The following is a 55,326-nucleotide window of genomic DNA, read 5'->3' as shown; positions in this document are numbered from 1 at the left end:
GCGGCGGCTGCGGCCGCACGACCCCTACCGTCGGGTGGCCCTCGCCTGTGTGGACGGGCTCGGCACGCTCGGCGACGCCCGGGCCAGGCCCGTCCTGGACGAGGCCCTCGCCCATCCGGTGCTCGCCGAGGCGGCGGTGCGAGCGCTGGGGAGGATCCCGAAGCAGCGGTGAGTCAGCGGAGGAGCGGTCTCGCGTAGCGCACCTCGGGGACGGTGGTGCCCTCCACCTCGAAGGGCTCCTCGGCGCCGTCCGCGAGAAAGCCGGCCCGTTCGTAGAAACGGCGGGCCCGGCCGTTCCCCTTGAGGACCCACAGGAGCATCCGGCCGTGTCCCGCGCGGGAGCAGCGCTCGACCGACTCCGCGAGCAGCGCCCGCCCCACGCCGCGCCCCAGGTGTTCCGGGTGGACGTAGACGGCGTACAACTCGGCGTCCGGCGTACGGACTTCACCGTCCCGGTACGGCCCGTGGCAGGCCCAGCCGACGAGTTCGCCACCGGCGTCCTCGGCGACCAGGTTCACCACGCTGTCGTCGCCCTGCGCGAGGTGCGTCCGGCGGCGCTCCGCGTCCTCGGCGACGCTCAGGCCGTCCAGGTACGCCTGCGGGATCAGGCCGCGGTACGCGCTCTGCCAGCCGTGAATGCGGATCTCCGCGACACGGTCGCAGTCGGCGAGCGTCATCTCCCGGATCCGGAGCACCTTCACTCCGCCACCACCGCGAACGCCTCGACTTCCATCAGGAACTCCGGCCGCACCAGCCCGGCGACCCGCACCGCGGACGCGGCCGGCAGCCGGTCGTCGGGTATGTGCTCGGCGCGGGCGGCTCGGATGGCCGGCATATGGGCCATGTCCGTGACGAAATAGGTGAGTTTGACGACGTCGTCGAAGGTCGCCCCGGCCGCGGCCAGGCAGCGCCCGAGGTTCTCGAAGACCTGGCGGGCCTGCGCCGCCGGGTCGCCCTCGCCGACCAGACCGCCCCGCTCATCGAGCGCGAGTTGACCGGCGACGGCCACGAAACGGCCGGTGCCCATGACCACGTGGCTGTACTGGGCAGCGGCAGCGACCCCGCCGGGGGCGGGAATCCTCGTCAGCGCACTCATGGGCCCATAGTGCACCACGGGTCTGACAGTGCCCGACCCGACGGACGGTCAGGGGCTCAGCCGCGGAAGCCGAGCAGGCGGTGGAGTGTCGAGCCGCGTGCGGAGACCGACGCCGTCTTCGATGTCAGTGGCTCGGGGTCCGGCAGGGTGTCGCAGGTCGCGTCCCGTGTGCCGATGCCGCGCGGGACGGTGCCGTCGGACAGGTAGGTGGCCAGGTACTTGTCCAGGCAGGCGTTTCCGCTCAGTGTGATGCCGTGGTTGCCGCCGCCCTGCTCGACCACCAGGCTGGAGCGGGCCAGCAGGTCATGGACGGTGACGCCGCCCTCGTAGGGAGTGGCCGCGTCGTTCGTCGCCTGGAACAGCAGGGCGGGAGGCAGCTGACCGTTGGCGATGCTCACCGGACGCGCCCCGTCGGCCGGCCAGAACGCGCACGGTGCGTTGTACCAGGCGTTGTTCCAGGTCATGAACGGCGCCTTCTCGTACGCCGCCCAGTTGTCCTTGCGCCACTGGTGCCAGTCACGCGGCCAGAACGCGTCCCGGCACTGCACGGCGGTGTAGATGCTGTAGCTGTTGTCGTCGGCGGCGTCGATCGCGCCGAAGTTCTTGTACACCTCGACCAGCGGGGCCGTGGTCTTGCGGTTCACATAGGCCGCGAACGCCTCCGCCAGATAGGGCCAGTAGCCGTTGTAGTAGGTACCCGGGACGAAGGTGTCCTCCAGCTCCGCGGCACCCACCCTGCCGTTCGCCGGGTTCTTGGCCAGCGCCGCCCGCATCGCGTACCAGGTGGCTTCGATCTTCTCCGGGTCGGTGCCGAGCCGGTACCGCGCGTCGTGCTTGGCGACCCAGGCCATGAAGGCGCGGTGGCGGTCGTTGAAGGCGTGGTCCTGGTTGAGGTTGGCGGTGTACCAGACGTCGGTGGGGTCGACGATCGAGTCCAGGACCATGCGCCGGACGTGCTGCGGATACAGCCGCCCGTAGACCGCGCCCAGATAGGTGCCGTACGAGTAGCCGAAGTAGTTGATCTTCCGCGCGCCCAGCGCCCGCCGGATCGCTTCGATGTCGTGCGCGGCGCTGACCGTGTTGATGTGCGGCAGCAGGTGCCCGTACTTCTCGCCGCAGGCGACGGCGAATGACTTGGCGCGGGCGAGGTTGGCCCGCTCGGCCTCGGGGGTGCTCGGCACGGAGTCCGGGCGCACCGGAGTGAAGTAGCCGGGCTCGCAGTCCAGCGCGGGCGTGCTCTGGCCCACTCCGCGCGGGTCGAATCCGATGATGTCGTACTGGGCCGCGACCTCCTTGGGCAGTGAGGTCGCGACGAAACCGGCGAGCGTCAGACCGTCGCCGCCGGGGCCGCCGGGGTTCACCAGCAGCGGACCCTGGAACCGCTCGGCGGTGTGCGGGACGCGGGACAGCGCGAGGCTGATCTGCCGACCGCGCGGGTTCGCGTGGTCGAGCGGCACCTTGACGGACGCGCACTGGAGCATCGGATAGTCGGTGGTGCCGCACTTCTTCCAGGCGGGTTTCGCAGCGCGAAGGGTTTCCGCCGAGTGCGGTGCGCTCGCCTCGGCGGGCACGGCCGCAATGCTCCCGGCCAGCGCGACGGCAGCGCCGCACAGCACGGCTGCGCGTGTTCTCATGGAGTCCTTCCAGGGCGGAGAGGCGTCGGACCGCGGAGTTCACGGTCATCGCCGATTCGTCCCGGCAAGCGGCTCCGGAAGAACGTGTTCTGTCAAGACTTGACCCGATTGGGCCGCGAGATGCGCTCGAACGCTCCTATATGAGCGACAGTTGGGTGGCTTTGGACGTCGGCGGCTCGGCCGGTTCGGGTGGCCGGATCCGGCGCGGCGGGTCCGCGCGGGTGGGCCCGATGCCGTACTCCTCCGCCAGTTCGTGGACCTGACGGGTGATCCGGCGCTGGTACCACTTCGGGGCGTAGGAGCCCTCCGCGTACAGCCGCTCGTACCGGGACACCAGATGCGGATGCTCCCGGCCCAGCCAGGCCATGAACCACTCGCGGGCGCCGGGCCGCAGGTGGAGCACCAGGGGGGTGACGGACGTGGCGCCGGAGGCCGCGATCGCCCGTACAGTGGCCCGCAGTTGGGCCGGCTGGTCGCCCAGGAACGGGATCACCGGCGCCATCAGCACCCCGCAGCCGATGCCGTGCTCGCCCAGGGTCCGTACGACGTCCAGGCGCCGCTCCGGCGCGGGCGTGCCCGGCTCGACGGTGCGCCACAGCTCGGGGTCGGTGAAGCCGACCGAGACGGATATGCCGACGTCGGTCACCTCCGCGGCCTGCCTGATCAGGTCCAGGTCGCGCAGGATCAGCGTGCCCTTGGTCAGGATCGAGAAGGGGTTCGCGTGATCGCGCAGGGCCGAGATGATGCCCGGCATCAGGCGGTAGCGGCCCTCGGCGCGCTGGTAGCAGTCGACGTTCGTGCCCATCGCGATGTGCTCGCCCTGCCAGCGCCGCGAGCCGAGCTGCCGGCGCAGCAGCTCGGGCGCGTTGATCTTGACCACGATCTGGGTGTCGAAGCCGAGGCCCGTGTCGAGGTCGAGGTAGCTGTGCGTCTTGCGGGCGAAGCAGTACACGCACGCGTGCGAGCAGCCGCGATAGGGGTTGACCGTCCACTGGAACGACATCCGCGAGACCGCCGGCACCCGGTTGATGATCGAACGGGCCCGGATCTCGTGGAAGGTGATGCCCGCGAACTCCGGCGTGTCGATGGTGCGGGTCGTCACCGCGTCCGCGCCGAACAGCGCGGAGTCGGCCCGGCTGTGTTCGGAGTCCGTTGTGAGGTTCTCCCAGCGCATGACGCCTCCTCGGTAGCACTGACCACAGAATAGAACACATGTTCTCTTGATCGTGCGAGGGTGTTTTACGAACGTGTTCGACCGGGTTCGAGGACCCCGATTTGGGGGGCCGGGCGGCGGGGTGGTTGGCTTGCCCCGACCCCCGAGAAACCATGTCCTGGAGGAACCTGATGGCGCAGGTCGAGGCCACTACGGAGCGGATCGTCGCGGCGGACGCGGAGACGGTGTTCGACGCCCTCGCCGACTACAGCGACACGCGCGAGAAGCTGCTGCCCGAGCACTTCAGCGAGTACGAGGTGCGCGAGGGCGGCGACGGCGAGGGCACCCTCGTCCACTGGAAGCTCCAGGCCACCAGCAAGCGCGTGCGCGACTGCCTCCTGGAGGTCAGCGAGCCCACCGACGGCGAGCTGGTCGAGAAGGACCGCAACTCCTCCATGGTCACCACCTGGCGGGTCACCCCGGCCGGCGAGGGCAAGTCCCGGGTCGTCGTGACCACCACCTGGACCGGCGCCGGCGGCATCGGCGGCTTCTTCGAGAAGACCTTCGCCCCCAAGGGTCTCGGCCGGATCTACGACGCGATGCTCGCCAAGCTCGCCGCCGAGGTCGAGAAGTAGCGGCCCGCCTTTCCAAGGTCCGGCCTCACGGCGGCCGTTGTGCCCCCTCACCGGTTCGGGTGATCTCCGGGCGGACCCGCCGCATGCCGTAACTCGTCGTGCTTGCTCATAGTTGTCGCTTTTACGCGGGAATTGTGCGGCAGCGCGACGAGGGGAGCGGTAGGTGGGCGGTATCACTCTGGCGCAGGACGAACCGGCGGTGGCGCCACCCGACACCCCCGCCCCGCCACCGGCCCCGGCCGCCGGACTGAGCCCCCGCCGGGTCCGGTTGATCTTCCTCGCGCTCATGCCGGCCCTGCTCCTGGCCGCCCTGGAGCAGATGATCGTCGCCACCGCGCTCCCGAAGATCGTCGGCGAGCTGCACGGCCTGGACCGGATGTCCTGGACGATCACCGCCTACCTGCTCACCGCCACCGTCGGACTGCCGATCTACGGCAAGCTCGGCGATCTGCTGGGCCGCAAGGGCGTCTTCCAGTTCGCCATCGTCGTCTTCGTCGCCGGCTCCGCGCTCGCGGGCAGTGCCCGGACCATGGACCAGCTCATCGCCTTCCGCGCCCTCCAGGGCGTCGGAGCGGGCGGCCTCATGATCGGTGTCCAGGCGATCATCGCGGACATCGTGCCGCCCCGGCGACGCGCCCGCTACATGGGTCTGATCGGCGCCGCGTTCGGCCTCGCCTCCGTGGCCGGACCGCTGCTCGGCGGCTACTTCACGGACCACCTCTCCTGGCGCTGGTGCTTCTACGTCAACGTGCCCTTCGGCCTGCTCACCCTGGCCGTCGTCGCCGTCGCGCTGAAGCTCCCGAAGCCGGCCGTCAGGGCCCGGCTGGACATCCTCGGCGCGCTGCTGCTGACCGCCGCCTCCACCTGCCTGGTGCTGCTCACCAGTTGGGGCGGCATCGAGTACGCCTGGGACTCACGCGTGATCCTCGGCCTCGGTGCCGGAGCGGCCGCGGCGGCCGTGCTCTTCCTCGTCGTCGAGCGCTTCGCCGTCGAACCCCTCATCCCGCTGCGGCTGTTCAAGGACTCCGTCTTCAACGTCACCGGCCTCGTCGGCCTGGTGACCGGAGCCGGACTGTTCGGCGCCGCCAGCTACCTGCCGACCTGGCTGCAGATGGTCGACGGGGCCTCCGCCACCGAGTCGGGCCTGCTCATGCTGCCGATGACGGGCGGCATCGTCGGCGCCTCGATCATCGTCGGCCAGCTCATCAGCCACACCGGCCGCTACAAGGCCTACCCGATCCTCGGCGGCGCCCTCTCCGTCGCCGGCATGTGGCTGCTCTCCCGCCTCGACGCCGGCACGCCCCGGCTGCACTACAGCATCTGGACGGCCGTCCTCGGCGCCGGCATCGGCATGGTGATGCCGGTCCTGATCCTCGCCGTGCAGAACTCCGTGCGCCCCGCCGACCTCTCCACCGCCACCGGCGCCAACAACTACTTCCGGCAGATCGGCGGCAGCGTCGGGGCGGCCGTCTTCGGCACCCTCTTCGCCGGCCGGCTCGCCGACGCGCTGGCCGGGCGCCTCCCCGCACAGATGGGCGACCGGCTGCCCGAGCCCGAGTCCATCACCCCGCAGCTCGTCCACACGCTGCCCCCGGCACTGCGCGACGGCTACATCCGGGCGTACGCCGACGCCATGCCGCGGATCTTCCTCTACCTGGTGCCGGTGCTCGTCCTCGGACTGGTCATCGCCTTCTTCCTCAAGGAGAAACCACTGGTGTCCCACTACGCCTCCGCCACCGACCCGGACACGGCGCCGGGGAACGCCCCGATCCCGCAGGCACGCGCACCGCACGCGGCCGGAATGCCCGTCTGCGGCTCGGTGCAGCACCACGACGGGACCGTGGTGCCCCGCGCCGCGCTCACGCTCATCGACGTCACCGGGCAGCAGACCGGGCGCGGCGCGAGCGGTGAGGACGGGCGCTACACGCTGGCCACCCCGGGCCCCGGCGCCTATGTGCTGATCGCAGCCGCGGGCGGCCACCAGCCGCAGGCGGTCTCCGTGACGGTCGGCGAACGCCCCGTCGAACTGGACATCGTCCTCGGCGGCGCCGGGAACCTCGTCGGCAGCGTCGTCACCGCCGACGGCACCCCCGTGCGGGACGCCACCGTCACGCTCACCAACGCCCACGGCGCGGTCGTGGCCACCACCCGCAGCGGCCGGGAAGGCGGCTACGTCATCACCGAACTCGTCGCCGGGGAGTACACCCTCGCCGCCGGCGCGCCCGCCTTCCGCCCGGCCGCGCTGCTCGTCACCGTCCAGGCCGACCGTGAGACCCGCCGGGACATCGAGCTGGCCGGCGGCGCCGTGCTGCGCGGCACCGTCCGGGCGGGCGGCGGCCGGCCCGTGGAGGACGCCCGGGTGACCCTGCTGGACGTGGCGGGCAATGTCGTCGACACCCTCACCACCGGCCCCGACGGGACGTTCCGGTTCGTCGACCTGTCCTCCGGCGAGTACACCGTCATCGCCGCCGGATACCCACCCGTCGCCACCGTCCTCCAGGTCGCCGGAGGCGGCCGCACCGAACGGGATCTCCAGCTGGGGCACGAGGACTGAGGCGCACCGGCGCGCGGGGTCGTACGCCGGTGCGAGGCCCGCGCGAGCAATTCCCGCATTGCCTCACATCGCGACCGGCGGGCGCCTTACGGTGGTGACGCTGGCACAGATCTCGCGGATCCGTGGGGAGAGAGGGCCTGGGCCATGGACCGTGGCACCGAGAGTGACGCATCCCCCAGCCCCGGAGCTGGACACGGCACGGTGACGGAACCCGCCGAGCCCGGCCGGGTCCCCCTGGCCGTCGTCGTGGTCGACCGCGACGGACTCGTGTCCCACTGGAGCCGGGGCGCACGGCGCCTGTTCGGCGTCCCCAAGGAAGAGGCGATCGGCCGCACGGCCCTCGATCTGCTCCCCGTGTCGGGCGCCCTGCCCGAGGAGGAGGACACCACCCCGTACGGCGCCTGCGACGGCCTCGGGCCCGACCTCGAATCATCCCTCGACGGCGGCCTCTCCTACCCGGCGGCGGGCCGCGCCCGGCTCGGCGCACCCGGACGCGACCGGGTCGACGTCCTGTGGTGGGCCTACCCCCTGATCGGCCCCGGGCCGGAGCGGCTGCTCGTGCTGGCGGCCGACGCGGAAGCGCTGAGTGCCGGCGACCTCGCCGACGCCGCGCCGGCGCGGACAGCGCCAGGCTTCGCGCTGCACACGGACTTCCCCGGGGCGGAGGACCTCGCCCGCCGGCTGCCCGAGATCCTGCCCAGCATGAGTGTCGGCGAGAGCGCCCGCATCGTCGCGCAGGTCCTCGAACTCGGCTATCCCATTCTGGAGTTCAGTCAGAACGACCGGGTGCCCGTCACCCCCGACTGGGGCGTGGCCCGGCGCGCCGAGCGCAAGGCCCGCAGGGAACGTGCCGCGCGGGCCCTGGCCGCCGGCGAGCCCGTCCCGGAGGAACTGCGCGACGACGGCGAGGACCTCGAGTACGCGGCCGTCCGCGAGCATCTGGAGTTCCTCAACGAGGTCAGCGGCCGCATCGGCACCTCCCTCGACCTGTCCCGCACGATCATCGAGGTCAGCAGGGCCGTCGTGCCCCGGTTCACCGACGTCGCCGGCACGTATCTGCGCGAACAGGTCGTCGCCGGCGAAGGGTTCCCGGACGGCGTGCCCGACACGACCACCATGTGGCACCGGGTCGCCGTGGAGCACACCGACGAGCCCGGCCGCTGGGACGACGTCGTCCCGGTCGGGGAGGCCATGCCGTTCCCCGCGCACACGCCGTTCTTCCAGTGCATGACCTCAGGTGAACCCGTCCTGGTGCCGCGCATCAGCGAACAGCTGGGTCACGCCATCGCCGCGCAGTTCGAGAAGCGCGACATCCGGCCGCTCATCACGGGCCGCTCCATGCTGGTCGTGCCCCTGAAGGCCCGCCACGTCGTGCTCGGCTTCATGATCCTGCTGCGGCACCCGGAGCGGCCCGTCTTCAACGACATGGACCGCGTCACCGGCGCCGAACTCGCCGCCCGCGCAGGCCTCGTGCTCGACAACGCGCGCATGTACACGCTCCAGGAGAACGTCGCCGAGACGCTCCAGGACAGCATGCTGCCGCACATCCCGCCCCGCATGGCGGGCTGCGACATCGCCACCCGCTATCTGCCGGGCACCCTGCTCGGCCGGGTCGGCGGCGACTGGTTCGACGCCGTGAAGCTGCCCGGCGGGCGTACCGCGTTCGTCGTCGGCGACGTGATGGGCCACGGACTGAACTCGGCTGCGATGATGGGCCAGTTGCGGACGGCCGTGCAGACCATGGCCGGACTCGACCTGCCGCCCGCCCAGCTGCTGCGCAACCTCGACGACCTCGCCCAGCGCCTCGGCGACACCTACCTCGCGACCTGTCTGTACGCCGTGTACGACCCGATCGCGGGCGAGCTGCACCTCGCCAACGCCGGGCACATCCCGCCCGTCCTGGTCCGGGCCGACGACGGGCGCAGCGAACTGCTGGACCTGCCCACGGGAGCGCCCATCGGCGTCGGGGGAGTGCCCTTCGAGGCGATACGCACGCGAGTGGAGACAGGCGACCGGCTGGTGATGTGCACCGACGGGCTGGTCGAGGTGCGCGGCGAGGACATCGGTGTCGGCCTCGCGACGCTCTGTGAGTCGGCCGCCCACCCCGCCGCGTCCATGGACGACGCCTGCGACACCATCATCCGCGCCCTCAACATCCGGGGCGGACGCAAGGACGACGTGGCGCTGCTGATGGCCCGGCTGAACGGCATCGAGCCGGACGACGTCGCCGAGTGGCGGCTCGCCCTCGACCCGGCCGAGGCCGGCCGGGCCCGCGCGGTGGTCCGCGAGCAGCTGCACGACTGGGGCCTGGCGAAACTGGTCGCCTCCGCCGAGCTGATGGTCAGCGAGCTCGTCACCAACGCCGTACGGCACTCCCACGCACGCCCCGTGGAACTGCGTCTCGTCCGCGGGGACACCCTGCTGTGCGAGGTGGACGACGACGACCACGAGCTGCCCACGCTGCTGAGCAGCGGCTCTCTCGACGATGCCGGGCGCGGTCTGCGTGTCGTCAGCACGCTGTCCCGCGAGTGGGGCACCAGCCGCACCAAGGCGGGCAAGACCGTGTGGTTCGAACTGACGCTGCCCAGGCGCTGATCCGCCTCGGGGCCCTCTCGAACGAGCCGGGAAAGAACACACCGGACGCTTGTGGCGGCCCGTGCCGCGCGGTACACCGTACTCGCCCGCCGGATGGCGGGATTCGTTCGCACCCTGGGGAGTTGGGCATGAGCGTGACGAGTCGGTACCGGGAGGCCTGGGAAGGGTTCTGGCGGGCGGCGTCCACCGAACCAGGGGCGGTGTTCTGGGACGCCGAGCCGGTCCTGACCGCCGGACCGCACCTCGCCCTGTTCGAACCGCATGTGGTCGATCCCGCCCTGCCGATGGTGGACCTCGGCTGCGGCAACGGCACCCAGACCCGCTACCTCGCCGACCGCTTCCCGCGGGTCGTGGGCGCCGATCTGTCGGCCGCGGCCCTCGACCACGCCCGGCGGGCCGACCCGGCCGGGCAGGCCGCGTACCGGCGGCTGGACGCCGCCGAGAAGAGCGAGACGCAGACCCTGCACGCGGAGCTCGGCGACACCAACGTCTACATGCGGGGCGTACTGCACCAGTGCGAACCGGACGACCGGCAGACGCTGGTGGACGGGATCGCCACGCTGGTCGGCGACCGCGGCCGGGCCTTCCTGGTGGAGCTCTCCGGTAGCGCCAAGCCGGTGCTGGTGGGTCTGGCGAGCGGCCCCGACGGCCCGCCGCCCAAGCTCGCGCCGGTGTTCCGGCACGGCATCGCACCCGGCGAGGTCTCCGACGACGCCGTGCCCGAGTATCTGCGCTCGGCCGGCCTCACCGTCCTGGCGAGCGGCGAGATGCCCCTGACGACCACCGAGTACCGCCCCGACGGCACGCGCATCGAGCTGCCCTCCAGGTGGCTGGTGGCGGGGCGTACCGCCTGAGGCGACCGGTCAGTGGTCCGGGCCGCCCAGCCGGTCGGCGAGACAAGCCAGGTACAGGGCCGTCGCCGTCCGGTGCTCACGCAGCGAACGGCCGGTGAGCCGCTCGATCTTGTTCATGCGGTAGACGACGGTGTTGCGGTGGATGTGCAGCGCCGCGGAGGCCCGTACGAGGTTGAAGCCGCTCTCGCACCAGGCCGTGACCGTGTCGCGGAGCGCCGGCCAGTCCGGCTGGTCCCGCAACCGCGCCGCGGTGAGGTCGAGCAGACGGGTGCGGGCGGACTGGCTCACCGCCGTCAGCAGTTGGTGGACCCGCAGATCGCTGATCCGGTGGACGGCGGAGCCGCCGCCCACCCGGGCGCCCAGGCGCAGCGCGTCGCAGGCGTCCTGGTAGGAGTCGTGCAGTCCGCCGACGGAGACGGCCGGCTCGCCGATCCCCGCGCGGGCGGCGAGCCCGTCCTGGGCGGCGATGACGTCCGTGACCCGGAGGCAGGCGGCGGCCGGCGCGTCCGCCGGACTCCGGGCCGGGAGCCGGTGCAGGACGCCGATCCAGCCGGGAGCCGTGCCCGCGACGATGTCCTGCGGGTCGGCGAAGACGTCACGGACCGTACGCAGCAGCTCCGAGCGGACCAGTCCCATGTCCCGGGCCGGGGCGCCGCGACGGGCGCCGGGGCCGGGGACGGTCACCTCGAACGCCACCGCGACCCGGCGCAGCCGCAGGTCGAAGCCGAGTTCGGCGGCCCGGAACATCAGGAAGTCGCTTTCCACGACCAGCGGGTCGTAGGAGGCGATGTCGGAGAGCAGCTTCTCGGCCGCCCGCTCGGCGAGCAGCCGGGAGCGCAGCATCACGGACTCCCTCAGCAGGATCTCCGTCTGCCGCTTCACCAGCAGGCCGAAACGGCGCACCTGGGCCGGTGTGCCGGTGATGCCGACGCTCCCCACCGCCTGCCCGTCCGTGACCAGGGGCAGGGTGACCCCGGGCCGTACCCCGCGCAGCGACTGGGCCTGTGACGCGTTGTGCGTGGCGGGCTCCTTGGTGCGGATGACCTCGACGGACGCCTCGTGGAAGGTGCCGACGCGACTGCTGTCGCCGCTGCCGATGACCATGCCGTCCGCGTCGGTGATCAGCACGTTGAAGCCGATGACGGCCGAGGTGTCCCCGGCGATCTCCTGCGCGAGTGACGGGCTCAGCACGGCGTTCCTCCCGTCGGCGGGGCGGTCCGAGATTGGACGCACCGTACAGGGGAGCGGGCGATTCCAGCCACAAGTTCGTACGAAGTGAACGGTGACGTGGGGCCGGGGGCTGCCTAGCGTATGGGCCCAATCAGACCCCGCCGGGGCGCCCAGCCGGAAGGCCCGAGCCGATGATCCGTGTGCGTTCGCTTGCCCTCGCCCTGTCAACGATGCTCCTGCTGTCCACGGCCGCCGCCTGCGGCTCGGGCGGGGACGACGCCCCCGAGAACGTGTCGGCCGAGGCCGCCGCGCTGGGCACGCTCACGCCCGGAGTCATCAAGGTGGCCGTCCAGCCCTATGCCCCCTACACCAGCGTCCAGGGCGGCAGAGTCGTCGGGCTCGACGGCGACATCCTCGCCCACGTCGCCAGGAAGCTCGGCCTGAAGGTGGAGCCCGAGGTGACGGACTTCGCCGGCATGCTCGCCGGGGTGCAGTCCCGCCGGGTCGACATCACCGTCGGCGGCGTCGCCTGGACCGCGGAACGACAGAAACAGGGGCTGTTCACCGATCCGCCCTACTACTCGCCCCCGGCGATGGCCGTCCGCAGCGGCAAGACCTACAAGACGGTCGGCGACCTGGAGAACCTGAACCTGGGCACCGTCGAGGGCTACGTCTGGGTCAAGTCCATCCAGGCCGTGCCCGGTGCCAAGCTGCACGCCTACCCCGACGCCAACGGCGTCTTCGACGACCTCGGTGCGGGACGGGTCGACGTCGGCTTCCTCGACCCGCTGCTCATCATCGCGGCGCAGAAGCAGCGCCCTGACCTGAAGATCGACACCGAGTACCTGACGCCGCCGACCGCCGCGCAGGTCGAGGCCGAGCCCGCCTACGCGTACTTCCAGCCGTACCAGACCGGCTTCTACCTGCCGAAGAAGGCCACGAAGCTGGAGCGTGCCGTCTCCACGCAGATCGACGCCATGTACGCGGACGGCGCGATGGAGAGGCTCGTCAGGAAGTACGGCGGCGACCCGAAGCAGTTCCTCGTGCCCGCCGCCGACGTGGCCACGGCCCGCCGCGGCGTGGACCGGCCCCAGGACTGGACGCCCCCGTCCATCGCCGAGTGAAAGCAGCCGCCATGTCCGGTCTCTTCGAGGTTCCCTGGTCCGACTACCGAACCGATCTGATCGACGCACTCGGGCGCACCGTGTCCTACACGGTGGCCGGCTTCGCCGGCGCGGTGCTGCTCGGCCTGGCCGTGGCGCTGCTCAGGCTCAGCAGAGCCTGGCCGGCACGCGCCCTCGCCGCCGTCTACACCGAGGTGTTCAAGAACGTCCCGCTGCTCGCCATCATCTTCCTGACCTACTTCGGCCTCGCCTCCGCCGGGATCCGGCTGGACGTCTTCACGGCCGGCTGCCTCAGCCTGATCGTCTTCTACGCCGCCTACCTGTCCGAGATCTTCCGCTCCGCGATCAGCGGCGTGCACGCCGGGCAGACCGAGGCGGGGGAGGCGCTGGGCCTCGGCAGGACGGGCATCTTCGGCCACATCGTGCTGCCCCAGGCCCTCCGGCTGGCGCTGCCCGGCACCAACACCATGCTGGTCGACCTGCTCAAGTCCACCTCGCTGCTGGTCACCGTCTCCGCCGCCGAGCTGATGTCCGAGGGGCGGCTCATCACCTCCGCCACCTTCCGGGCGCTGGAGGTGTACCTGGTCATCGCGGCGATCTACTTCGCTCTGTGCTACCCGCTGTCCCAACTCCTGCTGCTCCTGGAGCGGAAGGTGCGCTCGGGAGTGCCCCTGTCGCCGTGGCGGCGGCGGCGCCTGCGGGCGGCCCGTGCCCTGCTGGCCGGTGAGCCGGCCGCCGGCGTACCCGTGAAGGAGGCTTCCGCATGACCGAGTCAGTGGCCGCCGAGACCCCCGCCCCCCGGGCCTTCGCCGAGGCCGTCGTACGGATCGAGGGGCTGTGCAAGTCCTTCGACGGACGGCTCGTGCTCGACCGGGTGGACCTGGAGGTCCGCCGGGGCAGCATCGTCAGCGTCATCGGGCAGAGCGGCGGCGGCAAGACCACCCTGATGCGCTGCGTCAACCTGCTGGAACGCCCGGACCGGGGCACCGTCGAGGTCGCCGGGGAGGTGGTGCACCAAGGCGGCCGCACGGTGTGCCGCGACCTGCCCCGGCTGCGCCGCACGGTCGGCATGGTCTTCCAGCGGTTCCATCTGTTCCCGCACCTGACGGCCGTGGAGAACGTCGTGCTCGCGCAGCGCAAGGCGGGCGTGCCCGAAGAGCGGGCGCTGGAGCGGGCCGTGGCGCTGCTGCGGCGGGTCGGTGTGGCCCACCGGGCCCTCGCCCAGCCCGAGCAGCTCTCCGGGGGCGAACAGCAGCGCGTCGCCATCGCGCGCGCTCTCGCCCTCACGCCCGAGGTCCTGCTCTTCGACGAGCCCACGTCGTCCCTGGACCCCGAGGCCACCCGGGAGGTGCTGAGCGTGATGCGTGAACTCGCCGCCGACGGCATGACGATGCTGCTGGTCACCCACGAACTGCCCTTCGCCCGCGAGGTCTCCGACCATGTCGTCTTCGTCGACGGCGGCCGGATCGTGGAGGAGGGCCGGCCCGAGGACGTCCTGGACACCCCTGCCGAGGCCCGCACCCGGGAGTTCCTCGCGTCGTACGGGAACCCGTCATGAGTGCCGTCTCCGGTACGGCGGGCCCGGTCGTCGTCGTGGGCGGCGGCGTAGTGGGGCTTTGCACGGCGTACTACCTGGCCGCCGCCGGCCTTCAGGTGGAGGTGGTCGAGCGGAGGCAGCTGGGCTCCGGAGTGTCGCGGGGCAACGCGGGCTGGGTCTGCCTCAGCCATTCGACGCCGGTGCCCGCCCCGGGCGTGGTGCGCTACGCCCTGCGCTCGCTGGGCCGCCCGGACTCCCCGCTGTATCTGCGGCCCCTCCCGGACCCGGCGTTCGTCCGGTGGCTGTGGCGGTTCTGGCGCAGCAGCACACCGGCCGCCTTCCGGCGCGGCTACGCGGCGATCGCCGGGCTGAACCGGGACACCTTCGGCCTGTTCGACGGACTGCGCGAGGCCGGGGTGGACACCACGCTGACCCGGCCCGGCATGGTGCACGCCTTCCTGTCGCCGGCCGAGGCACGCCATCACCTCGCGATCCAGCGGGAGATGGCCGACGGGCACTATCCCGTGCCCGACGACATCACCACGGGCCCCGAGGCGCACCTGCTGGACGAGGCACTGTCACCGGCCGTACGCGCGGCCTATCTCGTGGCGGGAGAGGGCGTGGTCGACCCGGAGGCGTTCGCGCGTGCCCTGGGCGAGGCGCTGGCCGCCGCGGGCGTGAAGATCCACGAGAACGCCGAGATCACCGGGTTCCGGTCGGCGGGCGGCCGGGTCACCGCCCTGCGCACCGCCGACAGCGAGCTGCCCTGCGCGGCGGTCGTCGTCGCCGCCGGAATGCGCTCCCCGGGACTGCTCCGGCTCCTCGGTCACCGTCTGCCCCTCCAGGCGGGCAAGGGCTACAGCTTCTCCGTGGACCTCGATCCGGCGCCCCGGCACACGCTGTACTTCGGCGAACGCCGGGCCGTCGCCTCACCGATCGGCGGCACCACCCGGATCGGCGGCACGATGGAGCTCAGCGGCAACAACAACCGTCTCGACTGGCGCCGTATCGTCGCGGTGGCCCTCGCGAGCCGGCACTACCTGGGCCGCTGGTTCGACGACCCGGACGACCTGGTCGGGCTGATCCGCGACCCCTGGGTGGGCGGGCGGCCCTTCCTCCCCGACGGGCTTCCGGTGATCGACCGTGTCCCGGGGCACGACAACGCCTTCGCCGCCACCGGCCACGGCATGCTCGGCGTCACCCTGGGGCCGGTCACGGGGCACAGGCTCGCCGAGTACGTGGTCACCGGGCGGCGGCCCGGGGCTCTCGTGCCCTTCCGCTTCGGGCGGCTCCGGCGCTGAGCCCGGCGCGGCCTGGTGGGGGAGTTTTTGTCGGTGTACGGTCATTCCGCCCGGTCCGTGCACCTGTCTCGTCCTCCGGAGGACAGCCATGACCTTGCCCTGGTTACGGATGCTGGTCGCGTCCGCCGCGTCGATGGTGCTGCTCGGCACGTCCGCCGTGGCCACCGCCGCCTCGCCCGACAAGGACGCGGTGGCGATGAGCGTGCACACCGCCGGGCGGGTCAAGGACGCCGGGGACGTGCTCCAGTACAGCTGGCCCGGCGTGTACTTCGAGGGCCGGATCCGGGGCACCGGCGTCGGCATCGTGCTCGACGATCCGGCCGCCGACTACGACGTCCAGGTCGACGGAGCCACCGTCGCGACCCTCGTCACGCCGGGGAGGACCACACACTGGGTGACCGGCCTGCCCAAGGGGGTCCACACCGTCCGGCTCGTCAAACGCAACGACACCCCCTGGGCCACCAGCGCGTTCGGCGGCTTCGTCGCCGCGCCGGGCGGCGCGGTGCTGTCCCGGCCGGCCGCGCGGAGCCGCCAGATCGAGTTCGTCGGAGACTCCCTCACGGCGGGCTACGGCAACCTCTCGGCCTCCCGCGACTGCACCGACGAGCAGCTCAAGCGCACCACGAACGCGGACGTGGGCTACGGCGCCCTCACCGCCCGGCGGCTGCGCGCCGACCACCAGATCAACGCGTACTCGGGCCGGGGCATGGTGCGCAACTACAACGGAGGCTCGCCGGGGGAGAACTACCGCACCTTCTACGACCGCGCGCTGCTGAACGTGCCGGGCGACGTCTGGCAGAACCCGGGCACCTGGCGGCCCCAGCTCGTGGTGGTCCACCTCGGCACGAACGACTTCTCCACCCCGATCAACCCGGGTGAGCCCTGGACGGACGAGAGCCTCGCCGCCGCGTACCGGGGCGCCTACAGCGGCTTCCTGCAGAAGCTGCGGACGCGCTACGGCCCCGGGACCACCCTGCTGGCCGTCGGCGCCGGTCCGTTCGCCGGGCATGTCGAGCAGGTGGTCCAGGAGCGCACCGGCGCCGGCGACCGCCGGGTCCGCTACTGGCCCCTGGACGACACGGGCTTCGACCACATGGGCTGCCACTGGCACTACTCGGCCCGCGACCACCGGCTTCTCGCCGAACGGCTCAGCTCGTTCCTCGCCGATCTGCCGATCCGCTGGTGACGTCGTAGCCGGTTTTGCCCGCAGCGCGTAACGTGACGAACCATGAAGATCTCCATCCGGGACGGCTCGTCATGAGAATCCTCATCAGCGCCGACATGGAGGGCGCCACCGGGGTCACCTGGCCGGACGACGTGGTGCCGGGCGCCGCGCAGTGGGAGCGCTGCCGCTCGCTGTTCACCTCCGACGTCAACGCCGCCGTGCTCGGCTTCCACGACGGCGGTGCCGACGAGGTGATCATCAACGAGGCGCACGCGACCATGCGCAATCTGCTGCTGGAGCAATTGGACGAACGGGCCCAGCTGCTCACCGGGCGGCACAAGGCGCTGTCCATGGTGGAGGGCGTGCAGCACGGCGACGTCGACGGCATCGCGTTCGTCGGCTACCACGCGGGCGCCGGCATGGAGGGCGTCCTCGCCCACACCTACCTCGCGAACCAGATCACGGGCGTGTGGCTGAACGACGTACGGGCGAGCGAGGGCCTGCTCAACGCCCATGTCGTCGCCGAGTTCGGGGTGCCGGTCGTGCTGGTCACCGGGGACGACGTCGCCTGCGAGGACGCCCTCGGGTACGCGCCCGAGGCGCTGAAGGTCGCGGTGAAGGACCATGTGTCGCGCTACGCGGCCGTGTGCCGCACCCCCGCCCGGACCGCCGCCGACATCCGCGCGGCGGCCAAGGAGGCCGCCGCGCTGGCGGTGCGTCACGAACCCGTGCGCGGCGGCCCGTTCACCGTCGCCGTCGAGTTCGACGCGGAGCACCTGGCGATGGCCGCCACCGTCGTGCCGGGTGTGGAACGGATCGGGGAGCGGAAGGTGGCGTACACGAGCGCGACCATGTACGAGGGCATCCGCGCCTTCAAGGCGGTCACCACGATCGTCTCGGCCGCGGTGGAGGAGCAGTATGGCTGAGCAGGTGGACGGGCAGGCACTGGACGAGGTCGTGACGTTCACGTCCGACCTGATCCGGATCGACACCACCAACCGGGGCGGGGGCGACTGCCAGGAACGGCCCGCCGCCGAGTACGCCGCCGCGCGGCTCGCCGGGGCCGGGATCGAGCCGACGCTCCTGGAGCGCACCAAGGGCCGGACCAACGTCGTCGCCCGTGTGGAGGGCACGGACCCCGACGCCGACGCGTTGCTGCTCCACGGCCATCTGGACGTCGTGCCCGCCGAGGCCGCCGACTGGAGCGTGCACCCGTTCTCCGGGGAGGTCCGCGACGGGGTCGTCTGGGGGCGCGGCGCCGTCGACATGAAGAACATGGACGCGATGATCCTCGCCGTGGTGCGCGCCTGGGCCCGGCAGGGCGTACGGCCCCGGCGGGACATCGTCATCGCGTTCACCGCGGACGAGGAGGCCAGCGCCGAGGACGGCTCCGGGTTCCTCGCCGACGAACACGCCGCCCTGTTCGAGGGCTGCACCGAGGGCATCAGCGAGTCGGGCGCCTTCACCTTCCACGACGGCAACGGGCGGCAGATCTACCCGATCGCGGCCGGGGAACGCGGCACCGCCTGGCTGAGGCTCACCGCGCGCGGACGCGCCGGGCACGGCTCCAAGGTGAACCGGGACAACGCGGTGACCCGCCTGTCGGCCGCGATCGCGCGGATCGGCGAGCACGAATGGCCGCTGCGGCCGACCCCGACCGTACGCGCGGCGCTCACCGAACTCGCCGCGCTCTACGGCATCGACAGCGATCTGACGGACATCGACGCGCTGCTCGACAAGCTGGGCCCCGCGGCGAAGCTCGTCGAGTCGACCGTACGCAACAGCGCCAACCCGACGATGCTGAACGCGGGTTACAAGGTCAACGTGATCCCCGGGGAGGCCGTGGCACAGGTGGACGGCCGCTATCTGCCGGGCGGCGAGGACGAGTTCCGCGAGACCCTCGACCGGCTCACCGGGCCGGACGTGGAATGGGAGTTCCACCACCGCGAGGTCGCCCTCGAGTCGCCCGTGGACTCGGCGACGTTCGCGCGGATGCGGGCCGCCGTCGAGGAGTTCGCCCCGGAGGGGCACGTCGTGCCGTACTGCATGTCCGGCGGCACGGACGCCAAGCAGTTCTCGCGCCTCGGCATCACCGGCTACGGCTTCACACCGCTGAAGCTGCCGGAGGGATACGACTACGGGGCCATGTTCCACGGCGTCGACGAACGGGTCCCGGTCGAGGCGCTGCACTTCGGTGTGCGGGTACTCGACCGGTTCCTGCGGACGGCCTAGGGGAGTGGGGGAGAGCGTGCGGACGCTGGCGTACGGGGCTTGGCCCTCGCCCATCGACGCGGCACTGGCCGCCGCGCACGACGGGCACCCGGAGTGGGTGGGCTTCGTCGGCGACGAGGTGTGGTGGACCGAGCCGCGCCCCGCCGAGGGCGGCCGGCGCACCCTGGTGCGGCGGCACGCCGACGGCACGGAGGAGCCGGTGCTGCCCGCGCCGTGGAACGTGCGCAGCCGGGTCATCGAGTACGGCGGCCACCCGTGGGCCGCCCACGCGGGTGACGACGGTCCGCTGGTGGTGTTCGTGAACTTCGCCGACCAGCGGCTGTACCGGTACGAGCCGGGCGGAGAGCCCCGCCCCCTCACGCCGGTGTCACCCGTGGGCGGGGGCCTGCGCTGGGCGGAACCGCTGCCACGCCCCGAGCGGGGCGAAGTGTGGTGCGTGCTGGAGGAGTTCACCGGTGACGGACCCACCGATGTGCGCCGCGTCCTGGCCGCGGTCCCGCTCGACGGCTCCGCCGCCCAGGACCGGGGCGCCGTGCGCGAACTCACCGACGCCCGGCACCGCTTCGTGACGGGTGCCAAGCTCTCGCCCGACGGGCGGCGGGCGGCCTGGCTCGCCTGGGACCATCCGCGCATGCCCTGGGACGGCACCGAACTGCTCCTCGCCGACGTCGGCCCCGACGGGCGCCTGCACGACGCGCGGACCGTGGCCGGGGGGCCCGGCGAGTCCATCGCCCAGGCCGACTGGACCCACGACGGCCGCCTCCTGCACGCGAGCGACCGCAGCGGCTGGTGGAACCTCCACCTCGACGGGAAGCCTCTGTGCCCGCGCGAAGAGGAGTTCGGCGGGGCGCTGTGGAAGCTCGGCATGCGATGGTTCGCGCCCCTCGACAGCGGCCTGATCGCCGTCGTGCACGGCCGGGGCGCCACCGCCCTCGGCATCCTGGACCCCGAGACCGGCGAGGTCGTCGACGCGGCCGGGCCCTGGACCGAGTTCGCGCCCACCCTCGCCGCGCACGGCGAGCGGGTCGTCGCCGTCGGGGCCAGCCCGCGCAGCGCCTACGAGGTCGTGGAACTGGACGCCGCCACCGGCCACGCCCGCGTCATCGGCGCCGAGCACGACGACGCCGTGGACCCCGCCTACTACCCCGAGCCGCAGATCCGCGCCTTCACCGGCCCGGAGGGACGCGACATCCACGCCCACATCTACCCGCCGCACCACCCCGGCTGCGTCGCGCCCGGCGGCGAACTGCCGCCGTACGTCGTCTGGGCGCACGGCGGGCCCACCGGCCGCGCACCGCTCGTGCTCGACCTGGAGATCGCCTACTTCACCTCGCGCGGCATCGGCGTCGTTGAGGTGAACTACGGCGGCTCCACCGGCTACGGCCGCTCCTACCGCGAGCGGCTGCGCGAGCAGTGGGGCGTGGTGGACGTCGAGGACTGCGCCGCCGTCGCCCTGGCCCTCGCCGACGAGGGCACCGCCGACCGCGACCGGCTCGCCGTGCGGGGCGGCAGCGCCGGCGGCTGGACCGCGGCCGCCTCCCTCACCACGACCGACGTCTACGCCTGCGGCACGATCAAGTACCCCATCCTGGACCTCACCGGCTGGGGCACGGGGGAGACCCACGACTTCGAGTCGCAGTACCTGGAGAGCCTGATCGGTCCGCTCGCCGAGGTGCCCGCGCGGTATGCGGAGCGCTCGCCCGCCGGCCACGCCGACCGCCTCGGTGTGCCGTTCCTGCTGCTCCAGGGCCTGGACGACGTGATCTGCCCGCCCGTCCAGTGCGAGCGGTTCCTGGCCCGGCTGGGGAGCCGGCGGGTACCGCACGCCTATCTCACCTTCGAGGGGGAGGGGCACGGGTTCCGGCGGGCCGAGACCATGGTGCGCGCCCTGGAGGCCGAACTCTCCCTGTACGCCCAGGTGTTCCGGCTCGATCCGCACGGCATCCCGACCCTGGAGCTCGTCAGGTGAACCAGCTCTCGCGACCGCCCCGGCTCGCCCCCGGCGCCCGTGTCGCCGTCGTGGCGCCGAGCGGGCCCGTGCCCGAGGAGCGGCTCCAGGCCGGGCTCGACATCCTGCGCGGCTGGGACCTCGATCCCGTGGTGGCGCCCCATGTGCTGGGCCGGCACCGCGCATTGGACTATCTGGCCGGCACCGACGCCGAGCGGGCCGCCGACCTGCAAGGCGCCTGGTGCGACCCGTCCGTCGCCGCGGTGCTGTGCGCCCGGGGCGGGTACGGGGCGCAGCGCATGGTGGACCTGCTCGACTGGGCGGCGATGCGGGCGGCGGGCCCGAAGGTGTTCGCCGGGTTCAGCGACATCACCGTCCTGCACCAGGCCTTCGCCACCCGCCTCGGACTGGTCACCCTGTACGGACCCGCGGTCGCCGGAGTCGACTTCCTCAAGAACGCCCGGGCCCAGGAGCATCTGCGGGCGACCCTCTTCGAGCCGGAGTCCGTGCGGACCGTCACGGCCGTGCCCGAGGGCGGCGGCGGGCTGGTGCCCGGACGGGCCCGAGGCGTCACGCTGGGCGGCTGCCTGAGCCTGCTCGCGAGCGACCTCGGCACCCCGCACGCCCACCCGGCGGCCCGGGACGGACTGCTGCTGATCGAGGACATCGGCGAGAGCCCGTACCGCCTGGACCGGTACCTGACCCAACTCCTGCGCGGCGGCTGGCTGGACGGGGTCGCCGGGATAGCGCTCGGGTCCTGGGCGACCTGCGGCCCGTACGAGGACCTGCGCGCGGTCTTCGCCGACCGGCTCGGCGGACTCGGTGTCCCGGTCGTGGAGGAGTTCGGGTTCGGGCACGGCGAGGGCGCGCTGACGATGCCTTTGGGGATGATGGCCGAACTGGACGCTGGTAGAGGCACGTTGACCTTCGACGAGCCGGCCCTGAGCTGAGCATGCCGTTACTGAAATCCTGTCAAGAAACCCTCGTTTCGGTGATTGACGCTCCCTGACACGTGTCACACGATGACTACGACCAAGTACCTACTGGTCGGTATCCGGGTTGTCCCCACCGTGGAGGTCCGTGTGTCCCGACGCGTGCCCAGATCCCGCGCGCCGCTCGCTCTCGCTCTGGGCGCCGCCCTGGCCGTCCCCCTCGCCCTCACTCCGCCCGCCACCGCGGCGGACTCCTACACCGTCACCCCGCTCAAGTTCACCGTCCGTGCGGGCGGCCGGCCCTGCACGGTCGACGCCGACCTGTACCGCCCGGCGGGCGTGGACCGGAACCACCGGGCGCCCGCCGTGCTCGGCACGAACGGCTTCGGCGGCAGCAAGTCGGACGGATCGACGGACACCATCGGCAAGGCCTTCGCCCAGCGCGGCTACGTCTCCCTCATCTACTCCGGGCTCGGATTCGGCCGCAGCGGCTGTCTCATCTCCCTCGACGACCCGGCCATCGACGGTGCCGCCGCCGCGCGACTGGTCGACTTCCTCGGCGGCGAACGCGCCGCCGACGACGGCACCACCGCCGACTTCGTCACCCTCGACCGGCCCGGCGACCCACGGGTCGGCATGATCGGCGGCTCCTACGGCGGCGCCGTGCAGCTCGCCACGGCCGCCGTCGACCACCGCCTCGACGCGCTCGTCCCCATGATCACCTGGAACGACCTGGCGTACGCGCTCGACCCCAACAACGCCACCGGCAGCACCGGTGTCCCGGGCGTCTTCAAGTGGCAGTGGACCAACGGCTTCTACCTCATCGGCGAAGGCCAGCCGCTGCTCCAGCCCAGCCTCGACCCGTCCCGCATCAACCGCCTCTCCTGTCTGCACTTCGTCACCAAGGCCTGCCGGACCATCCACACACTCAACTCCGGCCGCTACCCCGCCGACCGGACCGCCGAGCTGCTCGCCTTCGCCCGCAGCGTCTCCCCGGCCTCCTATCTCCACCGCGTCAGGACACCCACTCTGCTGGTGCAGGGGCAGGCCGACACCCTCTTCAACCTCAACGAGGCGACGGCGACGTACCGGGCACTGAGCGCCCAGGGCACCCCCGTGAAGATGATCTGGCAGTCCTGGGGCCACAGCGCGGGACTCAACGGCCCCGGCGCCGGCGAACTCGATCTGTCGAAGGGCAATCTGGAGACCAGCTACGTCGGCCGGCGCGTCCTCGCCTGGTTCGACCGCCATCTGCGCGGGCGGACCCAGGCCGACACGGGACCGGCCTTCGCCTACCACCGAGACTGGATCACGGACCCCGGCCGCGCCTACGCCACCGCCGACCGCCTCCCCGAACCGAGCCGCACGCTGTATCTCTCGGGCGACGGCAAGCTCGTCGACAACCGGAACAAGGTGACCCGCGGCAGCCGCGGTTACACCAACTGGCTGACCCCCACCAGCCATTCGGAGAGCTCCCTGGCCAACCTCATCGGGCTGCCCGACACACCACCGCATGACACCGAGGGCACCTACCTCGGCTGGACCAGCGCGCCGCTGTCACGCCCCCTCGATGTGGTGGGCGCGCCCCGGGCCACGCTCGAGGTGCACTCCCCGAAGGCCGAGCGCACCCAGAACTCCGGCGACGCGGCCGACAAGCTCGTCCTGTTCGCCAAGCTCTACGACGTCGCCCCGGACGGCACCCGCACCCTGGTGCGCCGCCTGGTCGCACCGGTCCGGGTACCGGACGTGACCAAGAGCTTCACCGTCACGCTGCCCGGGATCGTGCACCGGTACGACAAGGGGCACCGGCTGAGCTTCGTGATCGCGGCGAGCGACGACGCGTACTTCGGCAACCGGGGCATCAAACCGGTGACCGTGGTCAGCGGGCCGCGGAACACCGGGGTGCTGCGGCTGCCCGTCGTGGGCTCCTGACCGCGGGCGCGGCTACTGTGGCGGGGTGCCCCACAACGCGTCCCGCTACCTCGCCGAAGGCCCCCGGGTGGGCATACGCCACTTCACCTACGGGGACGGCGCCGAGTTCACCGCCCGGGCGCGGGAGAGCAAGGACCTGCACCACCCCTGGCTCTTCCCGCCCGAGAGCGCCCAGGCCTACACCGCGTACGCCGGCCGGCTGATCGAGGACCCGTCCAAGGCCGGCTTCCTCGTCTGCGAGAAGGACGACGGGGCCATCGCCGGGTTCATCAACATCAACAACATCGTCGAGGGCGGCTTCCAGTGCGGTGCGCTGGGCTACGGCGCCTTCGCGCACGCCGCCGGGCGGGGGCTGATGCGCGAAGGTCTCGACCTCGTCGTGCGGCACGCCCTCGGCCCGATGCGGCTGCACCGGCTGGAGATCAACGTCCAGCCGGGGAACGCCGCGTCGATCGCCCTGGCCCGCGGCTGCGGATTCCGCCTGGAGGGCTTCTCGCCGAAGATGCTCTTCGTCGACGGGGCCTGGCGCGACCACGAACGCTGGGCGATCACCGCCGAGATGGTCATGGGGCCGGGGCGGCGCTGAGCCCCGGCCCGGCGGTCGTCAGGAGTTGCGGTCCACGTACTCGTAGATCGACCCGTCCGGGTGCAGCGCGATCAGATTGCGGCCGGCCGGTGAGGCGATGGGGCCCGCGACGATGTGGGCGCCCAGTTCGGTGAGCACCCGGTGGGTGTCGTCGACGTCCTGGACGGCGATCGTCGCGGAGACCTTGCGCAGCACCTCCAGTTCGGCCGGGGGACCGCTCATCAGCAGGAAGCAGCCGATCGCCGCCACCTCGACACCGCCCCGTTCGAAGCGCTGGGCGCTGCCGCCCGCCAGCCGCTCGTAGAAGGGGATCGCGGTCTCGAGGTCGTCGACGCAGACGCGCAGTGTGGCACCCAGAATCTCCATGGGGACGAGCCTAGTTACGCGCCGGGGGGCGAGGGTACCCGGCCGGGTATGAAGCCGATGGATCACCTGGAGCATCTGGACAAGCATCTGGTTGACGAGCTGGCACAGGTGGCGCGTGAGACCGTACGGGACGAACTGCGCGAGCAGACACGCAAGCAGCGCCGCAGGGCCACGCTGTACGCCGCGTCCGGCGCCCTCGCCCTGTACGCGGGCGCGGCCCTCGCACTCGCCGTGGGCCTGGCCCTCGCCCTCGGCCTGCCCGACTGGGCGGCGGCGCTGATCACCGCCGTGATCCTGGCCGCCACGGCCTATGTGCTGCGCGGCATGGCCCGGCCGGACCGCCCGGGTTCGGGGCAGCCGGCCGGTGCGGCCCCGGGCCATGAGGCCGCGAGCCGGACTGCCGCGGCGGCCGGTGGTATGCCGTACCCGCCCGTGCCGCCGGCCCCGTCCACCGGGCCCGCCCCGGGCACGGTGCCCCCGCGGCCGACGGACGACCCGGACGTACCCCGCCCCAGGGCGTGACGCGAGTGCGCGGGAAAGGCGTGACGCGGGCATCGCACCAGCACGGCCGCGTGGTCGTGGTGACCGGAGCCACGGGCGGTGTAGGACGGGCCACGGCCCGGGCCTTCGCCGCCCGGGGCGACCGGGTCGCCCTGCTGGCCCGGGGACGCGAGGGACTCGCCGCCGTGGCGGACGAGGTGCAGCGCGCCGGGGGCGAGGCCCTCGTCGTCGGCGTGGACGTCTCCGACGCCAAGGCCGTCGACGACGCCGCCCAGCAGGTCGTCGACGCCTTCGGCCACATCGACGTCTGGGTCAACAACGCCTTCACCGGAGTCTTCGCGCCGGTCACGGAGGTCGCCCCGGACGAGTTCCGCCGGGTGACCGAAGTGACCTACCTCGGCTATGTGTTCGGCACCCGGGCCGCGCTGCGCCACATGCGGCCGCGCGACCGCGGCACCATCGTGCAGGTGGGCTCCGCGCTCGCCTACCGGGGCATTCCGCTGCAGTCGGCGTACTGCGGGGCCAAGCACGCGATCCAGGGGTTCAACGAGTCCCTGCGCTGCGAACTGCTGCACGCCCGCAGCGGGGTGCGGACGACGATGGTGCAGCTGCCGGGGCTCAACACCCCGCAGTTCGACTGGGTGCTGAACCGGATGGCGGGCCGGGCCCGGCCCGTCGCACCCGTGTACCAGCCGGAGGTCGCGGCCCGGGCCATCGTCCACGCGGCGTCGCACGCGCGGCGCCGGGAGTACTGGGTGGGCGGCTCGACCGCGGCCACGCTCATCGCCAACGCCGTCGTCCCCGGGCTGCTGGACCGCTATCTGGCCCGTACGAACTTCGACGCGCAGCAGGACGAGGGCACGCCCGGCGGGCCGGTCAACCTGTGGGCCCCGGCGGACGGGCCGCACGGCCACGACTTCGGCGCGCACGGGCGCTTCGACGACGAGGCCGTGGCCGGCAGCGCGCAGCAGTGGCTGTCACGCAACCGGGGGCGGCTGGGCGCGGCCCTGACCGCGGGAGCGGGGATCCTGGCCGCACGCAAACTGACCGGGGCGGTCCGCCGTCAGCTTCCCAGCTGCGGCAACACCTTCGTGCGGTAGAAGTCGAAGAAGCCGCGCAGGTCGGGGCCGATCTGGTTGACGTAGACCCGGTCGAAGCCCGCGTCGGTGAACTGCTTCAGCTCGGCCACGTGCTCGTCCACGTCGTCGCCGCACACCCGGTTCTCGCGCACCATGTCCTCGGTGACCAGTCGCTGTGCCTGCTCGAAGTGTTTCGGGGAGGGCAGCACCTGGCCCAGTTCCCCCGGCAGCTGCTCGTTCGCCCAGAGGCGGTGGACGGTGCGTACGGCCTCGTCCCTGTCGGTGTCGTAGCAGACCTTGGTGCCGCCACTGACCAGTTTTCCGCCGCCTCCGCCCTTGCGGTACTGCTCCACCATCGTCTCGTCCGGCGCGATGCTGATGTAGCCGTCGCCGACGCGGGACGCCAGCTGGGTCGCCGCCGGGCCGAAGCCGGAGATGTCGATCGGGATCGGCTGGTCCGGCACCGTGTACAGGCGGGCGTTCTCCACCGTGTAGTGCGGCCCGTGGTGGTTGACCTCCTCGCCCGTGAACAGCCGGCGCATCACCTGGATGGCCTCCTCCAGCATGTCCAGACGGACATGGGCCGGCGGCCAGTGGTCACCGAGGATGTGCTCGTTGAGCGCCTCGCCGGAGCCCACGCCGAGCCGGAAGCGGTTGTCCGTCATCACCGCGCTGGTCGCCGCGGCCTGCGCCACCACCGCCGGGTGCATCCGCACGGTCGGGCAGGTCACCGCCGTCTCGATCGGGAGGGACACCGCCTCGGACAGCGCGCCGATCACCGACCAGACGAACGGGCTCTGCCCCTGCTCGTCGTTCCACGGGTGGTAGTGGTCCGAGATCCACAGCGCCTGGAATCCGGCCTGCTCGGCCATCCGCGCCTGTTCGATCAGCTCGGCTGGTCCGTACTGCTCGCACGAGAGGAAATAGCCGTACTCGGGCATGAGGGAGTGCCTCCGCGACGTGGACGTCCGTGTCCCGCACCGGGTACCCGGGCCCCGGTCCGGAAACCGGCGGCGTTCCGCCCGAGAGGGACCCGGCGGACGTTTGGGTGCCCTGGCCAGGGGGACGCGGAAGGCTCCCGAGGTACGCGACAGCGCCGGAGGCGAACCGTGAGTCGACCCCGCATCGTGATCGTCGGTGCCGGTTTCGCCGGCTACCGCGCGGCACGCACCCTGGCCCGGCAGACCCGGGGCAGGGCCCACATCACCCTGGTCAACCCGACCGACTACTTCCTGTACGTGCCGCTGCTGCCCCAGGTCGCCGCCGGCATCCTGGAACCGCGCCGGGTCACGGTCTCCCTCTCCGACACGCTGCCCCAGGTGCGGCTGGTGCTCGGCGAGGCCGACGGGATCGACCTCGACGGACGCACCCTGCACTACACCGGCCCCGAGGGGGACGGCGGCACGCTCGCCTACGACCGGCTGGTGCTCGCCGCGGGCAGCGTCAACAAGTTGCTGCCCATCCCTGGCGTCGCCGAGCACGCGCACGGCTTCCGCGGGCTGCCCGAGGCGCTGTACCTGCGCGACCATGTGACCCGGCAGGTGGAGCTGGCAGCCGTCGCCGAGGACCCGAAGTCGTGCGCCGCGCGCTGCACCTTCGTCGTGGTCGGCGCCGGATACACCGGAACCGAGGTCGCCGCGCACGGACAGATGTTCACCGACGCGCAGGTCCGCAAGCATCCGCTGCGGCAGGGCATGCGGCCGCGCTGGATCCTGCTGGACGTGGCGGAGCGGGTCCTGCCCGAGATGGACGAGAAGCTTTCCTCCACCGCCGACCGTGTGCTGCGGCAGCGGGGCGTGGACGTACGGATGGGGACCTCCGTGAAGGAGGCCACGCACGACGGCGTGATGCTGACCGACGGCGAGTTCGTCGAGACCCGGACGCTGGTGTGGTGCGTGGGCGTACGGCCCGATCCGCTGGTGGAGTCCCTCGGGCTGCCGTTGGAGAAGGGGCGGCTGCTCGTCGATCCGCACCTCCAGGTGCCGGGGCGGCCGGAGCTGTTCGCGTGCGGTGACGCGGCGGCGGTGCCCGATCTGGAGAAGCCGGGGAGCTATACGCCGATGACCGCGCAGCACGCCTGGCGGCACGGCAAGGTCGCGGCCGAGAACGTCGCCGCGTCGCTGGGACTCGGCGGGGAGCGCAAGCCCTACCGCCATCGCGACCTGGGCTTCGTCGTCGACCTGGGCGGTGCGAAGGCCGCGGCCAATCCGCTCGGCGTGGCGCTGTCCGGGGTGCCGGCGGGTGCGGTGACGCGTGGCTACCATCTCGCCGCCATGCCCGGCAACCGGGTCCGGGTCGCGGCCGACTGGCTGCTGGACGCCGTACTGCCGCGTCAGGCCGTGCAGTTGGGGCTCGTACGGTCCTGGTCCGTGCCCCTGGACACGTCGTCGCCGGAGGTGGCCCGGGTGCCGGGCGGGCCCGGGACGCGGCAGGAGGCGAGCGCCCGCTCGGGGCCGGGCGCCGCGATCGAGGCCGACACCTACGACGGGGGGACCGGCACCGGGTCCGGGACGGACCGGGCCGGAGACCAGCCCGCGAAGGGGCAGCCCGGATCCGGGGCGACGCAGGTGCGGCCTGGATCCGGGGCCGCGCAGCGGCGCTCGGAAACGGAGCTCGCCAAGGGCCGCCCGGGCGGAGAGCCGACCAGGACCTGGCCCACCGACAAGCCCGCGAAGGGACCACTCGGCGACACACAGACCGGGCGCCGGCCTGGCGGTGAGGCTGCTGGGGGAGAGCCGGGGGGTGAGCCTGCGCGGAACCACCCTGGTGGCGAGTCGGCCAAGAACCAGCCGGGTGGCGAGCCCGCGCGGAGCCAGCCCGGCGGTGAATCCGCCGAGAACCAGCCCGGTGGTGAACCCGCAAAGAATCAGCCCGGCGGCGAGCCTGCAAAGAACCAGCCGGGTGGTGAGCCCGCGCGGAGCCAGCCCGGCGGTGAATCCGCCGAGAACCAGACCGGTGGTGAACCCGCAAAGAACCAGCCCGGCGGCGAGCCTGCAAAGAACCAGCCGGGTGGTGAGCCCGCACGGAGCCAGCCCGGCGGCGAGCCCGCCAAGAACCAGCCGTCGCCCGATCCGCAGCCCCCTGACGATCAACCACCCCCGGGACCCGATATCGCCCCCGGCCCCGTCAAGCGTTCCGACCCGCCGGACGACTCCGCGAAAGGAGACTCATGAACACCGGTGAACTCACCGATCTCGGCATGCAGCTGCGCGTGGACAGTGTCCGCGCAGCCGCCGCCGCGGGCTCCGGGCACCCGACGTCCTCGATGTCCGCGGCCGACCTGATGGCCGTGCTGCTCGCCCACCACTTCCGCTACGACTTCGACCGCCCCGCCCACCCCGGCAACGACCGCTTCGTGCTGTCCAAGGGACACGCCTCGCCGCTGCTGTACTCCGCGTACAAAGCGGCCGGCGCCATCGACGACGAGGAACTGCTCACCTTCCGCAAGCTGGGCAGCCGCCTCGAAGGACACCCCACACCGCAACGCCTGCCGTGGGTCGAGACGGCCACCGGCTCGCTCGGGCAGGGCCTGCCGGTCGGAGTCGGCATCGCGCTGGCCGGCAAGCGGCTGGACCGCACCGGCTACCGCACATGGGTGCTGTGCGGCGACAGCGAGCTGGCCGAGGGATCCGTGTGGGAGGCCGCCGAGCACGCCGGGTACGAGCACCTGGACAACCTCACCGTGATCGTCGACGTCAACCGGCTCGGCCAGCGCGGCCCGACCCGGCACGGCCACGACCTGGACGCCTACGCCCGCCGCTTCCAGGCCTTCGACTGGCACACCATCGAGGTCGACGGGCACGACGTGGACGCCGTCGACCGTGCCTACGGCGAGGCCGCCTCCACCAAGGGCCAGCCCACCGCGATCCTCGCCCGCACCCTCAAGGGCAAGGGCGTGGAGGGCGTCCAGGACCGCGAGGGCCTGCACGGCAAGCCGCTGCCGGACGCCGAGGAGGCGATCGCCGAACTCGGCGGACCGCGCGACATCCGCGTATCGGTGCAGGAACCGCCAGCCGCCCGCATGCTGCACGCCGTCCACACCGGGAACTACGAACTCCCCAAGTGGGACAAGGGCGAGGAGGTCGCCACCCGCAACGCCTTCGGCGAGGCACTCGCCGCGCTCGGTACTGGCCGCGGCGACATCGTCGCCCTGGACGGCGAGGTGGGCGACTCCACCCGTGCCGAGTTCTTCGCCAAGGAGCACCCCGACCGCTACTTCGAGTGCTACATCGCCGAGCAGCAGATGGTCGCCTCGGCGGTCGGGCTCGCCGCCCGCGGCTGGATGCCGTACGCCGCCACGTTCGCGGCCTTCCTGACCCGGGCCCACGACTTCATCAGGATGGCGTCCGTCAGCGGCGCCGGCATCAACCTGGTCGGCTCGCACGCAGGCGTCGCCATCGGCCAGGACGGTCCCAGCCAGATGGGCCTGGAGGACCTGGCGATGATGCGGGCGGTGCACGGCTCGACCGTGCTGTACCCGTGCGACGCCAACCAGACCGCCCGGCTGGTCGGCGCGATGGCAGGCCTGGAGGGCGTCCGCTATCTGCGCACCTCGCGCGGCGAGAGCGCGGTGCTCTACGGCCCCGACGAGGAGTTCCCGGTCGGCGGGAGCAAGGTGCTGCGCTCCTCCGGGCGTGACCGGCTGACCCTCGTCGCGGCGGGCGTCACCGTGCACGAGGCGCTGGCCGCCGCCGACGCCCTGGAGCGGGAGGGCATCCAGGCGCGGGTGATCGACCTGTACTCCGTGAAGCCCGTCGACCGGGCCACCCTGCGCCGGGCCGCCGAGGAGACCGGCTGCCTGGTGACCGTGGAGGACCACCATCCTGAGGGCGGCATCGGGGACGCGGTCCTGGACGCCTTCACCGACGGGCGCCCCGTGCCGCGCCTGGTCCGGCTCGGGGTGCGGTCGATGCCGGGCTCGGCGTCCCCGGCCGAGGCGCTGCACGCCGCGGGCATCGACGCCGAGTCGATCGCCGCGGCCGGGCGGCTGCTGGTGGAGGAGGCGGTCGTGCCGTGAGCGGCGGCGACGGCACGCGCAGGGTGCGGGCCGGCCGCCGTACCGTGACGGTCCACCGGCCGGACAAGGTGCTCTTCCCCGGCGGCGGGGACGCCAAGGAGTACACCAAGGGCGATCTGGTGGACTTCTACCGGGCCGTGGCGCCCTTCATGCTGCCGCACCTGCGGGGCCGTCCGCTGATGCTGGAGCGGCATCCCGACGGCATCGACGGCCCTCGGTTCATGCAGAAGAACACCCCGGACCACTACCCGGAGTGGATCACCCGCGTCGAGCTGTCCAAGGAGGGCGGCACCGTCTGCCACACCGTCTGTGACGACACCGCCACCCTCCTCTACCTGGCCGACCAGGCGAGCATCACCCTGCACCGCTGGCTGTCGCGCGCCGACGAAGTCGACCACCCCGACCGGCTGATCTTCGACCTCGACCCCGCCGGCGACGACTTCGAGGCCGTGCGCGAGGCCGCCCGGCTGCTCGGGCAGCTGCTCGACGAGCTGGAGCTGCCCTCGGCGCTGATGACCACCGGCTCCCGCGGACTGCACGCGATCGTGCCGCTCAACGGAAGGCACGACTTCGACGAGGTGCGCTCCTTCGCCCGGGACGTCGCCGACACCCTCGCCGACGCCCACCCCGACCGGCTCACCACCGCCGCCCGCAAGAAGGACCGCGGCGAGCGGCTCTACCTCGACGTGCAGCGCAACGCCTACGCCCAGACCGCCGTCGCGCCCTTCACGGTCCGGCCCCGGCCGGGCGCGCCCGTGGCGACCCCCATCACCTGGGACCAGCTCGACGACCCGGAGCTGAACGCCCGCAGCTACACCGTCGCCGACGCCGTCGAGCAGGCCCGCACCAACCCCTGGTCCGGCCTGCTCGGCCGGGGCCGGGCGCTGGGACCGGCCCGGCGGCGCCTCCACGCCCTGCGTGGCTGAGCCCTCCGGGATCTCCCCGGTGGGTGGCAGATGCATGAGCCCGTAGAGGTTTGGCGAACACACTTGCGGCCACACGGAGGGGGAGGTGGCCATGTCGAACACAAGAAACACGCAAGAGTCACAGAGTTCACAGGAATCCCAGGACTCTCAGAATTCGAGCAAATCGAACGACAAGCAGGCGGCCCGGAAGCGGCCGAGCCCGATGGACGTGCTGCGTCAGGCGCGCGGCCAGCTCGCGGAGCTCACCGGCATGGAAGCCGAATCCGTGTCGTCCTTCGAGCAGACCGACGAGGGCTGGGCGCTGGAGGTCGAGGTCCTCGAACTCGAGCGCGTGCCCGACACGATGAGCCTGATGGCGAGCTACCAGGTGGAGCTCGACGCCGAGGGGCAGCTCACGGGCTACCGGCGCGTCCGCCGCTACGAACGCGGTCGATCCGACGCGCGCAGGCCCGGCGGCCGCTAGGCCGCCCGACCGGACCCGCACCCACACACGAGGAGGAACACCCGGCATGACTGTCGTACCGGCACAGCAGACCGGCGGCGGAGGCGGCAGCAGCGGTCTCTACGACGTGCTCGAACTTGTTCTGGACAGGGGGCTCGTCATCGACGCCTTCGTGCGAGTCTCCCTGGTCGGCATCGAGATCCTGAAGATCGACGTACGCGTCGTCGTCGCCAGCGTCGACACCTATCTGCGCTTCGCCGAGGCGTGCAACCGGCTCGACCTCGAGGCCGGGCCGCGCAAGGACCCGGGCCTGCCCGACCTGGTCGGGGAGATGACCGAGTCCGGCGCGCGCGGCAAGTCCAAGGGGGCGCTGTCCGGCGCCGCCGAGACCATCTCCGACGCCTTCAAGCAGGCGCGCGACGAGGGCTCCGAGCGCCAGGGCGAGTCCCGTCCGCGCGCCCGTAAGAGCACGGCGTCCCGCCGGAAGGAGGAGCAGGAGTGAGCACCTACGTCTACGGCATCGCGGCGAGCGCGCACCCGGCGCTGCCCGAGGGCATGGGCGGTGTGGGCGACCCGCCCCGCCCGGTGCGCATCCTGCGCGAGGGTGAGCTCGCGGCCGTCGTCAGTGAGGCGCCCGAGGGGCTGCGGCCCAAGCGCAGGGACCTGCTCGCCCACCAGAACGTGCTCAGCGAGGCGGGTGCGGCCGGCTGTGTGCTGCCCATGCGGTTCGGCAGCGTCGCCCCGGACGACAACTCGATCACCGGGGTGCTCGCCGAGCGTGCCGAGCACTACAAGGAACGTCTGCGGGCGCTGGAGGGCCGGGTCGAGTACAACGTCAAGGCCAACCACGTCGAAGAGGCCGTTCTGCACCAGGTGATGGCCGAGAGCCCCGACATCCGCGGTCTCGCCGAGGCCAACCGGCAGTCCGGTGGCGGCAGTTACGACGACAAGATCCGGCTCGGCGAGCTGGTCGCTGCCGCGGTCAAGGCAAGGGAGGCCGACGACGCCACCGCACTCCGGGGCGCCCTGGACTCGGCCGCCGAAGACGTGAGCACGGGCCCCGAGTCCACCGGCTGGCTGGCCAACGTGTCGTACCTGGTGGACCGCGAGTCCGCCGAGCACTTCCTGGCCGCGGTCGAGCAGGCCCGCAAGGACATGCCGCACCTGGAGGTGCGGGTCAACGGCCCGCTGCCGCCGTACAGCTTCGTCGAGCCCGGCCCGGCCGAGCCGGCGGGCACCGTGGCGAGCGGCACGGACACCACCGGAGCGGGGTGACGACATGGGTCTGATCTCCGAGGTGCTGCTGCTGCCGCTCGCACCGGTGCGCGGCAGCGCCTGGGCCATCAGACAGGTGCTCCAGGAGGCCGAGCGGATCTACTACGACCCCGCCACGGTCCAGGCCGAACTGGCCCGCCTGGAGGAGCAGTTGGAGGCCGGAGAGATCACGGAGGAGGAGTTCGACCGTCGTGAGGACGAACTCCTCGACCGGTTGGAGACCGCTTCGCGCGGGAGCGCGGGAACAGGCCAACAAGGGACGGCACAATGAACCGAACGGGACTGGGCCTCGCGGTGGGGGCCGGATACCTCCTGGGACGTACCAAAAAGCTGAAGATGGCGATCGCCGTCGGCGGACTGGTGGCCGGGAAGAAGCTGAACCTGAGCCCGCGCATGGTCGCGGAGCTGGTCCAGCAGCAGCTGCGGAACAACCCGCAGTTCAAGGAGATCGGGGAGCAGCTGCGCGGGGACCTGCGCGGTGTCGGCAAGGCGGCCTCCGGTGCCATGGTCGAGCGGCAGCTCGACGCGTTCGCCGACCGGCTGCACGGCCGTACGGCCCAGGTGCGCGACCAGCTGACGGGCGCGGTGCCCGGCGGGCGCGAGGACGACGACGCCGAGGACGAGTACGCCGAGGACGAGGAGCCCGAGGACTCCGGTCCGGAGGCGGACGAGGAGCCCGAGGCGGACGAGGAGCCGGCGCGGGCGGCGAAGAAGGCGGCCCCGAAGAAGGCGGCCAAGAAGGCGCCTGCGAAGAAGGCTGCGAAGAAGGCTCCCGCCAAGAAGGCGCCCGCCAAGAAGACGGCGGGCCGGAGCGGGGCGGCGAAGAAGACCACGGCCGCGAAGAAGTCGACCTCCGGGAGCCGTGGCGGCAGCGCCCGGTCCCGGCTGCCGAAGGGAGGCGGTGAGGCATGACCGACACCCTCGGATCGGCGAAGTCCGCCGCGAACGGAGCGACGAAGAACCCACTCGCCGACGTGGCTCACAGCGAGGCCGCCGACCGGCTGAAGGCCGAGCTGCAGGAGTACCTCGCCGCCCAGGCCACGCGCATGCTGACCGGCGTGGGCCGCAAGCTCGGCGAGACCACGGGCAAGCTGAACGACATCGCCGAGGGCAACAGCCCCGGCTTCGCCAAGCTCGCCCTCGACGGCGGCAAGAAGATCGCCGAGGGCAAGGGGCCGCTGCGAGCCGCACTGGAGACCGGCGGCTCGCGCCTCAAGGACAAGGTCACAGGTGCCTTCAAGGGTCTCGGCGGCAAGGGCAAGGGCAAGGGCCGTTCCGGCAACAAGCCCACCGTCATCATCGAGCACATCGATGTCGGCGTACCGCTGCGCACGGCGTACGACCAGTGGACCCAGTACCAGGACTTCAGCACCTTCGCGAAGGGTGTCAAGGCCGCGAGCAAGGCCGACGACACCACCTCCGACTGGCAGTTGAAGGTCTGGTGGTCCAACCGCAGCTGGAAGGCGACCACGACCGAGCAGATTCCCGACGACCGCATCGCGTGGACCTCCGAGGGTGCCAAGGGCAGCACGAAGGGCGTCGTCTCCTTCCACCGGCTCACCGACGACCTCACCCGCGTCCTGCTGGTCATCGAGTACTACCCCTCCGGCTTCTTCGAGAAGACCGGCAACATCTGGCGCGCCCAGGGCCGCCGGGCCCGGCTCGACCTCAAGAATTTCGTCCGCTTCATCACGATCAAGGGTGAGGCGGAGGACGGCTGGCGCGGCGAGATCCGCGACGGCGAGGTCGTCCGCAGCCACGAGGACGCGCTCTCCGAGGAGGAGTCCGAGCAGGAGCCCGAGGAGGGCACCGAGGGCGAGGAGCCCGAGGGCGAGTACGAGGAAGAGGAAGAAGAGGAGCCGGAAGGCGAGTACGAGGACGAGGACGAAGCTGAGGGCGAATACGAAGAAGAGGACGAGCCGGAGGAGGAGGCGGAGGACGAGCCCGAGGCAGAGTACGAGGACGACGAGTACGACGAAGAGGAAGCCGAGGCAGGGAGCCGGCGATGACGACGCCCAGCAGGATGCCCGAACCCTACGGCCAGGGGAGCAGTGCCAACCTGGCCGACATCCTGGAAAGGGTGCTGGACAAGGGCATCGTCATCGCGGGCGACATCCGCATCAACCTGCTCGACATCGAACTCCTCACGATCAAGCTCCGGCTCATCGTCGCCTCCGTCGACAAGGCCAAGGAGATGGGCATCGACTGGTGGGAGAGCGACCCGAACCTGAGCTCGCGGGCCCGCCGTGATGAACTGACCCGTGAGAACGCCGAGTTGCGCGAGAGGCTGGCCCGGCTGGAGGAGCTGGAGCCCGGCCGCGCGGAGAAGAAGGAGGCCCCGTGACCGGACTGCGGTACGTCTACGCCGTCTGTCGCCCCTTCGGTACGCCGCTCCAGTCCCAGCTGTCGGGGGTGGCGGGCGATCCGCCCCGGGCGCTGACCCATCACGGTCTCGTCGCCGTGGTCAGCCATGTGCCGGAGCGGGACTTCGCCGAGGAACCGCTCCACGCCCATCTGGAGGACCTGGACTGGCTCACCGAGACCGCCCGTGCCCACCAGGGCGTGATCGACGCGCTCACCACCGTCACGACCCCGCTGCCGCTGCGGCTCGGCACCGTCTTCCGCGACGACAGCGGGGTCCGGATGATGATGGAGGCCCGCGAGGAGGACTTCCGGCGCACTCTCGACCGGCTGGAGGGCCGGGTCGAGTGGGGCGTGAAGGTGTACGCCGAGTCCGAACAGCAGGAAAGTCCCCGGCCCGCGCAGAAACCCGCGTCGGGCCGGGACTATCTGCGGCAGCGGCGCCAGCAGACCAGGTCGCACGAGGACATGTGGCAGAAGGCCGAGCATTTCTCGACCCGACTGCACGAAAGCCTTTCCGCATTCGCGGAGGATTCTCGGCTGCACCCGCCGCAAAATCCCGCCCTTTCCAAGGCGACCGGGCGGAACGTATTGAATGCCGCATATCTGGTGCCGCGCGCCAATTCCGAGGAATTCGTGGAACTGGTGGACCGCACGAAGGGCGAGGCGCCCGGAATGCGCATCGAACTCACCGGCCCCTGGGCGGCCTATTCGTTCGCCGGGAGCGCCGGGGACGCCGGGGAGGCCACATGACCGACGGAGAGAAGCCTTGACCATAGTGGAACGCCGTGAGGTCGCCCTCGTGGACCTGCTCGACCGGCTGCTCGCCGGCGGCGTCGTGATCACGGGGGACATCACGCTGCGCATCGCCGACGTCGACCTGGTCCGGATCGACCTCAACGCGCTCATCAGCTCGGTGAACGCCCAGGTGTCCTCACCGTTCGAGGAGTTGCTGTGACGTCAGCCGACAGTCCCCGTCCCACCCCCCGGCCCAACCCTCGTCCGCAGCGCGGCCGGCTGGACCTGGAGCCCGACACCGTCGAACGTGACCTGGTCAAACTCGTGCTGACGGTGGTGGAACTGCTGCGCCAGCTCATGGAGCGCCAGGCGCTGCGCAGGTTCGACGTGGGGGACCTGAGCGAGGAGCAGGAGGAGCGGGTCGGGCTCACGCTGATGCTGCTCGAGGAGCGGATGGCCGAACTGCGCGATCGCTACGGACTGCGGCCCGAGGACCTCAATCTGGACCTCGGGCCGCTCGGACCGCTGCTGCCCCGCGACGGGGGCTGAATCAGCGGGTCAATTCACCACCTGTACCACCGGCCCCGGCCCCCGGCTGCCGACGTGCCCCGCACGAAGAATCCCAGCAGCCACAGGACGAGAACCGCCAACGCGATCCACCAGAGTACCTTTACTGCAAATCCGGCACCGAACAGAACCAAAGCCAGAAGCAGCACCAGCAGGATGGGAACCATGATATGACCTCCTGCTTTCAGGGTGTCCCCGAAATTCTGTTTCAGGCTTCCTTTCTGCAGAGAATTTCTCCGTGCAGCACGCTGAACCACCCGTCCTCCTGCTCGCCCCATTCGCGCCACGCCCCGGCCGCGGCCCGCAGCTCCTCCTCACCGGCGTGCCCGCCCTGCCGGGCCCGGTCCGCGTAGGTCGAGGCCAGGGTGCGATCGGCCCACAGCCCACTCCACCAGGCCCGCTCCTGAGGCGTGGCGAAGGTCCACGTCCCGGAGCTCGCCGTGACGTCCGTGAGCCCGGCGCGCAGCGCCCAGGCCTTCAGCCGGCGCCCGGCGTCGGGCTCACCGCCGTTGGCCCGGGCGACCCGGCGGTAGAGGTCCAGCCAGGCCTCGAGTCCCGCGGACGCCGGATACCAGGTCATCGCCGCGTAGTCGGCGTCCCGTACGGCGACGATGCCACCGGGCCTGACGACCCGCTTCATCTCCCGCAGGGCCCGCACGGGATCCCCCACGTGCTGGAGCACCTGGTGGGCGTGGACCACGCAGAAGGTGTCGTCCGGGTAGTCCAGGGCGTGCACGTCGGCGACGGCGAAGTCGATGTTGTCCAGTCCCCTCCCGGCCGCCGTGGCGCGGGCCCGCTCCAGGATCTCCGGGGCCCGGTCGACACCGGTGACCTGCCCGCCGGGCACGAGCTCCGCGAGGTCGGCGGTGATCGTGCCCGGGCCGCAGCCGATGTCCAGGATCCTCATGTGGGGCTCGAGCGCGGGCAGCAGATATGCCGCCGAGTTGGCGGCGGTCCGCCAGGTGTGCGAGCGGAGCACCGACTCGTGGTGCCCGTGCGTGTAGACGGCGGTCTCCCGTGGTTCCGGCATGGCGGATCCCACCCCTTCCGTTCCTCCGGTCGGTATGGGATCACCGTACGCATCAGGGCCGCATAATGAGACCCGTATCCCGCTATATGGACTGACGGAGTATCAGTCAGTAGCCGGTGATGGGCCGGTACACGGTCAGCGCCTCGGGCAGCTTCTCCAGGGTGACGCGGCCTTCGACGTCGATGACCTCGCCGTCGTAGGCGAGCAGCGTGCCGGGCGCCACGTGGTCCAGGCGCAGCCGCCCCACCTGGACGGCCGCGTGGGCGGGCGAGCGGGTCAGCGGTCCCGCGAGGGCGGCGGCCAGCAGTCGCGCGGCGGGCCGCCGCCCGCCGTGCACGACCCGCACGTCGAGCTGCCCGTCCGCCAGGTCCAGCCGGCGTCCGGGCGCGAGCCCCATGCGGTGATAGGTGCCGTTCCCGGCGAACAGCAGCCACAGCGGACGCGTACGGCCCTGGAACTCGGCCTCCAGTGGATGCCGGTCGGCGCGCAGCACGCGCCCGGCCGCGAGCACGCCGGCCGGCCAGCCGCCGATCCGGTGCGACCAGCGCTCCCGCTCGCGCACGAGCTCCGGGTAGACGCCGACACTGCAGGTGTTGAGGAAGACGCCGTGCTCGTCGCCGCAGGAGAACCGTCCGACGTCCACGCGTACGGCATCGCCCTGGCGCAGCGCACGGGCCAGGTCGCGGGCGTCCTCCACGCCCAGGTCGTAGGCGAAGTGGTTGAGGGTGCCCCCGGGCAGTACGGCGAGGGGCAGCCGGTGCCTCAGGGCGATCCGGGCGGCGGTGTTCACGGTGCCGTCGCCACCGCACACACCGAGCACCCGGGCGCGGCCGGCCGCCTTCTCCAACTCGGCGGACACGTCCTGCGGTTCGCACTCGACGACCTCGGCCCGCGGGAGTTCGTCGCGCAGGGCGCGGGCACGCTCGGCGGTCCCCGCAGCGCTGTTCGCCACGAGCACGAGCCCCTCGCCCTCCAGCAGCGCCGGGACCTCCGCACGGGGGCGCGCCGGCGGGACGGCCTGCGACCGCGTCGGCACCAGGCCCCGCACGGCGAAGGCGGCGCCCGCGCCCAGGGCCGCGCCCGCCAGGACATCGCTCGGGAAGTGGACACCGGTGTAGACGCGGGAGAGGGCGACCGAGGCGGCCACCGGGGCGACGACGGCGCCCCAGGCCGGGGACTCCAGGGCGACACCGGTCGCGAAGGCGGCGGCCGACGCGGCGTGCCCGGAGGGGAACGAGGTGGTGATCGGCTGCCGCTTCAGCTGCCTGATCAGCGGGACCGTGTGCAGCGCGGGGCGCGGGCGGCGCACCGAGCGCTTCCCGAGGGTGTTGATCGCGAGGGAGGCGAGGCCGAGCGAGGCCAGGCCGCGGGCTGCCGCGCGGCGGGCGCGGGGTGTGCGGCTCGCCGCGAGGGCGGCCGCGGTCGCGAACCACAGGACGCCGTGGTTCGCGCTGCGGCTGAGCCGGGGCAGAACAGGGCCGGCCCCGGGCCAGTGCCGGCCGGCCGCGGACTCGAAGAGACGACGGTCCAGGGCGAGGACGCGGTCGCGCAGGGGGTGGTGCCCGGGCTTCGTCGTGGTGAGGTCCAGGTCGGGGGTTGTCATGGGCTGCGGGTACCCGGAGGGGGGTGGGCACACCGTCGCTGCGCGGTGCTCGGCGTCGCACGCGCCAAATGCGTTTGCCCCCCACGTCCCGACGCCGCAGAATCCCTGCCCATGGGTCACCTCGAAGCCGCGCACCTGGAGTACTACCTGCCCGACGGGAGGGCGCTGCTCGGCGATGTGTCGTTCCGGGTGGGGGAGGGCGCAGTCGTGGCCCTCGTGGGGCCCAACGGTGCCGGGAAGACCACCCTGCTCCGCATGCTCGCCGGTGAACTGAAACCGCACGGTGGTTCCGTCACCGTCGGCGGCGGCCTCGGTGTGATGCGGCAGTTCGTCGGATCCGTACGCGACGAGACGACCGTACGCGACCTGCTCGTGTCCGTCGCGACGCCCCGCATCCGCGAGGCGGCCCGTGCCGTCGACGCCGCCGAGCACGCCATCATGACCGTCGACGACGAGGCCGCCCAGCTCGCCTACGCCCAGGCCCTCGCCGACTGGGCCGAAGCACGCGGCTACGAGGCCGAGACGCTGTGGGACATGTGCACCACGGCGGCCCTGGGCATCCCGTACGACAGGGCCCAGTGGCGACTCGTCCGCACCCTCTCCGGCGGCGAGCAGAAACGGCTCGTGCTGGAGGCGCTGCTGCGCGGCACCGACGAGGTGCTGCTGCTCGACGAGCCCGACAACTACCTCGACGTACCCGGCAAGCGCTGGCTGGAGGAGCGGCTCGCCGAGACCCGCAAGACCGTGCTGCTGGTCTCCCACGACCGTGAACTCCTCGCCCGCTCGGCCCAGCGGATCATCTCCCTGGAACCGGGCCCCGCGGGCGCCGACGCCTGGGTGCACGGCGGCGGCTTCGCGACGTATCACGAGGCCCGCCGGGAGCGCTTCTCCCGTTTCGAGGAGCTGCGCAGGCGCTGGGACGAGAAGCACGCCCAGCTGAAGAAGCTGGTGCTGACTCTCCGTCAGGCCGCCACCAACAGCGACGGGATGGCGTCGCGCTACCAGGCCGCCCAGACCCGCCTGCGCAAGTTCGAGGAGGCCGGCCCGCCCCCGGAGCCGCCGCGCGAGCAGGACATCAGGATGCGCCTCAAGGGCGGCCGCACCGGCGTCCGCTCGGTCACCTGCGAGCGCCTGGAACTCACCGACCTGATGAAGCCCTTCGACCTGGAGGTCTTCTACGGCGAACGCGTCGCCGTCCTCGGCTCCAACGGCTCGGGCAAGTCCCACTTCCTGCGGCTGCTCGCCGGCGGCGACGTGGCGCACACGGGGCACTGGAAGCTGGGCGCCCGGGTCGTGCCCGGCCACTTCGCGCAGACCCATGCCCACCCGGAGCTGGAGGGCCGCACGCTCCTCGACATCCTGTGGAAGGAGCACGCGCAGGACCGGGGCGCCGCGATGTCCCGGCTGCGCCGCTATGAGCTGACGAACCAGGCGGAGCAGACGTTCGACCGGCTGTCCGGCGGCCAGCAGGCCCGGTTCCAGATCCTCCTGCTGGAGCTCCAGGGCGTGACGGCGCTGCTGCTCGACGAGCCGACCGACAACCTCGACCTGGAGTCCGCCGAGGCGCTCCAGGAGGGCCTGGAGGCCTTCGAGGGCACGGTCCTCGCCGTCACGCACGACCGCTGGTTCGCCCGCTCCTTCGACCGCTACCTGGTCTTCGGCAGCGACGGCCGGGTCCGGGAGACCCCGGACCCGGTCTGGGACGAACGCAGAGTGCAACGCGCCCGTTAGGGGCGCAGCCCCGGGCTGCGCCCCTCAGGGGCGCGGGGAACTGCGCGACCAGTCCCCACGCACCCGCACACGCACTGCGGCAAGCACCGCTACGGCGATGAGGCGCACCACATCGGCCGGCTCACTTCCAGCGAAGCAACGCCCCGAGTCCACCCACCGGCGCCTCCTCCTCCGCAACAGCCAGCGCATGCGCGTCCGTGGCCACCGCCGACCGGATCAGCGCGTCATCCGCCCTGGCCGGCCACGAGTGCTGCTCGCCGAGGATCTTCAGATCCGTGCGCCGCACAGCCACCTGGTCCGGGTCCTCGCCGATCCACACCTCGCGGTGCGCGTCCGGCCCGTTCGGCCTGATCAGCAGCTCGTCGATCCGGTGCTCACGCGCCGCCTCGATCAGCGCGGGAACGCCCTCCACGGCCCGGGCCCGGCCCTCGTCGTCCGGGTTCCGGCCGGCCCGGAACCGCTCCAGCTCCGCCTCGGCCTGCCGCGCCACATGCTCGGCGCGGGCCCGCTCCACGTCCTCGTCGAGGAGCCGGCTGCCGCTGCCGTGCGGTGCCTCGGCCACCAGGCCGTGCAGCCGCTTGGGCAGCCGGTCGTGCACGGACCGCCGCTCACGGTCGTCGCCGACGAGAATCAGCAGGTCGGCCTGCGTCTCCTCCTGGCACACGGCGAGCGCGTCGGCGATCTCCGCCGCGTTGTGCTCCCAGGTGTTCTCCACCCGCAGCTGGAAATGCCGCTCGGACCAGTCCGCCGAGCTCGTCCGGTGCACCGGCCACTGCCGCCCGGTGACGCTCCCGGAGTCCTCCCGGCCCAGCGCGCTGCGCAGCTCGAAGTCCGCGCCCTTGCGGTCGACGTAGGCCACCACGCAGACCGGGTCCTCGCCGGCCAGTTCCAGCAGGGGCGTGACGCGCGGCAGCGGGGCCCACTCGGCCCAGTCGCCGGCCTGCGGGGGGTTGGCCAGCGGCAGGTCGAGGACCACCTCGCCGTCGCGCGCGAAAAAGGCCCGGCCGTGCGGTTCGGAGGAGTGTCGCAGATCCTCGATCGCGTTCTGCACGGCCCCGCAGGTCGCCTCGTCCGCGCCCTGCGCGGCAAGCTGCCTGGCCATGGCCTGGGCCGTCAGCTGCCGCTCGTGAGGCGTGTCCTCCGTGTGCCGGGAGGTGTCGACGTACACAGAGGCCCAGGGGCCCGAGTGTTCGTAGAGTGGGTGCAGAAAGGCGAGATCCATGGCTCCCTCCCGGGTGCCGATCGGGTGTAGTGCTCAATTGCACCGGGCGGGTACCCGTACCGCGGACACGAACACGACGAGCGGGGCGAGACCATGACCGGAGTGGACCCTGACCGGCTGGACGACCAGCAGCTCATGAAGGAGCTGGAGACCATCCACCGCACGCGCCACGACACGCTGCTGTACGGGTCGAACGACGCGCTGCGGGCCCACAACGAGCGCATGGCGCAGCTCGAGGGCGAGTACCTGCGCCGCAACCCGCGCCGCCCGGTGGCCGCGGGCCGCACCCGCGAAGGGGCCCGGGAGCGGGGGAGCGGGGAGTCGGCGACTCCCACGACCCCCGGCACCTGAGCCCCTCGAAGGACACGCGCCCGGTCGACAGGGCGTTCAGCCGGCCTCCTCGGCGAACACCTCGAGGAAGGTCTCGCAGAACGCCTTGAGGTCGTCCGGCTTGCGGCTGGTGACCAGCTTGCCCGCGCCGTGGTCGCAGACCTTCACCTGCTTGTCCACCCAGGTGCCGCCCGCGTTGCGGATGTCGGTCCGCAGACTCGGCCAGGAGGTCAGCTCCCGGCCGCGTACGACGTCCGCCTCGACCAGCGTCCAGGGCGCGTGACAGATCGCGGCCACCGGGCGGCCGTGCTCGAAGAAGTCCCGGACGAACGCGACGGCCCCGTCGTCCATCCGCAGGAAGTCCGGGTTGGCCACACCGCCGGGCAGCACCAGCCCGCCGAACGAGTCGGGCGCGCTCTCGCCCACCACCTCGTCCACGGGAAAGGTGTCCGCCTTGTCGAGGTGGTCGAACGCCTGGATCTTCCCCTGCTTCGTCGACACCAGCACGGGCTCGTGACCGGCGTCCTTCACCGCCTGCCACGGATCGGTCAGCTCGATCTGCTCGACGCCCTCGGGCGCGACCAGAAACGCGATACGCATGATGCTCAACGTCCTTTCCCGGAACGGTTCTTCTTGTTCTTGCGGCCCGTGCGGACGCACCGCAGCAGCTCCTCGCCGTACGGCAGCAGCACGCACGTGCCGATCGCGGCGGCGATGCCCGCCAGATAGCCGCGCGACAGCGGTCGCCGGCGCGGCACGAGACGCCACGCGTCGGGATCGCCCTGGCCGCCGCGCAGCAGCGACTTCACCTGGTCGGCGTGCAGGCACATCAGGGCGGCCAGGGCCCCGAACGGCAGCGATTCCAGAAAGCTGTGGATGTGCTGCTCGACCGGCTTGACCTCCCGCTCGCTGTCGACGGCCGTACGGACGTCCCACAGCGCCGTCGCCTCGTGCACCGCGGCCCCGCCCAGCTGCACGCTCAGCAGCAGCGGGTTGACCTCGTAGCGCAGCGTCAGCGCGATCGGGATGCCGACCTCGGCCATCATCAGCGAGTGGATCAACGATTCCTTGGTGCCCGCCGTCTCCTCGATGCGGGTCCGCCGGTGCATCACCCAGTCGGCCACACCCGGCACGAACCAGCTGGGCAGCAGCCCGTACAGCAGATACCGGGTCGTGGCGTCACCGACGTCGACCGTGACGCCACGGGCGCTGATCTCCTTCGCCTGGTCCGTTCTCATGCACCGCCCCGGGCGTCCGGCTCGGCACGGCTGATGTCGGCGAGCGCCGACGCGGGGTCCTCGGCCTCGGCCAGGTCGCCGAGGCTCACCATGCCGACCGGCAGTCCGTTCTCCACCACCGGCAACCGGCGCACCGCGTGTTCGCGCATCAGCGTGGCCGCGGTCGCCACCCGGTCGTCCGGTGACACCGTCACCGGATCCGGGGTGCACACGGTCTGCGCGCTCACCGTCATCGGATCGGCGCCGTCGGCGACGGCCCGCACCGCGATGTCACGGTCGGTGAGTACCCCGATCACATCCTGCCCGTCGGCGACCACCACGTCGCCGATGTTCTGCGTGCGCATCAACTGTGCCGCCTCGACGAGCGAGGCGTCCGGGCGCACGGCGACCACACCCGGAGTCATCACGTCCTTCACCAACTCGGCCATCACTGAGGCCCTCTCTCCGTTCCCAGGTCGGCAGGGGTGCCGCGGCACACCGGCCGGCGCGCCGCGGCACCCCTGGCGCGGTCACTACGCGTATTCCTCAGGCCCGGTCTCGCGGGCCCGGACCAGGGCCTGGGCCAGTTCCTGGACATTGCCGTAGCGCTCCTGCCGCGGCAGCCGCTCCAGAGCCTCGACGAGGGTGTCGGGCGCCTGGTGGCCGCGCAGCTCGCGGGCCAGCTCACGCGAACTCGCGGGGAACGCCTTGCGGCCCAGGCGCCGGGCCAGATCCAGCCGCACCGACTCCAGAGACGTCGGCGCACGGCTCGGTGTCACCGGCCCGTACGCGACCTCGGGGTCGTCCTCGGCGGCCGGCTCCGGGTCGTGCCACTCCTCACTGCGGGTGGGGTGCCCGGACCTGAGCAGACCCTGCAGTTCGTGCTTCATCTCGTCGTCCCTGTGGACGCTCAGCCGGTCGCTGCCTCGCTGCATGTCTCCCTCCAGACCTTCGGGGGTTCGCACCGCGTACCCGAACACCGGGAGCCGACACGGGATCGGCACACCGGATCGCCACACCCGCCCTGGTTTGCGCCACGGCCTGAGGGAGACCCGGATCACACCCCCCCACACCTCCCTGGGGAAGGACCCGCCATGGCGATGCTCGCTGTGCTCATCCCGCTGCTCATGCTCGGAGTAGTGCTCGTTCTGGGCCGGTACGAAGAACTGCTGCTGCCTCAGGAGAAGGCCGACCGGCGTGAACCGGCCGGCGTACCCGCACCTCCCGCTTCCGCGGCCGCCGCCCCTTCTCCCGCACCGGCGGGAACTCCCGCCCCTTCGCCCTGAAGCCCTGCTCGGCCGTCGCTCGCCGGTCCGCGTCAAGTAACCCTGCGCTACGGCGGAGAACCTCTCCGGTTTGCGTGTGAGGGCCCGGGGCAGGCGCACCTCAGTGCTTCGGACAGGAGGCACGTCCGTGGGAGCGACGTGAAGCGTCGCCACCGGCGCCCCTGTCCCGCAGCGGATGCGCTCCCACGGTGACGGTCCAATTCAGAGCACCTGCAAGGGAATTGCGACGCATCATGCCGACTCACACGAGCACGAAGCAGCACCCCCACGACGACGCCCCCGACACAGCCGAGGCCTTCCGCAGGCTCGCCGCCCTCCCCGCAGGCCCGGAACGCGACGCGCTGCGCGACGAGATCGTCGAGGCCTGGCTGCCCATGGCGGACCGCATCGCGGGACGCTTCCGCAGCCGCGGCGAGAGCCTGGACGATCTGCGCCAGGTCGCGGCCCTCGGCCTGGTCAAGGCCGTGGACCGGTACGACCCGGAACTCGGCAACGCCTTCGAGAGCTATGCCGTGCCCACCGTCACCGGTGAGATCAAGCGGCACTTCCGTGACCACATGTGGACCCTGCACGTACCCCGCCGGGTCCAGGACCTGCGCAACCGTGTCCGGTTCGCCTCACAGGATCTGTCCCAGACCATCTCCGGCCGCCGGCCCACCGTGGCCGAGATCGCCGAGCACGCGAAGATGAGCGAGGAGGAGGTCAAGACCGGTCTGGAGGCGCTGGAGAGCTTCACCGCCCTGTCCCTGGACGCGGAGCTGCCCGGCAGCGAGGACGGGTACTCCCTGAGCGACGCGCTCGGGTCGCCGGATCCCGCGCTGGACACGGTCGTGGACCGGGAGGCGGTGAAGGACCGGCTGGCCGCGCTGCCGGAGCGGGAGCGGGCGATTCTGTACATGCGGTTCTTCTCCGACATGACGCAGAGCCGGATCGCGGAGGAGCTGGGGATTTCGCAGATGCATGTGTCCCGGCTGATCAGCCGGTGCTGTGGCAAGGTTCGCGAGCAGGTCATGCGGGATGTGGCGTAGCGCCGCGCCCCCAGGGGGTTGCGGTTCACTCTGTTGGGGGGTGCTGTCCCGCTAATGGGGTCCGGTTTCGCGCGGCGCTGTCGTGGGCGGGCTGTGATGGCAGAGGGGTATGACTACCGAAGGAGTCCCCTCGATGCGCCGCAGCCTTCACACCCTGTTCGTCGCCGTTCTCGCCGGGTCCGCCCTGGCGGGCTTCGCACCAGCCGTCTTCGCCGAACCCGCCGCCGAGGTCAGTCCCGCCACCGTCGAGCCCGGGGGCACGCTCACCATCTCGGTGAGCTGTGATCCGACCGGTGGGCCGCCGCCCGACACGATCGACGCCACCTCGCAGGCCTTCGACGACGGCACGGTCCTGCTGCGCAGGGTCAGCGGCAACGACGACAAGGTGTCCGGGCCCGCCTACCGCGGCACGGCCCGCATCGCGTCCGCCGAGAACTTCGAGGGCGATCCGGACGCCCTCGGGGACGACTCGGCGTGGACCGTCGACGGCACCTGCCCGGCCGCTCCCGGCGGTGAGGGCAAGGAGTGGAGTGCGACGTTCACGGTGGCCCACGGCGGCGGTGGCCACCACGAGCCGACCCACGAGCCCACGCACCGGCCCACCCACAAGCCGTGCCCCGAACCGCATCACGCAGCGCCCCACCCCCACGACAGCGAGTGCGGCGGAGCGGTGATCCAGCGCGGCGTGCGGGCCGGTGACGGCGGTGCCTTCACCGACTCCGTGCCGGCCCTGGCAGCGGGCGGGCTGCTGATCGCGGGAGCGTTCGGCGCCGCCGCGCACCGGCTGCGCAACCGGGAGAGCGACCCCTACCGCTGACCTGGCCGGACCGTTCCGCGGCGCCCCCGGAAGCACCCCGCTTCCCCGGCCCGGCCCGCCCATGCTGTGACCGTCACAACCCGGCGGGGCGCCCATGGGGCGGCGGCACCCTGGGTACTCACTGGCCGAGGGCACGAGCCGCACCGTACGGATCACCAGAACACGGCGGCACCAGGCACTGCGGAGGTACGGATGCGGCGGACGGACCCGCAAGGCCACGGCCCCGTCCGGTTCGGGCCACCGCTCCCCGAGGACGGGCTGCCGGTCCTGCCGGAGCTGTCCGCGGTGCTCGCCGCGGCGGCGTCCCGCGGTGACCACGAGCCGGTCGGTGGCGGCTCCGCGCTGCGGGAGGCCGCCTGCGGCTACTGGGACCGGCGCGGACTGCACTGCGCCCCCGACCGCGCGGCCGCCGGCCCCGGTGCCCCCTCCCTGCTGCTCGCGCTGACCGCCGCGCTCGGCGGTGACGTCCTGGTGCCGAGACCCTGCGCCGCCTGGTGGGCGCCGTACGCACGTCTGTTGGGGCGGCCCGCCTTCCATGTGCCGACCCCGCCGGAGAGCGGCGGCGTGCCCGATCCGTACGCCCTGCTGGAGACCGTGCGCCGGGTCCGCGCCGAGGGCGGCGACCCGCGTCTGCTGGTGCTGTCCGTCGCCGACGACCCCACCGCGACCGTGGCCCCTCCCGAGCTGCTGCACGAGACCGTCGAGGCCGCCCAGGGAGAGGGCCTGCACCTGGTCAGTGACGAGACCTGGCGCGACACCCTGCACGATCCGCACGACACCGTGCTGCTCAGCCCCGCCGAGATGCTGCCCGACCGGGTCACCGTCGTCACCGACCTGGCCGGTTCCCTGCTTCCGTCCGGCTGGCCCGCCGCGGTGGCCCGCTTCCCGCCCGGCGAGGACGGCGACGGCCTCCACGCGCGCGTGCTCGACGTCCTCACCGCGCTCGACGCCCGCGTCGCCGCCCCGGTCGCCGCGGCAGCCGGGTACGCCCTGGCCGAACCGGACCCGGTCACGGAGCGCGTGGCCGCCACCGTACGCCTGCACGCGCGCGTGGCCGCCGCGGCGCACTCCGCCGTCATCGCCGCCGGTGCCCTCTCCCGGCCACCGCGGGCCGGCCGGCACCTGTACGTGGACCTCGCCCCGCTGCGCCCCGCGCTGACCGCGCACGGCGTGGGCGACGCACAGGAACTCGAGGACTTCCTCGCCGCCCGCCTCGGCATGCCCGCGCCGGGCGGCCACCGCTTCGGCGACGACCTCGAAGCCCCGCGCGTGCGGCTGTCCACCGGCGCAGTGCTGCCCGCCTCCGACCCGGAACGCGCGGAATGCCTCACCTCACCCGCGCCGTTGGAACTGCCGCACGTGCGACGCGGGTTGATCCGACTGAAGTCGGTCTTCGACGACCTCCGCGACGAAGCTCAGCGATGGGAGCCTCCTCGATGACGCAGCAGTCCGAGTCGACCACCGGTACGCCCACCCGGGAAGCCGGTGACCCGGCACTCCCGTCCCCGCTCGCGCCCCCGTACCCGCCCTTGGCCGAACCCCGGCCGCTGGCCGAGCGCAGAGTGTGGCCACGCACCTTCCACGACCGGCTGACCGCCCCGCTCCCCGGCCTGAAGGCCATCGCCCGTTTCGCCCGCGAAGGCTCCGTGAGACCGAGCCCCCAAGGCCTCGCCGACATTCCCCGGCTCCCCTACGCCCCCGGCCCGCTGCCCCGCGTCGACGCCCGCACCATCGCCGTCACCTGGGCGGGGCACGCCAGTTGGGTGCTGCGCGTCGGCGGCCTCACGGTCCTCACCGACCCGGTCTGGTCCCGCCGGATCCTCGGCACGCCCGCCCGCATCACCCCCGTGGGCGTCCCCTGGGACGAGCTGCCGCGCGTCGACGCCGTCGTCATCAGCCACAACCACTACGACCACCTGGACGCCCCCACCCTGCGCCGGCTCCCGCGCGACACCCCCGTGTTCGTCCCGGCCGGACTCGCCCGCTGGTTCCACCGCCGCCGCTTCACCCGCGTCACGGAACTCGACTGGTGGGAAGCGGCCGAACTGGACGGCGTCCGCTTCGACTTCGTCCCGTCCCACCACTGGTCCAAGCGCACCCTCACCGACACCTGCCACAGCCTGTGGGGCGGCTGGGTGCTCACCGACCGGGACGGACAGCGCGTCTACTTCGCCGGCGACACCGGCTACGGCCACTGGTTCTCCCGCATCGGCCGGCGCTACCCCGGCATCGACCTCGCCCTCCTCCCCATCGGCGCCTACGACCCGCGCTGGTGGCTCAGCGACGTCCACTGCGACCCGGAGGAGGCGGTCCGGGCCACCCAGGACCTCGGCGCCCGCCGCATGGCCCCCATGCATTGGGCGACCTTCGTCCTGTCGGCGGAGCCGGTCATGGAGCCTCTCCAGCGCGTACGAGCGGCCTGGGAAAAGGCGGGCCTGCCCCGGGAAGACCTCTGGGACGTGCCGGTAGGCGGATCAAAGGTGCTGTAGGTACCTCAGGGGCGCGGGGAACTGCGCGAACAACCACAACGCACCCGCACCCAGAGACCACCACAACCCCTACGGCGCTACCGCACCCGCCGCCACACAGCCGGCACCGCACTGATCACCAGCGTCAGCGCGATCGCCGCCACCACACCCTCCCACGGCTCGTCGAACAGCGACCCCCCGAGAATCCCGATCAACTGATACGTCACGGTCCACGCCAGACACGCCGGCAGGTTCCCCCGGGAGAACCGCCGCAACGGCCACTCGGCCATAAGGCACGCCAGCATCACCGGGATACGACCCGCCGGCACCAGCCGGGACAGCACCAGCACCGCGACACCGTGCGCGGCGAGTTTCTCCTGCGCCTGGACGAGCCGGTCCTCCGGCGCCCGCGCCCGGATCGCCTCCAGCCAGCGCGAGCCGTTCTTCGACTTCAGCCCGCGCCGCCCCAGCCAGTACAGCGTCGCGTCCCCGAGGAACGCCGCCAGCGACGCCGTCAGGAACACCATCGCCAGCGAGAACGGCGACGTCTGGTGAAAGGCGACCACGGCCGCCGAACTCACCAGCGCCCCCGTCGGAATCACCGGCACCAGCGCCCCGGCCAGCACCAGCAGAAAGAGCGTCGGATAGCCGACCGCCTGCTGGGTGGAGGTCGGCACGATGGCCGCCGGGGTGACGGCCGACGCCGCCAGCAGCGGCAGACCCGCCTGCGCCACGGGCGCGGTCCAGGTCACCGCGCGACCTTCGGGCGCACGCTCTCCCCGTGCCCGAGCCGGTGCACCGCCACGCCGGGTGCGCGCCGGGCCGCCAGCCGGACGAATTCGTCGCCCGGCGCATGGAACTCGTGGGGGCGCACGGCGTCCATCCCGATCGGCCAGTACGTGCCGTAGTGCACCGGCACCGCACTGCACGGCGCCAGCCGTGCCAGCGCCTCCGCCGCCCGCCCCGCGTCCAGATGCCCCTCGCCCAGGTACGGCCCCCAGCCGCCGACCGGCAGCAGTGCCACCTCGACCGGCCCGACCTCCTCGGCCATCGTGTCGAACAGTCCGGTGTCCCCGGCGAAGTACGTCCGGGCCTCGCCGGCTATGACATACCCGAGCGCGGGGGCGCGGTGCGGTCCGAACGGCAGCCGCCGCCCGTCGTGCCGCGCGGGCACGGCCCGTACGACGACGTCGCCGACCGGGGTCTCGTCCCCGGGCGCCACCTCGCTCACCCGCAGGTGCGCGAGCCGGCGCAGTCCGGGCACCGCGCGGCGCGCGCCCCGGGGCACGAGCAGGCGCGTGCCCGGGGCGAGCCGCATCAGCGACGGAACGTGCAGATGGTCGGCGTGCAGATGAGAGACCAGCGCCACGTCCGCGTCCAGGGCTCCGGGCGGCGGCAGGGCTCCGCGCCGGCGCCGCAGGTGTGCGAGCCGGCGTGCGAACAGGGGATCGGTGAGCACGCGTACGTTCGAGTCCTCGACCGTGCAAGTGGCGTGACCCCACCAGGTGACCTCCACCGGCACCTCTTTGCCTCCTTCGCGCGACTCCCCGAAGCCTACGGGCAGGAGTAGGGTCGGCGGCGAAACCGGAGGTGAGGGGGGACGCCATGGTGCCGGTCCGGGTCACGGCGATCGCGAGTCTGACGCCGCTCGAGGAGCTGGACGACGATCCGTTCCTGGTCGACTCCCGCAGCCAGCACGCGATGTGCTCCCGCTGGGCCGCCGAGCGGGGCTATGTGGTCAGCCGGGAGTTACTGGTCCGTGGGCTGCGTCCCGACCACGGTGCGCTGTGGGACGGCGTCCGGCCCGGCCTCGACCTGTTCGTGGCCCCCAGCCGGCGGGTGCTCGAGAGCGCGCTCGCGTCCGTCGAGGAGTTCACCGCGGAGTGCGCGAAGCGCGGGGTGCGCGTCGAGACGGTGGGGCACGCGGAGCCGGCGTACGACGCGGCGATGAAGGCGTGTGTGCACCGTCGGCTCTCGATGCCGACGGCCGGGTACGACGGACGCTGACGCGGCGACAGCGAACGCCTGCCCCCGCCCCTGCCCGGTACCGCGAGGGACGAAAGGCGCTCCCCGGGCGTTGTGACAGGGTGGACGAGGGCCCGCGGCGGGCCGGGACGTGAGGTGGCTGGGCGTGCGGGGCGTGCGGTGGCGGCGGGTCGCCAGTCAGGTCGGGCGGAGCATCGCCGTGTGGGCGGTCTCCACTGTCACCCTGCTCCTGCTCGCCGGGATCCTGCCGGACTTCCGGCTCCGGTCCGCGGACGGCGACAGCGCCACCGACATAGCCGTCACGGCGGCCTTCGGCGCCGGCGCCTTCGGTCTGCTGTCGGCCGTGGTCTGGCCGCTGCTCGTCCGGCTCCTGCTCCTCGTACCGGCGCTCGTGCTCGGGCTGCTGGTGTTCTTCCTGAACGGCGCGCTGCTGCTGCTCGCCCTGAGACTCAACCCCGCCGAACGCGGCGCCGCCGCCCCGGAGACCGCCGTCGTGGTCGCCGCCGTGATGTCCGCCGTGGCGTCCGCCACCGGCGCCGCCCTGGCCGTGCGCGACGACGACGCCTACCGCCGCAGGCTGTACCGCCTCTCCGACCGCCGCCGCCGGTCGGGACCGCCCAGCCCGTCCAGCCCCGGCACGGTGTTCGTCCAGCTCGACGGCGTCGGCCACGACGTCCTGCTGGACGCGGTGGGCAGGGGCCTGATGCCCACCGTCGCCCGCTGGCTCGACTTCGGCGACGGCGGCCGCTCCACCCACCGCCTAACCCCCTGGCGCACCGACTGGTCCAGCCAGACCGGCGCCAGCCAGCTCGGCATCCTGCACGGCAGCAACCACGACATCCCCGCGTTCCGCTGGTACGAGAAGGACACCCGCGAGGTCGTCGTCTGCAACCGCCCGACCAGCGCCGCCGAACTCCAGCGCCGCGCCGTCGGATACGCCGGACACGGCGGTCTGCTCACCGTCGACGGTGCCAGCCGCGGCAACCTGTTCAGCGGCGGCGCCGAACAGCAGGCCCTCGTGCTGTCCATCGCCACCCGCCGCCGCAGCCGCGAGAACCGCTCCCGGGCGGGCTACTTCGCCTACTTCTCGGATCCGGCCAACGCCGTGCGCACCGCCCTGTCCTTCGTCGCCGACGTCGGCCGGGAGATAGGCCAGTCCACCCGGGCCCGCCTGCGCAAGCAGCGCCCGAGGGTCTCCCGCGCGGGCCTCTACCCGTTCGTCCGGGCCTTCGCGACGGTCGTCGAGCGGGACGTCGTCGTCGCCTCGGTCACCGGCGACATGCTCGTCGGCCGCACCGCCGTCTACGCCGACCTGGTGGCCTACGACGAGGTCGCCCACCACTCCGGCCCGGCGAGCCGCGACGCGCAGAAGGTCCTCGAAAGCCTCGACCGGTCGCTCGCCCTGATCGAGAACGTCGCCGAGCACGCCCCGCGCCCCTACCGGATCGTCGTCCTGTCCGACCACGGCCAGAGCCCCGGCGAGACCTTCCGCTCCCGCTACGGCCTCACCCTCGGCGACCTGGTACGGGCCGGCTGCGGACTGCCCGTCTCACGCAGAGCGGAGCGCACCCGCAGCGGGGCCGAGGCCCGCGCCGCCGTGCGGGCCGCCCTGCGCATCCCGGTCGAGGAGGGCGGCGAGCGGCACCGCCCCGCGCGCCGCCCGGAGCCGATCGTGCTGGCCTCCGGCAACCTGGGCCTGGTGTCCTTCCCGGACGTCACGCACCGGATGAGCAAGGAGGAGATCGACGCCCGCCACCCCGCGCTGCTGCCGACCCTCGCCAACCACCCCGGCATCGGCTTCCTGCTGGTCCGCAGCGACGAGCACGGCGGGCTCGTCCTCGGCGCGCACGGCGCCGAGATCCCCCTGGCCGCCCTCGACGACGACCCGGGCCCGCTCGCCGCGTTCGGGCCGGGCGCGGCCGACGCGGTGCGCCGTACGCACTCCTTCCCGCACACCGCCGACATCATGGTCAACTCCTTCCACGACCCGGCCGACGGCGAAGTCCTCGCCTTCGAGGAGCAGATCGGCTCCCACGGCGGCCTCGGCGGCGCCCAGGGCAGGCCCTTCCTGCTGTCCCCGCTCGTCCTCTCCGCACCGGTGGTGGACGGGGCGGAACTCGTCGGCGCCGAGCACGTCCACCGCGTCCTGCGGCGCTGGCTGCGCGAGTCGAACGGCCCTCAGGTGCCGCTGGAGAGCAGCGAGGAACGCGCGGCCTGAAATTCGGCGCGTGTGCGGACGCGGCGCCACGGGTGTGATCGGATGGGGGCAAGGGACCCGGAGACGGGCCCCACCGCGAGTCCGCACGCGAAAGGAAGAACCGTGGCTACCACGCGCTCCGCACACACCGTCTGGGAAGGCAGCCTGCTCGAGGGCAACGGCGTCGTCACCTTCGACACCTCCGGTGCGATCGGCGAGCAGCCGGTCACGTGGGCGTCGCGCGCCCAGGAGGCGAACGGGAAGACCAGCCCCGAGGAGCTGATCGCCGCCGCCCACTCCAGCTGCTACTCCATGGCCTTCTCCAACATCCTGAACAAGGCCGGGACGCCGCCCACCAAGCTCATCACCTCCGCCGACGTCTCCTTCCAGCCCGGCGAGGGCATCACCGGCATCCACCTCACCGTCGAGGGCACCGTCCCCGGCATCGACGAGGCGGCCTTCCTCGCCGCCGCCGAGGAGGCCAAGGTCGGCTGCCCGGTCAGCCAGGCGCTGAAGGCCACGCCCATCACGCTGACCGCCAAGCTCGCCTGACCAGGCACACCCCCGTCGGGGGGGGGGGGGGGGGGGAGGGGGGGGGGGGGGGGGGGGGGGGGGGGGTGAGGGGGGGGGGGGGGGGGGGAATGCACTGAGGGCACCGCGGCGAGTTTAATGCCCGGGGGCGGGTGCCCGA

General features: G+C 72.4%; 58 protein-coding genes (1 of these 58 only partly in view). 41 read left to right on the top strand and 17 right to left on the bottom strand.

The annotated features are described in order from the left end of the window. Positions 1-172, top strand: the final stretch of a protein-coding gene (locus tag AC07DF_RS38380) for an adenylosuccinate lyase (RefSeq protein WP_478981682.1). It extends 404 nt beyond the left edge of the window; the window shows 172 of its 576 coding nt (coding positions 405-576); its start codon lies beyond the left edge, outside the window; the stop codon is at positions 170-172. Between the two features lies 1 nt (position 173). On the opposite strand, the gene AC07DF_RS38375 is transcribed toward AC07DF_RS38380, so the two are convergent. From AC07DF_RS38375 to AC07DF_RS38360, 4 genes are all read right to left on the bottom strand, one after another. Then, positions 174-677, bottom strand: coding sequence for an N-acetyltransferase family protein (locus AC07DF_RS38375; protein WP_478981886.1), 504 nt, complete (start codon positions 675-677; stop codon positions 174-176). A 20-nt stretch (positions 678-697) separates the two neighbouring features. After that, a complete protein-coding gene (locus AC07DF_RS38370; protein WP_478981679.1) occupies positions 698-1,096 on the bottom strand; it encodes a RidA family protein in 399 nt (132 codons plus the stop codon). Between the two features lie 56 nt (positions 1,097-1,152). Further along, complete coding sequence (locus tag AC07DF_RS38365; RefSeq protein WP_478981677.1) at positions 1,153-2,730, bottom strand: alpha/beta hydrolase; 1,578 nt, start codon at positions 2,728-2,730, stop codon at positions 1,153-1,155. Between the two features lie 136 nt (positions 2,731-2,866). Next, positions 2,867-3,904 carry an Rv2578c family radical SAM protein gene (locus AC07DF_RS38360; RefSeq protein WP_478981675.1) on the bottom strand — a complete coding sequence of 346 codons (1,038 nt, stop codon included), beginning with the start codon at positions 3,902-3,904 and terminating at the stop codon, positions 2,867-2,869. 170 nt (positions 3,905-4,074) lie between these two features. Between AC07DF_RS38360 and AC07DF_RS38355 the strand changes: the two genes are divergently transcribed. The 4 genes from AC07DF_RS38355 to AC07DF_RS38340 all read left to right on the top strand — a co-directional run bounded on the left by AC07DF_RS38355 (position 4,075) and on the right by AC07DF_RS38340 (position 10,521). Beyond that, on the top strand, positions 4,075-4,518 hold the full coding sequence (locus tag AC07DF_RS38355) for an SRPBCC family protein (RefSeq protein ID WP_478981884.1): 444 nt from the start codon (positions 4,075-4,077) through the stop codon (positions 4,516-4,518). A gap of 163 nt (positions 4,519-4,681) precedes the next feature. Further along, positions 4,682-7,072: an MFS transporter gene (locus AC07DF_RS38350; RefSeq protein ID WP_478981673.1), complete on the top strand. Its 2,391-nt coding sequence runs from the start codon at positions 4,682-4,684 to the stop codon at positions 7,070-7,072. Between the two features lie 144 nt (positions 7,073-7,216). Then, positions 7,217-9,667, top strand: a complete 2,451-nt coding sequence (locus AC07DF_RS38345; RefSeq protein WP_478981670.1) for an ATP-binding SpoIIE family protein phosphatase — start codon at positions 7,217-7,219, stop codon at positions 9,665-9,667. A gap of 128 nt (positions 9,668-9,795) precedes the next feature. Next, on the top strand, positions 9,796-10,521 hold the full coding sequence (locus AC07DF_RS38340) for a class I SAM-dependent methyltransferase (protein WP_478981668.1): 726 nt from the start codon (positions 9,796-9,798) through the stop codon (positions 10,519-10,521). A gap of 9 nt (positions 10,522-10,530) precedes the next feature. Here the strand turns inward: AC07DF_RS38340 and AC07DF_RS38335 are convergent, their stop codons facing one another. Continuing rightward, on the bottom strand, positions 10,531-11,712 hold the full coding sequence (locus AC07DF_RS38335) for a CdaR family transcriptional regulator (protein WP_478981666.1): 1,182 nt from the start codon (positions 11,710-11,712) through the stop codon (positions 10,531-10,533). 170 nt (positions 11,713-11,882) lie between these two features. Here AC07DF_RS38335 and AC07DF_RS38330 point away from each other — a divergent pair, with 170 nt between their 5' ends. From AC07DF_RS38330 to AC07DF_RS38280, 11 genes are all read left to right on the top strand, one after another. Next, positions 11,883-12,815 (top strand): substrate-binding periplasmic protein, encoded by a 933-nt coding sequence (locus tag AC07DF_RS38330; protein WP_478981664.1) that lies wholly within the window; start codon positions 11,883-11,885, stop codon positions 12,813-12,815. Between the two features lie 11 nt (positions 12,816-12,826). Continuing rightward, the gene (locus AC07DF_RS38325; protein ID WP_478981662.1) at positions 12,827-13,582 is read left to right on the top strand and encodes an amino acid ABC transporter permease; all 756 of its coding nucleotides are present in this window, start codon (positions 12,827-12,829) and stop codon (positions 13,580-13,582) included. Continuing rightward, the gene (locus AC07DF_RS38320) at positions 13,579-14,373 is read left to right on the top strand and encodes an amino acid ABC transporter ATP-binding protein (protein ID WP_478981660.1); all 795 of its coding nucleotides are present in this window, start codon (positions 13,579-13,581) and stop codon (positions 14,371-14,373) included. Before AC07DF_RS38325 ends, AC07DF_RS38320 begins: the two co-directional genes overlap by 4 nt. Beyond that, positions 14,370-15,653 (top strand): NAD(P)/FAD-dependent oxidoreductase, encoded by a 1,284-nt coding sequence (locus AC07DF_RS38315; protein WP_478981658.1) that lies wholly within the window; start codon positions 14,370-14,372, stop codon positions 15,651-15,653. The genes AC07DF_RS38320 and AC07DF_RS38315 overlap by 4 nt, the downstream gene beginning before the upstream one ends. A gap of 88 nt (positions 15,654-15,741) precedes the next feature. Further along, entirely contained in the window at positions 15,742-16,839 is a 1,098-nt protein-coding gene (locus AC07DF_RS38310; RefSeq protein ID WP_478981656.1) for an SGNH/GDSL hydrolase family protein, read from the top strand. A gap of 71 nt (positions 16,840-16,910) precedes the next feature. After that, complete coding sequence (locus AC07DF_RS38305) at positions 16,911-17,744, top strand: M55 family metallopeptidase (protein WP_478981654.1); 834 nt, start codon at positions 16,911-16,913, stop codon at positions 17,742-17,744. After that, positions 17,737-19,050 (top strand): M20/M25/M40 family metallo-hydrolase, encoded by a 1,314-nt coding sequence (locus tag AC07DF_RS38300; RefSeq protein WP_478981652.1) that lies wholly within the window; start codon positions 17,737-17,739, stop codon positions 19,048-19,050. The genes AC07DF_RS38305 and AC07DF_RS38300 overlap by 8 nt, the downstream gene beginning before the upstream one ends. 4 nt (positions 19,051-19,054) lie before the next feature. Beyond that, complete coding sequence (locus AC07DF_RS38295) at positions 19,055-21,019, top strand: S9 family peptidase (RefSeq protein WP_478981650.1); 1,965 nt, start codon at positions 19,055-19,057, stop codon at positions 21,017-21,019. Beyond that, a complete protein-coding gene (locus AC07DF_RS38290) occupies positions 21,016-21,948 on the top strand; it encodes a S66 peptidase family protein (protein WP_478981648.1) in 933 nt (310 codons plus the stop codon). The genes AC07DF_RS38295 and AC07DF_RS38290 overlap by 4 nt, the downstream gene beginning before the upstream one ends. A gap of 72 nt (positions 21,949-22,020) precedes the next feature. Beyond that, complete coding sequence (locus AC07DF_RS38285) at positions 22,021-23,862, top strand: CocE/NonD family hydrolase (protein WP_478981646.1); 1,842 nt, start codon at positions 22,021-22,023, stop codon at positions 23,860-23,862. A 25-nt stretch (positions 23,863-23,887) separates the two neighbouring features. Continuing rightward, positions 23,888-24,448 carry a GNAT family N-acetyltransferase gene (locus AC07DF_RS38280; protein WP_478981644.1) on the top strand — a complete coding sequence of 187 codons (561 nt, stop codon included), beginning with the start codon at positions 23,888-23,890 and terminating at the stop codon, positions 24,446-24,448. A gap of 18 nt (positions 24,449-24,466) precedes the next feature. Here AC07DF_RS38280 and AC07DF_RS38275 read toward each other — a convergent pair whose 3' ends face one another. Then, positions 24,467-24,814, bottom strand: coding sequence for a VOC family protein (locus AC07DF_RS38275; protein ID WP_478981642.1), 348 nt, complete (start codon positions 24,812-24,814; stop codon positions 24,467-24,469). Between the two features lie 48 nt (positions 24,815-24,862). On the opposite strand from AC07DF_RS38275, the gene AC07DF_RS38270 reads away from it, so the two are divergent. Further along, positions 24,863-25,336, top strand: a complete 474-nt coding sequence (locus AC07DF_RS38270; RefSeq protein ID WP_478981640.1) for a phage holin family protein — start codon at positions 24,863-24,865, stop codon at positions 25,334-25,336. 20 nt (positions 25,337-25,356) lie between these two features. Beyond that, positions 25,357-26,415, top strand: coding sequence for an SDR family oxidoreductase (locus AC07DF_RS38265; RefSeq protein WP_478981638.1), 1,059 nt, complete (start codon positions 25,357-25,359; stop codon positions 26,413-26,415). Here the strand turns inward: AC07DF_RS38265 and AC07DF_RS38260 are convergent. Further along, positions 26,379-27,335 carry an LLM class F420-dependent oxidoreductase gene (locus AC07DF_RS38260; RefSeq protein WP_478981636.1) on the bottom strand — a complete coding sequence of 319 codons (957 nt, stop codon included), beginning with the start codon at positions 27,333-27,335 and terminating at the stop codon, positions 26,379-26,381. The genes AC07DF_RS38265 and AC07DF_RS38260 overlap by 37 nt on opposite strands. Before the next feature lie 168 nt (positions 27,336-27,503). On the opposite strand from AC07DF_RS38260, the gene AC07DF_RS38255 reads away from it, so the two are divergent. The 13 genes from AC07DF_RS38255 (at position 27,504) to AC07DF_RS38195 (ending at position 37,702) form a co-directional block, all read left to right on the top strand. Then, positions 27,504-29,567 carry an NAD(P)/FAD-dependent oxidoreductase gene (locus tag AC07DF_RS38255; protein WP_478981634.1) on the top strand — a complete coding sequence of 688 codons (2,064 nt, stop codon included), beginning with the start codon at positions 27,504-27,506 and terminating at the stop codon, positions 29,565-29,567. Further along, the gene (locus AC07DF_RS38250; protein WP_478981632.1) at positions 29,564-31,411 is read left to right on the top strand and encodes a transketolase; all 1,848 of its coding nucleotides are present in this window, start codon (positions 29,564-29,566) and stop codon (positions 31,409-31,411) included. The genes AC07DF_RS38255 and AC07DF_RS38250 overlap by 4 nt, the downstream gene beginning before the upstream one ends. Further along, positions 31,408-32,337 (top strand): non-homologous end-joining DNA ligase, encoded by a 930-nt coding sequence (ligD, locus tag AC07DF_RS38245; protein WP_478981630.1) that lies wholly within the window; start codon positions 31,408-31,410, stop codon positions 32,335-32,337. The genes AC07DF_RS38250 and ligD overlap by 4 nt, the downstream gene beginning before the upstream one ends. A 91-nt stretch (positions 32,338-32,428) precedes the next feature. After that, positions 32,429-32,800 carry a gas vesicle protein GvpO gene (locus tag AC07DF_RS38240; RefSeq protein WP_478981882.1) on the top strand — a complete coding sequence of 124 codons (372 nt, stop codon included), beginning with the start codon at positions 32,429-32,431 and terminating at the stop codon, positions 32,798-32,800. A gap of 46 nt (positions 32,801-32,846) precedes the next feature. Beyond that, positions 32,847-33,281 carry a gas vesicle structural protein GvpA gene (locus tag AC07DF_RS38235; protein ID WP_478981628.1) on the top strand — a complete coding sequence of 145 codons (435 nt, stop codon included), beginning with the start codon at positions 32,847-32,849 and terminating at the stop codon, positions 33,279-33,281. Further along, the gene (locus AC07DF_RS38230; RefSeq protein WP_478981626.1) at positions 33,278-34,054 is read left to right on the top strand and encodes a GvpL/GvpF family gas vesicle protein; all 777 of its coding nucleotides are present in this window, start codon (positions 33,278-33,280) and stop codon (positions 34,052-34,054) included. Before AC07DF_RS38235 ends, AC07DF_RS38230 begins: the two co-directional genes overlap by 4 nt. Before the next feature lie 4 nt (positions 34,055-34,058). Continuing rightward, complete coding sequence (locus AC07DF_RS38225) at positions 34,059-34,325, top strand: gas vesicle protein GvpG (protein WP_478981623.1); 267 nt, start codon at positions 34,059-34,061, stop codon at positions 34,323-34,325. Then, positions 34,322-34,966, top strand: coding sequence for a DNA primase (locus AC07DF_RS38220; protein ID WP_478981621.1), 645 nt, complete (start codon positions 34,322-34,324; stop codon positions 34,964-34,966). Before AC07DF_RS38225 ends, AC07DF_RS38220 begins: the two co-directional genes overlap by 4 nt. Further along, complete coding sequence (locus AC07DF_RS38215) at positions 34,963-36,063, top strand: SRPBCC family protein (protein ID WP_478981619.1); 1,101 nt, start codon at positions 34,963-34,965, stop codon at positions 36,061-36,063. Before AC07DF_RS38220 ends, AC07DF_RS38215 begins: the two co-directional genes overlap by 4 nt. Then, positions 36,060-36,398 carry a gas vesicle protein gene (locus AC07DF_RS38210; protein ID WP_193476942.1) on the top strand — a complete coding sequence of 113 codons (339 nt, stop codon included), beginning with the start codon at positions 36,060-36,062 and terminating at the stop codon, positions 36,396-36,398. The genes AC07DF_RS38215 and AC07DF_RS38210 overlap by 4 nt, the downstream gene beginning before the upstream one ends. Then, on the top strand, positions 36,395-37,168 hold the full coding sequence (locus tag AC07DF_RS38205; protein WP_478981616.1) for a GvpL/GvpF family gas vesicle protein: 774 nt from the start codon (positions 36,395-36,397) through the stop codon (positions 37,166-37,168). Before AC07DF_RS38210 ends, AC07DF_RS38205 begins: the two co-directional genes overlap by 4 nt. 16 nt (positions 37,169-37,184) lie before the next feature. After that, a complete protein-coding gene (locus tag AC07DF_RS38200) occupies positions 37,185-37,373 on the top strand; it encodes a gas vesicle protein (protein WP_478981614.1) in 189 nt (62 codons plus the stop codon). Next, positions 37,370-37,702 (top strand): gas vesicle protein K, encoded by a 333-nt coding sequence (locus AC07DF_RS38195; RefSeq protein ID WP_478981612.1) that lies wholly within the window; start codon positions 37,370-37,372, stop codon positions 37,700-37,702. The genes AC07DF_RS38200 and AC07DF_RS38195 overlap by 4 nt, the downstream gene beginning before the upstream one ends. 14 nt (positions 37,703-37,716) lie before the next feature. On the opposite strand, the gene AC07DF_RS38190 is transcribed toward AC07DF_RS38195, so the two are convergent. The 3 genes from AC07DF_RS38190 to AC07DF_RS38180 form a co-directional block, all read right to left on the bottom strand. Next, positions 37,717-37,887 (bottom strand): hypothetical protein, encoded by a 171-nt coding sequence (locus AC07DF_RS38190; RefSeq protein ID WP_020270859.1) that lies wholly within the window; start codon positions 37,885-37,887, stop codon positions 37,717-37,719. 41 nt (positions 37,888-37,928) lie between these two features. After that, entirely contained in the window at positions 37,929-38,750 is an 822-nt protein-coding gene (locus AC07DF_RS38185) for a class I SAM-dependent methyltransferase (RefSeq protein WP_478981609.1), read from the bottom strand. A gap of 106 nt (positions 38,751-38,856) precedes the next feature. Next, complete coding sequence (locus AC07DF_RS38180) at positions 38,857-40,353, bottom strand: phosphatase PAP2 family protein (protein WP_478981607.1); 1,497 nt, start codon at positions 40,351-40,353, stop codon at positions 38,857-38,859. A 111-nt stretch (positions 40,354-40,464) separates the two neighbouring features. On the opposite strand from AC07DF_RS38180, the gene AC07DF_RS38175 reads away from it, so the two are divergent. Continuing rightward, a complete protein-coding gene (locus AC07DF_RS38175) occupies positions 40,465-42,084 on the top strand; it encodes an ABC-F family ATP-binding cassette domain-containing protein (RefSeq protein WP_478981605.1) in 1,620 nt (539 codons plus the stop codon). Positions 42,085-42,205: 121 nt separating this feature from the next. Here the strand turns inward: AC07DF_RS38175 and AC07DF_RS38170 are convergent, their stop codons facing one another. Then, positions 42,206-43,306 (bottom strand): baeRF2 domain-containing protein, encoded by a 1,101-nt coding sequence (locus AC07DF_RS38170; protein ID WP_478981603.1) that lies wholly within the window; start codon positions 43,304-43,306, stop codon positions 42,206-42,208. A gap of 93 nt (positions 43,307-43,399) precedes the next feature. On the opposite strand from AC07DF_RS38170, the gene AC07DF_RS38165 reads away from it, so the two are divergent. Continuing rightward, on the top strand, positions 43,400-43,657 hold the full coding sequence (locus AC07DF_RS38165) for a DUF6158 family protein (protein WP_382486735.1): 258 nt from the start codon (positions 43,400-43,402) through the stop codon (positions 43,655-43,657). A gap of 36 nt (positions 43,658-43,693) precedes the next feature. Here AC07DF_RS38165 and AC07DF_RS38160 read toward each other — a convergent pair whose 3' ends face one another. From AC07DF_RS38160 to AC07DF_RS38145, 4 genes are all read right to left on the bottom strand, one after another. Next, entirely contained in the window at positions 43,694-44,236 is a 543-nt protein-coding gene (locus AC07DF_RS38160; protein WP_478981601.1) for a type 1 glutamine amidotransferase domain-containing protein, read from the bottom strand. 5 nt (positions 44,237-44,241) lie between these two features. Then, entirely contained in the window at positions 44,242-44,874 is a 633-nt protein-coding gene (locus AC07DF_RS38155; protein WP_478981599.1) for a diguanylate cyclase, read from the bottom strand. Further along, on the bottom strand, positions 44,871-45,302 hold the full coding sequence (locus AC07DF_RS38150; protein WP_382595881.1) for a CBS domain-containing protein: 432 nt from the start codon (positions 45,300-45,302) through the stop codon (positions 44,871-44,873). Before AC07DF_RS38150 ends, AC07DF_RS38155 begins: the two co-directional genes overlap by 4 nt. Before the next feature lie 84 nt (positions 45,303-45,386). After that, positions 45,387-45,788 carry a DUF2795 domain-containing protein gene (locus AC07DF_RS38145; protein WP_478981596.1) on the bottom strand — a complete coding sequence of 134 codons (402 nt, stop codon included), beginning with the start codon at positions 45,786-45,788 and terminating at the stop codon, positions 45,387-45,389. A 159-nt stretch (positions 45,789-45,947) separates the two neighbouring features. On the opposite strand from AC07DF_RS38145, the gene AC07DF_RS38140 reads away from it, so the two are divergent. The 5 genes from AC07DF_RS38140 to AC07DF_RS38120 all read left to right on the top strand — a co-directional run bounded on the left by AC07DF_RS38140 (position 45,948) and on the right by AC07DF_RS38120 (position 50,473). Continuing rightward, complete coding sequence (locus tag AC07DF_RS38140; protein WP_478981594.1) at positions 45,948-46,139, top strand: hypothetical protein; 192 nt, start codon at positions 45,948-45,950, stop codon at positions 46,137-46,139. Between the two features lie 233 nt (positions 46,140-46,372). Then, complete coding sequence (locus tag AC07DF_RS38135) at positions 46,373-47,167, top strand: RNA polymerase sigma factor SigF (protein WP_478981592.1); 795 nt, start codon at positions 46,373-46,375, stop codon at positions 47,165-47,167. 133 nt (positions 47,168-47,300) lie between these two features. Continuing rightward, positions 47,301-47,984 (top strand): hypothetical protein, encoded by a 684-nt coding sequence (locus AC07DF_RS38130; protein WP_478981590.1) that lies wholly within the window; start codon positions 47,301-47,303, stop codon positions 47,982-47,984. A gap of 192 nt (positions 47,985-48,176) precedes the next feature. After that, positions 48,177-49,424, top strand: a complete 1,248-nt coding sequence (locus AC07DF_RS38125) for an aminotransferase class I/II-fold pyridoxal phosphate-dependent enzyme (protein WP_478981588.1) — start codon at positions 48,177-48,179, stop codon at positions 49,422-49,424. Further along, positions 49,421-50,473 carry an MBL fold metallo-hydrolase gene (locus AC07DF_RS38120; RefSeq protein ID WP_478981586.1) on the top strand — a complete coding sequence of 351 codons (1,053 nt, stop codon included), beginning with the start codon at positions 49,421-49,423 and terminating at the stop codon, positions 50,471-50,473. The genes AC07DF_RS38125 and AC07DF_RS38120 overlap by 4 nt, the downstream gene beginning before the upstream one ends. Before the next feature lie 77 nt (positions 50,474-50,550). Here the strand turns inward: AC07DF_RS38120 and AC07DF_RS38115 are convergent, their stop codons facing one another. Together AC07DF_RS38115 and AC07DF_RS38110 are read right to left on the bottom strand one after the other, a co-directional pair. Next, positions 50,551-51,165, bottom strand: a complete 615-nt coding sequence (locus AC07DF_RS38115; protein WP_478981880.1) for a DedA family protein — start codon at positions 51,163-51,165, stop codon at positions 50,551-50,553. Positions 51,166-51,200: 35 nt separating this feature from the next. Beyond that, entirely contained in the window at positions 51,201-51,974 is a 774-nt protein-coding gene (locus AC07DF_RS38110; RefSeq protein WP_478981584.1) for an MBL fold metallo-hydrolase, read from the bottom strand. Between the two features lie 83 nt (positions 51,975-52,057). Between AC07DF_RS38110 and AC07DF_RS38105 the strand changes: the two genes are divergently transcribed. The 3 genes from AC07DF_RS38105 to AC07DF_RS38095 all read left to right on the top strand — a co-directional run bounded on the left by AC07DF_RS38105 (position 52,058) and on the right by AC07DF_RS38095 (position 55,187). Next, complete coding sequence (locus AC07DF_RS38105; RefSeq protein ID WP_399016405.1) at positions 52,058-52,459, top strand: hypothetical protein; 402 nt, start codon at positions 52,058-52,060, stop codon at positions 52,457-52,459. A 124-nt stretch (positions 52,460-52,583) separates the two neighbouring features. Next, entirely contained in the window at positions 52,584-54,656 is a 2,073-nt protein-coding gene (locus AC07DF_RS38100) for a phage holin family protein (protein WP_478981582.1), read from the top strand. A gap of 102 nt (positions 54,657-54,758) precedes the next feature. After that, the gene (locus tag AC07DF_RS38095; RefSeq protein ID WP_454364855.1) at positions 54,759-55,187 is read left to right on the top strand and encodes an OsmC family peroxiredoxin; all 429 of its coding nucleotides are present in this window, start codon (positions 54,759-54,761) and stop codon (positions 55,185-55,187) included. Positions 55,188-55,326 lie beyond the last annotated feature (139 nt).

Source organism: Streptomyces sp. NPDC044719 (assembly GCF_056433405.1).
This window is presented reverse-complemented; position numbering and strand designations above follow the sequence as displayed.

What these genes read in the sequence shown, in the direction of transcription:
- AC07DF_RS38375 (WP_478981886.1), bottom strand. Translation starts at nt 677, where the DNA reads ATGACGCTCGCCGACTGCGACCGTGTCGCGGAGATCCGCATTCACGGC.
- AC07DF_RS38370 (WP_478981679.1), bottom strand. Translation starts at nt 1,096, where the DNA reads ATGAGTGCGCTGACGAGGATTCCCGCCCCCGGCGGGGTCGCTGCCGCT.
- AC07DF_RS38365 (WP_478981677.1), bottom strand. Translation starts at nt 2,730, where the DNA reads ATGAGAACACGCGCAGCCGTGCTGTGCGGCGCTGCCGTCGCGCTGGCC.
- AC07DF_RS38360 (WP_478981675.1), bottom strand. Translation starts at nt 3,904, where the DNA reads ATGCGCTGGGAGAACCTCACAACGGACTCCGAACACAGCCGGGCCGAC.
- AC07DF_RS38355 (WP_478981884.1), top strand. Translation starts at nt 4,075, where the DNA reads ATGGCGCAGGTCGAGGCCACTACGGAGCGGATCGTCGCGGCGGACGCG.
- AC07DF_RS38345 (WP_478981670.1), top strand. Translation starts at nt 7,217, where the DNA reads ATGGACCGTGGCACCGAGAGTGACGCATCCCCCAGCCCCGGAGCTGGA.
- AC07DF_RS38340 (WP_478981668.1), top strand. Translation starts at nt 9,796, where the DNA reads ATGAGCGTGACGAGTCGGTACCGGGAGGCCTGGGAAGGGTTCTGGCGG.
- AC07DF_RS38330 (WP_478981664.1), top strand. Translation starts at nt 11,883, where the DNA reads ATGATCCGTGTGCGTTCGCTTGCCCTCGCCCTGTCAACGATGCTCCTG.
- AC07DF_RS38325 (WP_478981662.1), top strand. Translation starts at nt 12,827, where the DNA reads ATGTCCGGTCTCTTCGAGGTTCCCTGGTCCGACTACCGAACCGATCTG.
- AC07DF_RS38320 (WP_478981660.1), top strand. Translation starts at nt 13,579, where the DNA reads ATGACCGAGTCAGTGGCCGCCGAGACCCCCGCCCCCCGGGCCTTCGCC.
- AC07DF_RS38315 (WP_478981658.1), top strand. Translation starts at nt 14,370, where the DNA reads ATGAGTGCCGTCTCCGGTACGGCGGGCCCGGTCGTCGTCGTGGGCGGC.
- AC07DF_RS38310 (WP_478981656.1), top strand. Translation starts at nt 15,742, where the DNA reads ATGACCTTGCCCTGGTTACGGATGCTGGTCGCGTCCGCCGCGTCGATG.
- AC07DF_RS38305 (WP_478981654.1), top strand. Translation starts at nt 16,911, where the DNA reads ATGAGAATCCTCATCAGCGCCGACATGGAGGGCGCCACCGGGGTCACC.
- AC07DF_RS38300 (WP_478981652.1), top strand. Translation starts at nt 17,737, where the DNA reads ATGGCTGAGCAGGTGGACGGGCAGGCACTGGACGAGGTCGTGACGTTC.
- AC07DF_RS38285 (WP_478981646.1), top strand. Translation starts at nt 22,021, where the DNA reads ATGACTACGACCAAGTACCTACTGGTCGGTATCCGGGTTGTCCCCACC.
- AC07DF_RS38275 (WP_478981642.1), bottom strand. Translation starts at nt 24,814, where the DNA reads ATGGAGATTCTGGGTGCCACACTGCGCGTCTGCGTCGACGACCTCGAG.
- AC07DF_RS38270 (WP_478981640.1), top strand. Translation starts at nt 24,863, where the DNA reads ATGAAGCCGATGGATCACCTGGAGCATCTGGACAAGCATCTGGTTGAC.
- AC07DF_RS38260 (WP_478981636.1), bottom strand. Translation starts at nt 27,335, where the DNA reads ATGCCCGAGTACGGCTATTTCCTCTCGTGCGAGCAGTACGGACCAGCC.
- AC07DF_RS38250 (WP_478981632.1), top strand. Translation starts at nt 29,564, where the DNA reads ATGAACACCGGTGAACTCACCGATCTCGGCATGCAGCTGCGCGTGGAC.
- AC07DF_RS38240 (WP_478981882.1), top strand. Translation starts at nt 32,429, where the DNA reads ATGTCGAACACAAGAAACACGCAAGAGTCACAGAGTTCACAGGAATCC.
- AC07DF_RS38235 (WP_478981628.1), top strand. Translation starts at nt 32,847, where the DNA reads ATGACTGTCGTACCGGCACAGCAGACCGGCGGCGGAGGCGGCAGCAGC.
- AC07DF_RS38225 (WP_478981623.1), top strand. Translation starts at nt 34,059, where the DNA reads ATGGGTCTGATCTCCGAGGTGCTGCTGCTGCCGCTCGCACCGGTGCGC.
- AC07DF_RS38220 (WP_478981621.1), top strand. Translation starts at nt 34,322, where the DNA reads ATGAACCGAACGGGACTGGGCCTCGCGGTGGGGGCCGGATACCTCCTG.
- AC07DF_RS38215 (WP_478981619.1), top strand. Translation starts at nt 34,963, where the DNA reads ATGACCGACACCCTCGGATCGGCGAAGTCCGCCGCGAACGGAGCGACG.
- AC07DF_RS38210 (WP_193476942.1), top strand. Translation starts at nt 36,060, where the DNA reads ATGACGACGCCCAGCAGGATGCCCGAACCCTACGGCCAGGGGAGCAGT.
- AC07DF_RS38190 (WP_020270859.1), bottom strand. Translation starts at nt 37,887, where the DNA reads ATGGTTCCCATCCTGCTGGTGCTGCTTCTGGCTTTGGTTCTGTTCGGT.
- AC07DF_RS38185 (WP_478981609.1), bottom strand. Translation starts at nt 38,750, where the DNA reads ATGCCGGAACCACGGGAGACCGCCGTCTACACGCACGGGCACCACGAG.
- AC07DF_RS38180 (WP_478981607.1), bottom strand. Translation starts at nt 40,353, where the DNA reads ATGACAACCCCCGACCTGGACCTCACCACGACGAAGCCCGGGCACCAC.
- AC07DF_RS38175 (WP_478981605.1), top strand. Translation starts at nt 40,465, where the DNA reads ATGGGTCACCTCGAAGCCGCGCACCTGGAGTACTACCTGCCCGACGGG.
- AC07DF_RS38170 (WP_478981603.1), bottom strand. Translation starts at nt 43,306, where the DNA reads ATGGATCTCGCCTTTCTGCACCCACTCTACGAACACTCGGGCCCCTGG.
- AC07DF_RS38165 (WP_382486735.1), top strand. Translation starts at nt 43,400, where the DNA reads ATGACCGGAGTGGACCCTGACCGGCTGGACGACCAGCAGCTCATGAAG.
- AC07DF_RS38160 (WP_478981601.1), bottom strand. Translation starts at nt 44,236, where the DNA reads ATGCGTATCGCGTTTCTGGTCGCGCCCGAGGGCGTCGAGCAGATCGAG.
- AC07DF_RS38155 (WP_478981599.1), bottom strand. Translation starts at nt 44,874, where the DNA reads ATGAGAACGGACCAGGCGAAGGAGATCAGCGCCCGTGGCGTCACGGTC.
- AC07DF_RS38150 (WP_382595881.1), bottom strand. Translation starts at nt 45,302, where the DNA reads ATGGCCGAGTTGGTGAAGGACGTGATGACTCCGGGTGTGGTCGCCGTG.
- AC07DF_RS38145 (WP_478981596.1), bottom strand. Translation starts at nt 45,788, where the DNA reads ATGCAGCGAGGCAGCGACCGGCTGAGCGTCCACAGGGACGACGAGATG.
- AC07DF_RS38140 (WP_478981594.1), top strand. Translation starts at nt 45,948, where the DNA reads ATGGCGATGCTCGCTGTGCTCATCCCGCTGCTCATGCTCGGAGTAGTG.
- AC07DF_RS38135 (WP_478981592.1), top strand. Translation starts at nt 46,373, where the DNA reads ATGCCGACTCACACGAGCACGAAGCAGCACCCCCACGACGACGCCCCC.
- AC07DF_RS38130 (WP_478981590.1), top strand. Translation starts at nt 47,301, where the DNA reads ATGCGCCGCAGCCTTCACACCCTGTTCGTCGCCGTTCTCGCCGGGTCC.
- AC07DF_RS38125 (WP_478981588.1), top strand. Translation starts at nt 48,177, where the DNA reads ATGCGGCGGACGGACCCGCAAGGCCACGGCCCCGTCCGGTTCGGGCCA.
- AC07DF_RS38120 (WP_478981586.1), top strand. Translation starts at nt 49,421, where the DNA reads ATGACGCAGCAGTCCGAGTCGACCACCGGTACGCCCACCCGGGAAGCC.
- AC07DF_RS38105 (WP_399016405.1), top strand. Translation starts at nt 52,058, where the DNA reads ATGGTGCCGGTCCGGGTCACGGCGATCGCGAGTCTGACGCCGCTCGAG.